48 protein-coding genes (1 of these 48 running past the window's edge) are annotated in these 57,362 nt (G+C 61.3%); 21 read left to right on the top strand and 27 right to left on the bottom strand.

All coding sequences use genetic code 11. From position 1 onward, the window contains the following. Positions 1–1,541, top strand: partial view of an oxidoreductase gene (locus tag AC07V0_RS09450; protein ID WP_086945068.1) — the 3' portion only. The gene continues 499 nt to the left of window position 1, outside the view; 1,541 of the gene's 2,040 nt are visible here — the last part of the coding sequence; the start codon falls outside the window, past its left edge; it ends in the stop codon at positions 1,539–1,541. Positions 1,542–1,743: 202 nt separating this feature from the next. Next, positions 1,744–2,676 (top strand): 1-aminocyclopropane-1-carboxylate deaminase/D-cysteine desulfhydrase, encoded by a 933-nt coding sequence (locus AC07V0_RS09445; RefSeq protein ID WP_086945067.1) that lies wholly within the window; start codon positions 1,744–1,746, stop codon positions 2,674–2,676. Here AC07V0_RS09445 and AC07V0_RS09440 read toward each other — a convergent pair. From AC07V0_RS09440 to AC07V0_RS09430, 3 genes are all read right to left on the bottom strand, one after another. After that, the gene (locus AC07V0_RS09440) at positions 2,673–3,221 is read right to left on the bottom strand and encodes a cytochrome b (RefSeq protein WP_018925431.1); all 549 of its coding nucleotides are present in this window, start codon (positions 3,219–3,221) and stop codon (positions 2,673–2,675) included. The two genes, AC07V0_RS09445 and AC07V0_RS09440, sit on opposite strands and share 4 nt — an antisense overlap. 192 nt (positions 3,222–3,413) lie before the next feature. Beyond that, on the bottom strand, positions 3,414–4,241 hold the full coding sequence (gene phnX / locus AC07V0_RS09435) for a phosphonoacetaldehyde hydrolase (RefSeq protein ID WP_086945066.1): 828 nt from the start codon (positions 4,239–4,241) through the stop codon (positions 3,414–3,416). A gap of 119 nt (positions 4,242–4,360) precedes the next feature. After that, on the bottom strand, positions 4,361–5,470 hold the full coding sequence (locus tag AC07V0_RS09430) for a 2-aminoethylphosphonate--pyruvate transaminase (protein WP_086945065.1): 1,110 nt from the start codon (positions 5,468–5,470) through the stop codon (positions 4,361–4,363). Between the two features lie 113 nt (positions 5,471–5,583). Between AC07V0_RS09430 and AC07V0_RS09425 the strand changes: the two genes are divergently transcribed. Next, positions 5,584–6,447 carry a LysR substrate-binding domain-containing protein gene (locus AC07V0_RS09425; protein WP_018925434.1) on the top strand — a complete coding sequence of 288 codons (864 nt, stop codon included), beginning with the start codon at positions 5,584–5,586 and terminating at the stop codon, positions 6,445–6,447. 102 nt (positions 6,448–6,549) lie between these two features. Here the strand turns inward: AC07V0_RS09425 and AC07V0_RS09420 are convergent, their stop codons facing one another. Continuing rightward, positions 6,550–7,980, bottom strand: a complete 1,431-nt coding sequence (locus tag AC07V0_RS09420; protein WP_086945064.1) for a type VI secretion system Vgr family protein — start codon at positions 7,978–7,980, stop codon at positions 6,550–6,552. A gap of 232 nt (positions 7,981–8,212) precedes the next feature. Between AC07V0_RS09420 and AC07V0_RS09415 the strand changes: the two genes are divergently transcribed. Then, positions 8,213–8,917, top strand: coding sequence for a YebC/PmpR family DNA-binding transcriptional regulator (locus AC07V0_RS09415; protein WP_007940960.1), 705 nt, complete (start codon positions 8,213–8,215; stop codon positions 8,915–8,917). A 152-nt stretch (positions 8,918–9,069) separates the two neighbouring features. Here AC07V0_RS09415 and AC07V0_RS09410 read toward each other — a convergent pair whose 3' ends face one another. The 9 genes from AC07V0_RS09410 to AC07V0_RS09370 form a co-directional block, all read right to left on the bottom strand. Beyond that, positions 9,070–10,371, bottom strand: a complete 1,302-nt coding sequence (locus tag AC07V0_RS09410; RefSeq protein WP_086945063.1) for a leucine-rich repeat-containing protein kinase family protein — start codon at positions 10,369–10,371, stop codon at positions 9,070–9,072. Positions 10,372–10,452: 81 nt separating this feature from the next. Continuing rightward, positions 10,453–11,580 carry a cell division protein ZapE gene (gene zapE, locus AC07V0_RS09405; RefSeq protein WP_086945062.1) on the bottom strand — a complete coding sequence of 376 codons (1,128 nt, stop codon included), beginning with the start codon at positions 11,578–11,580 and terminating at the stop codon, positions 10,453–10,455. 256 nt (positions 11,581–11,836) lie between these two features. After that, positions 11,837–12,883 (bottom strand): ABC transporter substrate-binding protein, encoded by a 1,047-nt coding sequence (locus AC07V0_RS09400; RefSeq protein WP_018925438.1) that lies wholly within the window; start codon positions 12,881–12,883, stop codon positions 11,837–11,839. Positions 12,884–12,901: 18 nt separating this feature from the next. After that, on the bottom strand, positions 12,902–14,017 hold the full coding sequence (locus tag AC07V0_RS09395) for an NAD(P)/FAD-dependent oxidoreductase (protein WP_086945061.1): 1,116 nt from the start codon (positions 14,015–14,017) through the stop codon (positions 12,902–12,904). Further along, positions 14,014–15,369, bottom strand: coding sequence for an FAD/NAD(P)-dependent oxidoreductase (locus tag AC07V0_RS09390; protein ID WP_310393896.1), 1,356 nt, complete (start codon positions 15,367–15,369; stop codon positions 14,014–14,016). The genes AC07V0_RS09395 and AC07V0_RS09390 overlap by 4 nt, the downstream gene beginning before the upstream one ends. Further along, positions 15,366–15,656 (bottom strand): (2Fe-2S)-binding protein, encoded by a 291-nt coding sequence (locus AC07V0_RS09385; protein WP_018925441.1) that lies wholly within the window; start codon positions 15,654–15,656, stop codon positions 15,366–15,368. The genes AC07V0_RS09390 and AC07V0_RS09385 overlap by 4 nt, the downstream gene beginning before the upstream one ends. Positions 15,657–15,663: 7 nt before the next feature. Beyond that, entirely contained in the window at positions 15,664–16,458 is a 795-nt protein-coding gene (locus AC07V0_RS09380) for an ABC transporter permease (RefSeq protein WP_019580025.1), read from the bottom strand. Positions 16,459–16,464: 6 nt separating this feature from the next. Continuing rightward, entirely contained in the window at positions 16,465–17,334 is an 870-nt protein-coding gene (locus AC07V0_RS09375; RefSeq protein WP_086945059.1) for an ABC transporter permease, read from the bottom strand. Then, positions 17,331–18,356, bottom strand: coding sequence for an ABC transporter ATP-binding protein (locus AC07V0_RS09370; RefSeq protein WP_064618870.1), 1,026 nt, complete (start codon positions 18,354–18,356; stop codon positions 17,331–17,333). The genes AC07V0_RS09375 and AC07V0_RS09370 overlap by 4 nt, the downstream gene beginning before the upstream one ends. Positions 18,357–18,599: 243 nt before the next feature. Here AC07V0_RS09370 and AC07V0_RS09365 point away from each other — a divergent pair, with 243 nt between their 5' ends. After that, the gene (locus tag AC07V0_RS09365) at positions 18,600–19,436 is read left to right on the top strand and encodes an IclR family transcriptional regulator (RefSeq protein WP_018925445.1); all 837 of its coding nucleotides are present in this window, start codon (positions 18,600–18,602) and stop codon (positions 19,434–19,436) included. Positions 19,437–19,448: 12 nt separating this feature from the next. Here the strand turns inward: AC07V0_RS09365 and AC07V0_RS09360 are convergent, their stop codons facing one another. Further along, the gene (locus AC07V0_RS09360) at positions 19,449–20,201 is read right to left on the bottom strand and encodes an anti-sigma factor family protein (protein ID WP_064618867.1); all 753 of its coding nucleotides are present in this window, start codon (positions 20,199–20,201) and stop codon (positions 19,449–19,451) included. Further along, complete coding sequence (locus AC07V0_RS09355; protein WP_086945058.1) at positions 20,198–20,704, bottom strand: RNA polymerase sigma factor; 507 nt, start codon at positions 20,702–20,704, stop codon at positions 20,198–20,200. Before AC07V0_RS09355 ends, AC07V0_RS09360 begins: the two co-directional genes overlap by 4 nt. A 294-nt stretch (positions 20,705–20,998) precedes the next feature. Here AC07V0_RS09355 and AC07V0_RS09350 point away from each other — a divergent pair, with 294 nt between their 5' ends. The 5 genes from AC07V0_RS09350 (at position 20,999) to AC07V0_RS09330 (ending at position 26,470) form a co-directional block, all read left to right on the top strand. Then, positions 20,999–22,561 (top strand): amino acid adenylation domain-containing protein, encoded by a 1,563-nt coding sequence (locus AC07V0_RS09350; RefSeq protein ID WP_086945057.1) that lies wholly within the window; start codon positions 20,999–21,001, stop codon positions 22,559–22,561. After that, entirely contained in the window at positions 22,558–23,892 is a 1,335-nt protein-coding gene (locus AC07V0_RS09345) for a ferredoxin reductase domain-containing protein (RefSeq protein WP_086945056.1), read from the top strand. The genes AC07V0_RS09350 and AC07V0_RS09345 overlap by 4 nt, the downstream gene beginning before the upstream one ends. A gap of 57 nt (positions 23,893–23,949) precedes the next feature. Then, positions 23,950–24,714, top strand: coding sequence for an enoyl-CoA hydratase-related protein (locus AC07V0_RS09340; protein ID WP_086945055.1), 765 nt, complete (start codon positions 23,950–23,952; stop codon positions 24,712–24,714). A gap of 122 nt (positions 24,715–24,836) precedes the next feature. Next, positions 24,837–25,928, top strand: coding sequence for a catalase family peroxidase (locus AC07V0_RS09335; protein WP_064618855.1), 1,092 nt, complete (start codon positions 24,837–24,839; stop codon positions 25,926–25,928). Next, positions 25,925–26,470 carry a cytochrome b gene (locus AC07V0_RS09330; protein ID WP_018925452.1) on the top strand — a complete coding sequence of 182 codons (546 nt, stop codon included), beginning with the start codon at positions 25,925–25,927 and terminating at the stop codon, positions 26,468–26,470. The genes AC07V0_RS09335 and AC07V0_RS09330 overlap by 4 nt, the downstream gene beginning before the upstream one ends. Positions 26,471–26,570: 100 nt before the next feature. On the opposite strand, the gene AC07V0_RS09325 is transcribed toward AC07V0_RS09330, so the two are convergent. Further along, positions 26,571–27,797, bottom strand: coding sequence for an MFS transporter (locus AC07V0_RS09325; protein ID WP_086945054.1), 1,227 nt, complete (start codon positions 27,795–27,797; stop codon positions 26,571–26,573). A gap of 96 nt (positions 27,798–27,893) precedes the next feature. Between AC07V0_RS09325 and AC07V0_RS09320 the strand changes: the two genes are divergently transcribed. Continuing rightward, positions 27,894–28,340 carry a winged helix-turn-helix transcriptional regulator gene (locus AC07V0_RS09320; RefSeq protein WP_026286359.1) on the top strand — a complete coding sequence of 149 codons (447 nt, stop codon included), beginning with the start codon at positions 27,894–27,896 and terminating at the stop codon, positions 28,338–28,340. Positions 28,341–28,402: 62 nt separating this feature from the next. On the opposite strand, the gene AC07V0_RS09315 is transcribed toward AC07V0_RS09320, so the two are convergent. Together AC07V0_RS09315 and AC07V0_RS09310 are read right to left on the bottom strand one after the other, a co-directional pair. Next, positions 28,403–29,554 (bottom strand): M14 family metallopeptidase, encoded by a 1,152-nt coding sequence (locus AC07V0_RS09315; RefSeq protein WP_028941233.1) that lies wholly within the window; start codon positions 29,552–29,554, stop codon positions 28,403–28,405. 486 nt (positions 29,555–30,040) lie between these two features. Beyond that, positions 30,041–30,382, bottom strand: a complete 342-nt coding sequence (locus AC07V0_RS09310) for a DUF6124 family protein (RefSeq protein ID WP_018925456.1) — start codon at positions 30,380–30,382, stop codon at positions 30,041–30,043. 129 nt (positions 30,383–30,511) lie between these two features. Here AC07V0_RS09310 and AC07V0_RS09305 point away from each other — a divergent pair, with 129 nt between their 5' ends. Beyond that, positions 30,512–31,177: a LexA family protein gene (locus AC07V0_RS09305; protein WP_018925457.1), complete on the top strand. Its 666-nt coding sequence runs from the start codon at positions 30,512–30,514 to the stop codon at positions 31,175–31,177. A 39-nt stretch (positions 31,178–31,216) separates the two neighbouring features. Here the strand turns inward: AC07V0_RS09305 and AC07V0_RS09300 are convergent, their stop codons facing one another. From AC07V0_RS09300 to AC07V0_RS09285, 4 genes are read right to left on the bottom strand one after another with little or no spacing between them, the layout of a single operon-like run. Next, on the bottom strand, positions 31,217–33,172 hold the full coding sequence (locus tag AC07V0_RS09300) for an acetyl/propionyl/methylcrotonyl-CoA carboxylase subunit alpha (protein ID WP_086945011.1): 1,956 nt from the start codon (positions 33,170–33,172) through the stop codon (positions 31,217–31,219). Beyond that, positions 33,172–33,987, bottom strand: a complete 816-nt coding sequence (locus tag AC07V0_RS09295) for a gamma-carboxygeranoyl-CoA hydratase (protein WP_086945010.1) — start codon at positions 33,985–33,987, stop codon at positions 33,172–33,174. Before AC07V0_RS09295 ends, AC07V0_RS09300 begins: the two co-directional genes overlap by 1 nt. Before the next feature lie 13 nt (positions 33,988–34,000). Continuing rightward, the gene (locus tag AC07V0_RS09290) at positions 34,001–35,608 is read right to left on the bottom strand and encodes a carboxyl transferase domain-containing protein (protein ID WP_086945009.1); all 1,608 of its coding nucleotides are present in this window, start codon (positions 35,606–35,608) and stop codon (positions 34,001–34,003) included. A gap of 12 nt (positions 35,609–35,620) precedes the next feature. Then, positions 35,621–36,784 (bottom strand): isovaleryl-CoA dehydrogenase, encoded by a 1,164-nt coding sequence (locus tag AC07V0_RS09285; RefSeq protein WP_007940933.1) that lies wholly within the window; start codon positions 36,782–36,784, stop codon positions 35,621–35,623. A 296-nt stretch (positions 36,785–37,080) separates the two neighbouring features. Between AC07V0_RS09285 and AC07V0_RS09280 the strand changes: the two genes are divergently transcribed. Further along, positions 37,081–38,778 carry an AMP-binding protein gene (locus AC07V0_RS09280; protein ID WP_086945007.1) on the top strand — a complete coding sequence of 566 codons (1,698 nt, stop codon included), beginning with the start codon at positions 37,081–37,083 and terminating at the stop codon, positions 38,776–38,778. Between the two features lie 611 nt (positions 38,779–39,389). On the opposite strand, the gene AC07V0_RS09275 is transcribed toward AC07V0_RS09280, so the two are convergent. The 3 genes from AC07V0_RS09275 to AC07V0_RS09265 all read right to left on the bottom strand — a co-directional run bounded on the left by AC07V0_RS09275 (position 39,390) and on the right by AC07V0_RS09265 (position 41,952). Then, positions 39,390–40,289: a hydroxymethylglutaryl-CoA lyase gene (locus AC07V0_RS09275; protein ID WP_086945006.1), complete on the bottom strand. Its 900-nt coding sequence runs from the start codon at positions 40,287–40,289 to the stop codon at positions 39,390–39,392. Positions 40,290–40,418: 129 nt separating this feature from the next. Beyond that, positions 40,419–40,817: a MerR family transcriptional regulator gene (locus AC07V0_RS09270; protein ID WP_007904077.1), complete on the bottom strand. Its 399-nt coding sequence runs from the start codon at positions 40,815–40,817 to the stop codon at positions 40,419–40,421. Positions 40,818–41,022: 205 nt separating this feature from the next. Beyond that, positions 41,023–41,952, bottom strand: coding sequence for a LysR family transcriptional regulator (locus tag AC07V0_RS09265; RefSeq protein WP_018925462.1), 930 nt, complete (start codon positions 41,950–41,952; stop codon positions 41,023–41,025). A gap of 188 nt (positions 41,953–42,140) precedes the next feature. Here AC07V0_RS09265 and AC07V0_RS09260 point away from each other — a divergent pair, with 188 nt between their 5' ends. Next, positions 42,141–43,370 (top strand): acyl-CoA dehydrogenase, encoded by a 1,230-nt coding sequence (locus AC07V0_RS09260; protein ID WP_086945005.1) that lies wholly within the window; start codon positions 42,141–42,143, stop codon positions 43,368–43,370. Positions 43,371–43,540: 170 nt separating this feature from the next. On the opposite strand, the gene AC07V0_RS09255 is transcribed toward AC07V0_RS09260, so the two are convergent. Both AC07V0_RS09255 and xthA read right to left on the bottom strand, forming a co-directional pair. Further along, the gene (locus tag AC07V0_RS09255) at positions 43,541–44,878 is read right to left on the bottom strand and encodes a substrate-binding domain-containing protein (RefSeq protein WP_086945004.1); all 1,338 of its coding nucleotides are present in this window, start codon (positions 44,876–44,878) and stop codon (positions 43,541–43,543) included. Positions 44,879–44,990: 112 nt separating this feature from the next. Then, positions 44,991–45,803, bottom strand: a complete 813-nt coding sequence (gene xthA, locus AC07V0_RS09250) for an exodeoxyribonuclease III (RefSeq protein ID WP_018925465.1) — start codon at positions 45,801–45,803, stop codon at positions 44,991–44,993. Positions 45,804–46,047: 244 nt separating this feature from the next. Between xthA and AC07V0_RS09245 the strand changes: the two genes are divergently transcribed. The 7 genes from AC07V0_RS09245 to AC07V0_RS09215 all read left to right on the top strand — a co-directional run bounded on the left by AC07V0_RS09245 (position 46,048) and on the right by AC07V0_RS09215 (position 57,276). Beyond that, positions 46,048–46,698, top strand: a complete 651-nt coding sequence (locus AC07V0_RS09245; RefSeq protein WP_018925466.1) for a GNAT family N-acetyltransferase — start codon at positions 46,048–46,050, stop codon at positions 46,696–46,698. A gap of 65 nt (positions 46,699–46,763) precedes the next feature. Beyond that, positions 46,764–48,491, top strand: coding sequence for an autotransporter assembly complex protein TamA (locus tag AC07V0_RS09240; protein WP_207238872.1), 1,728 nt, complete (start codon positions 46,764–46,766; stop codon positions 48,489–48,491). Further along, complete coding sequence (locus tag AC07V0_RS09235) at positions 48,488–52,162, top strand: translocation/assembly module TamB domain-containing protein (RefSeq protein WP_086945002.1); 3,675 nt, start codon at positions 48,488–48,490, stop codon at positions 52,160–52,162. Before AC07V0_RS09240 ends, AC07V0_RS09235 begins: the two co-directional genes overlap by 4 nt. A 298-nt stretch (positions 52,163–52,460) precedes the next feature. Further along, positions 52,461–52,940, top strand: a complete 480-nt coding sequence (locus AC07V0_RS09230) for a MarR family winged helix-turn-helix transcriptional regulator (protein ID WP_018925477.1) — start codon at positions 52,461–52,463, stop codon at positions 52,938–52,940. After that, a complete protein-coding gene (locus AC07V0_RS09225) occupies positions 52,930–54,399 on the top strand; it encodes an efflux transporter outer membrane subunit (protein ID WP_086945001.1) in 1,470 nt (489 codons plus the stop codon). The genes AC07V0_RS09230 and AC07V0_RS09225 overlap by 11 nt, the downstream gene beginning before the upstream one ends. A gap of 15 nt (positions 54,400–54,414) precedes the next feature. Further along, positions 54,415–55,617 (top strand): HlyD family secretion protein, encoded by a 1,203-nt coding sequence (locus AC07V0_RS09220; protein ID WP_086945000.1) that lies wholly within the window; start codon positions 54,415–54,417, stop codon positions 55,615–55,617. Between the two features lie 129 nt (positions 55,618–55,746). Next, positions 55,747–57,276, top strand: coding sequence for a DHA2 family efflux MFS transporter permease subunit (locus AC07V0_RS09215; RefSeq protein WP_018925480.1), 1,530 nt, complete (start codon positions 55,747–55,749; stop codon positions 57,274–57,276). Positions 57,277–57,362: the final 86 nt, after the last annotated feature.

Below are 57,362 nucleotides of genomic sequence, written 5' to 3'. Positions count from 1 at the left end.
CCGAAGGTTATTTCATTAACCAGTTCCTCGCGGCCCACACCAACCATCGCACTGACCGCTGGGGAGGTGTCTACGAAAACCGCATGCGCCTGCCGGTGGAAATCGTCCGTCGGGTGCGCGAAGCGGTCGGCCCGAACTTCATCATTATCTTCCGCCTGTCGATGCTCGACCTGGTGGAAGGCGGTAGCACCTGGGAAGAAATCGTGCAGTTAGCCAAGGCCATCGAGCAGGCGGGCGCGACCATCATCAACACCGGCATCGGCTGGCACGAAGCGCGGATTCCGACCATTGCCACCAAAGTGCCGCGTGCAGCGTTCAGCAAGGTCACGGCGAAACTGCGTGGTTCGGTGAGTATTCCGCTGATCACCACTAACCGCATCAACACCCCGGAAGTCGCCGAGCAGATCCTGGCCGAAGGCGATGCCGACATGGTGTCGATGGCGCGACCGTTCCTCGCCGACCCGGACTTCGTCAACAAGGCGGCGGCCGGCCGTGGCGATGAAATCAATACCTGCATCGGTTGCAACCAGGCTTGCCTGGATCACACGTTCGGCGGCAAGTTGACCAGTTGCCTGGTGAACCCGCGGGCCTGCCATGAAACCGAACTCAATTACCTGCCGGTGCAGCAGATCAAGAAAATCGCCGTGGTTGGCGCCGGTCCCGCGGGGCTGTCCGCCGCCACCGTGGCGGCCGAGCGCGGTCATCAGGTGACGCTGTTCGATTCGGCCAGCGAAATCGGCGGCCAGTTCAACATCGCCAAGCGCGTGCCGGGCAAGGAAGAGTTCTTCGAAACCCTGCGCTACTTCAACCGCAAGTTGCAGACCAGCAACGTCGAGCTGTGCCTGAACACCCGTGTGGACGTGGCGCAGCTGGTCGAGGGCGGTTACGACGAAATCATCCTCGCTACCGGCATCGCGCCGCGGGTGCCGGCGATTCCGGGTGTCGAGCACGCCAAGGTGCTGAGCTATCTGGACGTGATCCTCGAGCGTAAACCGGTGGGCAAACGCGTCGCGGTAATCGGCGCTGGCGGTATCGGTTTCGACGTGTCGGAATTCCTCGTGCACGAAGGCGTGGCCACCAGTCAGGACCGCGACGCGTTCTGGAAGGAGTGGGGTATCGATACGCACCTTGAAGCGCGTGGCGGTGTCGCGGGCATCAAGGCTGCGCCGCATGCGCCGGCCCGCGAAGTATTCCTGCTGCAACGCAAGACCTCCAAGGTCGGTGATGGCCTGGGCAAGACCACCGGCTGGATTCACCGCACCGGTCTGAAGAACAAAAAGGTGCAAATGCTCAACAGCGTCGAGTACCTGAAGATCGACGACGAAGGCCTGCACATCCGCATCGGCGAAAGCGGCGAACCGCAGGTGCTGCCGGTGGACAACATCGTGATCTGCGCCGGGCAGGATCCATTGCGCGAGTTGCACGACGGTCTGGTTGCGGCCGGGCAGAACGTGCACTTGATCGGCGGCGCGGACGTGGCGGCGGAGCTGGATGCCAAGCGTGCGATCAACCAGGGGTCGCGGTTGGCGGCTGAACTCTAACGTTCGCAGCTATCCCTTGTAGCAGCTGGCGCAGCCTGCGTTCGGCTGCGCAGCAGTCGCAAAATCAGCCATCGCGGTATTCCAGATAAACCGAGGTGTCAGGATTGACGACTGCTTCGCAGCCGAACGCAGCCTTCGGCAGCTGCTACAGGGATCGTGCTGGCTGATAGACTCCTGTTTTTCGTCAGAACGTAACGCATCAATGCTTTCCCCTCCAACAGACTGGCTCCCCCAAGCCCCTCTCGAACCCCTTCACCTCGACTGGCTCACCACCGCCGGCATCGACGTCGCCATCCTGCGTTTGGACCAGATCGACCCGCTGATCAGCGGCAACAAGTGGTTCAAACTCATCGAACACCTGAAAGCCGCCGACCAGAACGGCGCCCAAGGCATCATCAGCCTGGGCGGTGCTCACTCCAACCATCTCCACGCATTGGCCGCCGCAGGCAAGCGCTTCGGGTTCACCACGGTCGGTTTGCTGCGCGGGCATCCGCAAGACACCCCGACAGTAAAGGACTTGCAGGCGTTCGGCATGCAGTTGCACTGGCTGGGTTATGGCGGTTATCGAGCGCGGCATGAGCCGGGTTTCTGGCAGCCGTGGCGGGCGCAGTATCCCGAGCTGCAACCGGTGCCGGAAGGTGGTGGTGGCTTGCGTGGGGCGAAGGGCTGCATGCAGCTGGTGGCGCAGGCCCGCGAGCAACTGAGTGGTCTGGGCTGGAGCCATTACGACGGCTGGTGGCTGGCCTGCGGAACGGGCACGACCCTGGCCGGTCTGGTGCTGGCCGAGGCGGGTGAACACCCGGTGTATGGCGCGCTGGCGGTGCCCGATGATCATGGCGTGGCGCAGCAGGTCGAGATGATCGGGCGGGAAGCCGGTTGGGTCGATCCCTTGTATGAACTACTGGACGCCAGCCGTGGCGGTTTTGCCAAAGTCGATCCGCAGCTGCTTGCATTCATCGAGCAGACCGAACAGGCCAGCGGCATTCTTTTCGAGCCGCTGTACACCGGCAAAGCGCTCATGGCTCTCAAGCAACAAGTCGAAGCTGGTAAATTTCCCCAAGGCACGCGCCTGATCTTCATCCACACCGGCGGCCTGCAGGGCCGCCGGGGTTTCGAGCAAAGCGGTCGCGATTAACCGCGTTTGGGCATCATCCGCAGCAAGGTGTTATCGCGCACCACATAGTGGTGGTAAATCCCGGCCACCGCGTGCAACCCGATCAGCCAATAACCGATGGTGGCGCCGAGCTCATGCCAGCCTTGGAACTGCTTGGCCAGCGGTTTGTTTTCTTCGATCAGCAATGGCAAGTCGACGCCATAGAACATCACCCGATGCCCCTCGGCGCTGGTAGTCAGCCAACCCAGAACCGGCACGGTGATCATGAAAATATACAGTGCCCAATGCATCAGCCTGGCAACCACGGTTTGCCAGCGAGGGGAGGCGGGGAATATCTGCGGTGCCGGCCCCAGGCTGCGGGCGAACAGCCGCAACCAGACCAGCACGAACACGGTCAGGCCGAGCATGAAGTGCGCTTCCTTGATCAGCGTTCGGCCGCCACTGCCTTTGGGAAAGATCCCGCGAAATTCGATACAGGCGTAGACCAGTATTAACAGAACCAGCATCAACCAGTGCAGCGCGATCGATACGGTGCTGTAGCGTGATTCGGAATTCTTCCAGGGCATACGGTGTTTCCTCACAATTCTGGTCTGAAGTCACCGTTCTTGTTCGACGGCGTGCACTAACTGTAATCCTGTTTCGCAGGATTTGCCCGAGGCAAATGGGCCGCTCAATGCTCTAAATCAAGTGATCGACCACAAAAAAGCGTCAGTTCCATCCAAGGAACTGGCGCTTGTATTATGAGGCGAGGGGTGCGATCAGTTGGCTTGCGGCATCTCGCCGTTGGCCAGGCGCTTGTTGATGTCGGCGATCACCTCGGGCAAATCGGTGATGGTGTCGATCATGTAGTGCGGTCGCGAGCCTTCGAACAGGGCATGAATGCGCTTGCGTTCGCTGGCCAGTTGGTCGCTGCTTAGCGCGCGATAACCTTCGTAGTCCAGACCCAGCGCGTTACCGGAGCAGATCAACGCCACGGTCCACATGCCGGCACGGCGACCTTCGAGAATGCCCGGCACCGTGTCGTCGATCTTCAGGCAGGCCGCGACGTCGTCGATGCCCAGCGCAATCACATTGGCCAGGGCCTGAGCGGGCCATGGGCGGCCGTTGGGCACTTCGTCGGTGGCGACCACGTGATCGGCGACATAGCCGTTGGTGGCGGCCAGTTCCACCACTTTGTCCATGACTTGTTTCGGGTAGCCGGAGCACGAGCCGATCTTGATTCCTTGCTGACGCAGGTTGGCGATGGTGTCCAGGGCGCCCGGAATCAGTGCCGAGTGTTCGGCGATTTTTTTGATCTGCAGCGGCATAAAGCGATGGTAGATGGCGGTGACGTCATCGTCGGTCGGCGTGCGGCCGAACACCTGGCGATAACGCTCGGCAACTGATGGCTGATCGCACAGGGTGCGGATGTGGTCCCACTTGCCCATGCCCATCGGCCCACGGGCTTCTTCGATGGAAACCTGGACGTCGAACTCGGCGAAGGCTTCGACGAAAATCTGCGTCGGGGCGATGGAGCCGAAGTCGACCACGGTGCCGGCCCAGTCGAGGATGGCGGCTTGCAGTTTGGTTGGGTTTACATAGTTCATGTCTCTGATCTCTGTAGGAGCGAGGCTTGCCCGCGAAGAACGATTACAGGGTTTAACTGACGCACCGGTGTCGTCTGCATTCGCGGGCAAGCCTCGCTCCTACAGGGAACAGTGGTGGTTTAGATTTCGATGACTTCCATCTCGCGCAGCACCTCGGCCACGGCCGCCACCGCTGCGTGCATTTCGGCCTGGTTGACGTGGCCGATGCAGCCGACCCGGAAGGTTTCGACCTGGGTCAGTTTGCCGGGGTAGAGGATGAAACCCTTGGACTTGACCCGTTCGTAGAATTCCTTGAACTGATAGCGCGGGTCTTTCGGCGCATGGAAGGTAACGATGATCGGCGCCTGGATCGCCGCGGGCAGGAAGCTGCGCAGGCCGAGTTTGGCCATGTCATCGAGCAGCACCTGGCAGTTGTTGGCGTAGCGCTGATGCCGGGCGGGCAAGCCACCTTCTTCGTGGTATTGCAGCAAGGCTTCGTGCAGCGCCGCGACCACGTGGGTCGGCGGGGTGAAACGCCATTGACCGGTCTTGGCCATGTAGGTGTGCTGATCGAACAAGTCCATCGCCAGCGAGTGCGAGTTGCCGGCGGCGTTCGCTAGCGCTTCTTTGCGAGCGAAAACGAAGCCCATCCCCGGCACGCCCTCCAGGCATTTACCCGAGGCGGCGATCAGGGCGTCGAAAGGCACCTGTTGCGCATCGATCGGCAGGGCGCCAAACGAGCTCATGGCGTCGATGATCAGGCGTTTGCCGTGCTGCTCGATGACGTGGGCGATTTCTGCCAGTGGGTTGAGGATGCCGGTGCTGGTTTCGCAGTGAATCAAGGCGACGTGGGTGATGCTGGCGTCGGCCCGCAGCAAGCGGTCGACGTCGACGGCGGTGGTCGGCTCGTCTTCGGCGGTTTCGAAGGTGTTGAACGAACGGCCGAGCACTTCGCAGATCTTCGCCAGGCGTTTGCCGTAGGCGCCGTTGATCAGCACCAGGACTTTGCCGTCCCGGGGCACCAGCGTGCCGATCGCCGCTTCGACCGCGAACGTGCCGCTGCCTTGCAGGGGCACGCAGTGGTGGCTGTCGCCGGCGTTGATGATCACCAGCAATTTCTCGCACAGGCTGGCGGTCAATTGGTTGAAGCGGTCATCCCATGAACCCCAGTCGACCATCATCGCCTGACGGGTACGTTGCGATGTGGTCAATGGGCCGGGGGTGAGCAGGATGGGCTCGGCAGTACGCATTCTTGTGTCCTTGCAAAAGCTCGGTGGGATGAAACTACGGGGCATAAATTGCAATTCGGCGTGCTATCAATCAAATTGTTTGTTGTTATGCCAGCCATCAGTGAGAGTTATTCATGAATCTGTTCCAGCTGCGTGCCTTCGATGCCGTGGCCCGAGAGGGCAGCTTCACCCGCGCCGCCGAGCGCCTGTTTATCAGCCAACCAGCGGTCACCGGGCACATCAAGGCGCTGGAGGAGCACTACCAGATCACCTTGCTGCGCCGCACCGCGCGGCGGGTCGAGTTGACGGAAGAGGGCACCAGGCTCGCGGCGATCACCCGGGCAATGTTCGGCCTGGCCGAAGAAGCGCAGGCGATGCTGGAGGCCAACCGGCAGCTACTCACCGGGCGCCTGGAAGTGGCGGCGGATGGCCCGCACATGGTCATGCCGATGCTCGCCAGCCTGCGTGCGCGTTATCCGGGGATCACCGTGAACCTGCGGTTGGGCAATGCCCAGGAAACCCTCGCGGCGTTGCTGTCGGAGCATGCCGACGTGGCGGTGCTGACCGAAGTGGAGCCGCGCAAAGGGTTGCATCTGCAAGGGTTGAGCGAGTCGAGGATTTGCGCGTTGGTGCCCGCGGGCCATCCGTGGGCGCAGCAGTCGCAAGGGCTGCCGCTCAAGGCGTTGGATCAGGTGATCATGGTGCTGCGCGAGCCGAGTTCGATTACCCGGCGCACGTTCGACGAGGCGTGCGTTCAGGCCGGGGTCAATCCACGGGTGTTGCTGGAACTGGACAGTCGCGAGGCCGTGACCGAGGCAGTGGCCGCCGAGTTGGGCGTGGGCGTGGTGTCGTCGGTGGAAGTCAGCCACGACCCACGGGTGGCGGCGGTGCCGATCATTGGCGAGGGGCTGGTCAATCGGCACATGATCGGTTGTATGGAACGGCGGCGGGATTTGCGCTTGATACAGGCGTTTTTTGGGTTGGCGCCCGTCGGGTAGACCGCGGCGTGGCTATCGCGGGCAAGCCACGCTCCCACAGGTTTTGCGTCGTACACAAGGTTGGCGGCCAGCATAAATTCCTGTGGGAGCGGCCCGGTAAAATCACGGCATGGGATCCGAGCGGTTGATCAGCCAGCCGAGCAGCAGATGCGCATCGCGGCGTGGTTCGGGAGCGGGCCGGGAAGGCTGGAGGTGGCTCATGCCGGCACACAACACCGGTCGGTCCGGGTCGCTGTCGAGAAAACTGACCAACACTTCGGTGCCGGCCAAGGGCAGCCTGGACGGATCGATCCTACCGTCCGGTGCTGCGAGGGCGATCGGTAGCCAGAGCCCAACGGACTCATCCGCCTCGAACCCCGGTTTCGGCCACAAGCAGACCTGTATTCGGCCTTGCTCGTCGAGCGCTGCCGGCTGCCCGACGGGGCCCAGCACCCGGGCGGTCTGGTAGCCCGGGATGCTCGGCCTGACCTGTTTGAGCGCCGGCCTGAACACCGTTGACCAGGGAATGGCGGTGAAACGATTGCTGTAGCGCCCGGCAATGTCATGGTCGGGCTTGTCCTCGGCGAGAATCGACGGCTGCTGCCCCTGGTGCTGGATGTTGGTGAGCAGCCACTGATCGTTGAAGCTCGAGAGCGGGTGCTGCGCCACTTGTACGATTCGTCCGCTGCGCAGCTCGTTCAGGGTGCTTTGGCCGTGGATCTGCCGGTGCTGGCAACGCAGGCGTTCCAGCGAGCGGCGGCCCAGCTGTTCGCGATGAAGCTGTTCGGGCGCAGGTCTTGCCGTAACCGGGCCCGTTCCGGTGAGCGGGTGGTTGGCCGCGCCGTCGCCGATCACGTGCGCGCCGCGGTTTCTGGCATCCCATTGTGCCGGGGCGGGGTCCGGGTCATGGCGCTGGAACAGTTCGCTGATCGCCGGCAAGAGCGGGTCGTTGAACACGTCGGCATGGAACGGCATCAGCAGCGGTTCCTGCGGGAAACTCAGGCTGTCATCGGCCAGGACCAGCACGTGCCCGTCGTGCTGATGTTCGAAGTGGAAGTGGATGCCTTCTTCTTCACACAGCCGCTGCATGAAGGCCAGATCGCTCTCATCGTACTGAATGCAAAAGGGCCGCAGCGGGTAGTGGCCGCAGGTCAGGTCGAAGCGATAGCTGTGCTCGGGCAGCTGATGCTTTTCCAGCAACTGACGCATGATCGCCGGCACGCTGAGACGATGAAAAACCCGACGCGAGCTGTGCAACTGAAGTCGTTGCAGATGGGGCGCCAGCACCAGTGAGTAGCCGACCCGATACGGGCCGCGATGTTCGCGGCTGACGCTGTGGATCACGCCGTGAATGCCCTGATCAGCCGACAGCCTCAGGAACGCCGGCTGTTGCAGCAACCGATCCAGGTTCATCGCCGGCGCGAGGCCGATCACCTCGATGTCGAATCGATAGGGCTGGTTGAGGCCCTCGCGGCCATTGAACTGCAACACCTGCAAACTCAGACCGCTGTCGAGGAGTGTCAGGGTGTAGGGGCTTTCCTTGTCGTTGTGCATCGAGCGCGCTTCTGCCTTGGAGAACGGGCGCAGAGGGTACGAAACCATAGCCCTGAAGCGTCACCGCAAATCGACTTTTCAGAATCGCCCTACAAACGCTGGTGAAGATGTCGACCCGTCGTGGGCTGAAGATGTTGGAATTTTTTGGTCGATTGGCATCTTTAGGCCGTATAAACTTGCGCTACGCGTCGGCCAATAGATGTCTCGGCGCCACAGATCAAGAGAGTGAGTAATGGGCGCACAGTGGAAGGTTAAACACAAAGAAGCGGCAGCCAACGCCAAGGGCAAGATCTTCGGCAAACTGGTGAAGGAAATCACCATTGCTGCGCGCAACGGTGCCGATACCGCCACCAACGCACACCTGCGTCTGGTGGTCGAACAGGCGAAAAAAGCCTCGATGCCTCGCGAAACCCTGGAACGCGCGATCAAGAAAGGCTCCGGCCAGCTCGGCGAAACCGTGCAATACCATCGCGTGACGTATGAAGGGTTCGCACCGCATCAGGTGCCACTGATCGTTGAATGCGTGACTGACAACATCAACCGCACCGTCGCTGAAATCCGCGTGGCGTTCCGCAAGGGCCAGTTGGGCGCTTCCGGTTCGGTGGCCTGGGACTTCAACCACGTCGGCATGATCGAGGCATCCCCGGACAGCCCTGACGCCGATCCGGAAATGGCCGCGATCGAAGCCGGCGCCCAGGATTTCGAGCCGGGCGAAGACGGCGCGACGCTGTTCCTGACCGACCCTGCGGACCTGGATGCGGTACAGAAAGCGCTGCCGGAGCAAGGCTTCACCGTGTTGTCGGCCAAGTTGGGTTATCAGCCGAAGAACCCGGTGAGCGGCTTGAGCGACGAGCAGATGGCAGAAGTCGAAGCGTTCCTCGAAGGCCTCGATAACCACGATGACGTGCAGGACATGTTTGTCGGGTTGGCGGGTTAAGCGGTTCTGACCGTTGTGATTTAACCTGTGGCGAGGGCTTGCTTGTGGCGAGGGGGCTTGCCCCCGTTGGGTTGCGAAGCGACCCCAAAAGCGACGGCTGCTGCGCAACCGAACGGGGGCAAGCCCCCTCGCCACAGTTCTATCTTTGCGGGTCAGGATCCATTCAACTCCCGCACCACCTCACTGAACCCCGGCCGCGCCAACACATCCGGCTGACAGCAGCGCTGCTGTAAATCCTCTAACGCGACCCGCTGTTCAGCGCTCAACCCTGAGTCGATCCGCTCCAGCAATTCTCCCAGCAAAATCCCGAACGCCCGTACCTCGATCCGTTGCAGCGCGCGGCTTTCAAGGCTGTCCGAGGTGGCATGGAAAGATGCCGCACCAAAATCCCCCAACAGACAATCGCCATGCTCGTTCCACAGAATGTTGTGGCCATAGAGGTCGCCGTGGGTGATGCCTTGACGGTGCAGGTGTTCGGCCACCGAGGCGATGCCACTGGCGATGCGCATTGCCACGCCGGCGCTGAACCGGGTGTCGTCGGCATAGATGTCGCGGGAGCAGGACGCCAGGCTCGGCAGGCTGGCCAGGTTGCGGTAGCTCGGATCGATCAGTTGCATCACCAGCCCGGCTTGCGCCTGTGGGTGCCCGACGATCCGCCCTTCGACCCGGATCAGGTTAGGGTGGATGCCGGCGGTGATGCAGGCGTTCATTTCGTGCAACGGCGAGCCGTCGCTGGTCATCTCGCCTTTGTAGAGTTTTACCGCGACCTGTTTTGTCTGCTCCCACAGCGCCTGATGAATGACCCCCGACGCGCCTTCGCCGAGTTTCTGCTCCAGGCTCAGCTCGGACCAGGGAATGCTCGTCGTGGCTTCAAGTGCGGCCGCATCGGCTTCGGTTTCCAATGGGTTACCGGCGTACGCCAGCCAGGTCAGGCCCGGCAGGGTCAGCAGCCATTCGGGAAGCTCGGTGAGCTGATTGGCGGCAATGCGGATCAGTTCAAGTCGATGACAGTGGCTCAGGCTCTCGGGCAAACGCTGTAAGCGGTTACCGGCGAGCATGAGTTTTTGCAGGTACGGGCGCTCGCCCAGTTCGGTTGGCAGATCCGTGATGCGGTTGTCGGTCAGGATCAGCCAGCGCAACAGCGGCGGCAGGGCGGCGGCCGGCACGTGTTCGATGGCGTTGGCCTTGAAACCGATCATTGTCAGCGCCGTACACTGGCCGAGGCAGGCGGGCAGTTCGGTGAACTGATTGTCCGAGCAGAACAGCACGCGCAAACGGGTCAGGCGGTGCAGATCGTCCGGCAGGCTGCGCAAGGCGTTGCCGCTGAGGTTGAGCACTTCCAGCGAGTCCGCCAGGTCGAAGATTTCCCGGGGGAATTCGGTCAGGCCACAGACCAGGTCCAGGCGGGTGATACCCGACAGTTGGCCGGCGCGCAGTTGTGCGAGGGTGTGCATAGGCAGGTTCGCTATTGATCTGAAGGAAGGCGCTGGGGCCTGGAAATGGGCGACATGATAGCGGGAAAGTGCTGGTGGCTGTCAGGCGAGTTCCCTGACTTCCAGTAACTGCCCCAGCCGGCTGCGCGTGCGCGCCAGGTCGATGGCATCGCCATCCAGGCATTCGCGCAATGACTGGTGGCCGAGCAGAATCAGGTGTTTGTCCTGGTCGTACAACACGTCGATCAGGTTGATGAAGCGTTGCTGGGCGGCGATTGAACAGCCGGCGAGGCTGGGCAGTTTGTCGATGATCCAGCGGTCGAAGCGCCGGCACAGTTCCAGGTAGTCCATGACGGCGGTGGGGTGTTCGCACAAGTCGGCGAAGGTGAAGCCAATGGTTCGCCCTTCGCAGTATCGGGCTTGAAGGTGTCGTGTCCCGACGGGCAGCCGAATGGGCGGTGCGTCGTGTTCGAGCAGGTGCAGCGCCTGACGCTGGCTCACCGTGGCCGGCCAGACGTACTGGCCCTGGGTAAACAGCTGCTGCGCACGGGGTCGCGCCTGACTGCGGTAATCATGGGGGCCGCCGACTTCCATCACCTGCATGCGCGTGTTGATCAGGTCGATCACCGGTTTGAAACGGGCATGGTAAAGCGGGTTGGGCAGTAAACCTTCCGGCGGGTAGTTTGAGGTCACCAGCAGCAGAATCCCCCGGCGAAACAGCGCCTTGAACAACCGCGTGATGAGCATCGCATCGCCGATGTCATGCACGTGGAATTCATCGAAACACAGCACCCGGCAGTCTTGCAGCAGTTCGTCGAGGGTGGTTGCCAGCGCATCGGGCTGATCGCGATGGCTGAACATGCCCTGGTGCAACTGCGCAAAAAACTCATGGAAGTGCAGGCGCTGTTTTGCCGTGACGGGGATGGCCTGGAAAAAACCGTCGAGCAGCCAGCTCTTGCCGCGCCCGACCGCACCATGGAGGTAAAGTCCGGGGAGTGGCGTCGATGACCCCGGCAGCGCCGACGCGTGCTGCGCCATGCAGTCGATCACGCGCAACTGGCTGTGGCTGAGGGTGTAGCCCTGAACACGGGCCTTGTGGCGGAAGTAGTCGTGGATCACCCGGCCTTGCGCACTGCCACTGGATGGCGCCGCGAATGCCTTGCCGAAAAAACGGCGTAGCGCGGACCAGCGTGGTGTGAGTTGCGGACGGTTGGGCGGTCGTACGGCCAATGTGATGTCACCCCGTAATCTTCAGGCCGGCTCCCCCTGAGCCGCAGCGGCGTAGTTTAACCAAGTGGGTAATTTCCCTTCCACTGCTGCCGACCAAGCTTTTGTGTCGAGAAGGCTTTTGTGGCGAGGGAGCTTGCTCCCGTTGGGCTGCGAAGCGGCCCCAAAAAAGGAACTGCTGCGCAGTTCAACGGGAGCAAGCTCCCTCGCCACAGGCAAGCTCCCGTGCCACAAAAGCCCTCTCACCTGATCTTCGAGGTTAGCGCTCGATACTGCGATTCCATCGGTCATTCCACGTCGGACGCTGTTCGTTGACCTGATCCCAATCGATGGCAATCGCCGTTTCCAGATAGTGTTTCATTGCCTCGACCTGACCGCGAGTCTTGTCGGTGGTTGGCGTATTCGGGTTCGACGGAATCTGATCGCCGTCTTCAAGCGCCGCAGCCTGTGCGGCAGGCGTCAGCAAGAAGGCCGCGAGTTTCTGCGCCAGTTCCGGCTGGGTGTTGTTGGCGATGGCGCATTCGGCCACGTTGAGCACCACCGAGCCTTCCTTCGGCTGCGCATATTCCACCGGCATGCCCTTGAGTTTCAGCGCGGTGACCTGGGTCGGGGTCAGCGGGAACAGCGCCGCTTCATCGGTCTGGAGCATTTCGGAGATTTTCGCCGAGCTCGGAATGTACTCCAGCACGTTGCGCCCGACGGTGTTCGGCCAGGCCTTGAACCCCGGTTCGACGTTGGTTTCGCTGCCGCCCTGAATCCGGTTGAACATCAGGAAACCGTGCAGGCCGAAGGTCGAGGAGGCCATCGACTGGAACACCAGTTTGTCCTTGAAGCGCGGATCGGCCATGTCCATCCAGGAGGTCGGCGCGTTCCAGCCCTTTTCCTTGAACAGCCGCGTGTTGTACGCCAACCCGGTAACGCCGAGGCTGACCGCCACCGCTTGGTCCTTGATGCGGCCCTTGGGCGGAATCTGCGCCAGGGTCGGGCTGTCTTCGAGTTTGTCGCACAAGCCCATGGCGATGGCGCGGTACATGATGCCGTCGTCGAGGAACATTACATGCAATTGCGGGTTGCCTTTGCTGGCCTGGACCTTGGCCAGAATATCAGCCGATGTCCCCGGCACGATCACCACTTTGACGTTGTTGGCTTTCTCGAAAGCCGGCAGCACCTTGTCGGCGTAGAGCCGCTCCATGGTCCCGCCGTTCATGCCCAGGTAAAGCGTCGGTTCGGCGTGGGCCTGAGTGACCGTGAGCAGGGCGCTCATGCAGGACAAACCGAGCAGTGCAGTGCGTTTGAGGTTATTCATTGGCGCGACCTTCCTCTATCAAGCTACGGAGATGGAGTGAAACCGGGTGATGGAAAACGCATCCAGCGGCGTCTTTGACGCGCCGCTACAGATGATCTCGGTGAGCGCCTGGCCCACCGCAGGCCCGATCTGAAAGCCCGCGCCGGCAAAGCCGAATGCGTGCAACAGACCGGGTTGCATGCTGCTGTGACCGATCACCGGTTGACGATCGGGCAGATAACCTTCGGTGCCGCTCCAGGTACGAATCGCCTGGGCGCCTTCAAGAAACGGGTAGAGCTCGACGGCCTGACGCAGGATCTCGATCACCGCGCTCTGGCCAGGTCGGACGCGGGCACCATCAAGGGCAAAGCCCTGGCCGCCGCCCAACACACAATTGCCCCGCGCGACCTGACGGGCATAGATGCCGCCGCCTTCGACGCCGGTGCTGGCATTCATCACCAGCGGCAACGGCTCGGTGACCAGCATCGCCGGGTGCCCGGCGTGCATCGGCACCGCTTCACCGAATTGCGCGGCAAGGTTGCCGGCCCAGGCGCCGGCGCAGTTCAGCAGCCAGGGGGCGCGCAGTTCGAGGCCGGATTGAGTGCTGACGCGAAAGCGCTGACCATTGTGTTCCACCGCCGTGACTGCGCATTGCTCATGCACCTGCGCGCCATGCCGACGTGCCGCTTGGGCAAACGCCGGAGACACCAGGCGCGGGTTGGCGTGGCCATCGTCCGGGCACAGCGAAGCACCGACCGCGACGTCTCCGACCCACGGAAAACGTGCGCGCAACTCATCGCGATCAAACAGCTGCAAATCAAGGCCGAACCCCTGGCTGCTGGCGGCGTAATCCTGCAAGGCATGCAGATCGTTGAGGCTGCGGGCGAGTTTCAGGTGACCGCTGCGCTGGTACTCACCGTCGATGCCGATCAGTTGTGGCAGCTGCCCCCAGATCTCATGAGCTCGTTGCGACAACGGCAATTGCGACAGCGGCCGACCCTGACGACGCACGCCGCCATAGTTCACACCGCTGGAATGCGAACCGCAAAAATCTCGTTCCAGCAGCGCTACGCGTCGGCCAGCCTTGCTCAGAAACAGGGCGGCGGAGGCCCCGACAATGCCACCGCCAATGATGACCGCCTCGACTTCGATCATGGCTCGACCTCCAGACCGAACGGCAAGGGTTTGATCGGTGCCTGAGCCCGCAACCGACCGATGTCGGCTACTGAACGCTGACTTTCGCAGGCAATGATTTCCGCGGCGGCGGCCCCGCACATCCGGCCCTGACAGCGACCCATGCCGACCCGGCAGTGGGCCTTGACCCGGTTGATCTCCCAATGACCTTCGCGCACCACCTGGCGGATGTCGCCGGCGCGTACTTCTTCGCAGCGACAGATCATCAGGTCATCCGCAGCGTCGGTGGCCCAGCTTTCGGGGAAGGCAAAGGCACGCTCAAGACCCTGGCGGAATCTGCCGATTTCTTTCAGCGACTGTTCCAGCTGGGTGGCACGTTGCGGCGAGAGCAGGTAACCGCTGTCTTCGAGCAGCGCCAGGGCTGCCCGTTCGCCGGCCATTTCCGCCGCGTCGGCGCCCATGATGCCGGCGCCGTCACCCGCCAGGTACACCTCGGCGACACTGCTGCGCCCGGCACTGTCGCGCTGTGGCAGCCAGGCGCGGTTGAGCGGGTTCCAGGTGAATTCGCAGCCCAGCAGATCGGCGAGTTGGGTTTCGCTGCGCAGGCCATGGGCGAAGGCGACGGCGTCGCAGTCGATTCGATGTTGGCCTTTTGCGTTGCGCCAGTTCAGCGATTGCACACGCTGTTGGCCATCGATGCCTGACAGGCTGGCGCCCTGATGCACCGGGATGCCGTGGGCGGTCAGCCAGGTGCGGTAATAGAGGCCTTTGGCGAGGGTAGCCGGTTGCGACAACAGACCGGGCAGGGCGCGGGCCTGAGCGCTGAACGGCGAACTGTCGAGCACCGCGACCACGTTGGCACCGGCCTTGGCGTATTGATACGCCACCAGGTACAGCAACGGTCCGCTGCCGGCGAACACCACGCGTTCACCAATGGCACAGCCCTGAAACTTCAAGGCGATCTGCGCCGCGCCGAGGCTGTACACCCCCGGCAACGTCCAGCCCGGCACCGGCAGAATCCGGTCGGTGGCACCCGTGGCGACAATCACCCGGGAGAACGCCACGCGTATGGCGCGGCCCTCGTGCAAGGTGTCGAGCGCGTTGGCCTCGGCGTTCCATACCAGCGTGTCGGGGCGGTAATCGAGTTGTTTGCGCAGTGCGTCGATGGTTTGATGCAGCGCGTTGGCCTTGGGGGCTTCGAAGCCATACAACTTGACGGGCGAGCGCTTGAAGTTCATCGGCTGCCGCCGATAAATCTGCCCGCCACCGCGTGCGGCTTCGTCCAGCAGAACCGGGCGCACGCCATGCGCCACCAGCGTCTGCGCCGCACGAATCCCGGCGGGGCCGGCGCCGATGATCACCACCGCGTTCATACCGAGCGCCCCGGTTCGCGGCTGACCTGCTGGCCGGCTTCAAGCTGCGTCGAGCAGGCCCGCACCCGGCGGCCATCGCCCAGGCGTACCCAGCAGTCCTGGCAGGCTCCCATCAGGCAAAAGCCGGCGCGGGGTTCGGCGCTGAAGTCGCTGCCGCGCAGGTGTTCGCTGCAGGTCAGCACGGCGGTCAGCAGGGTGTCGCCGAGCAAGCCACTGGCAGGCACGCCGTCGAGGGTAAAGTCCAGGGCCGGGCGGTCGCCTTCGGCCAGTCGTTTCAGCAGAGCCATGGCGCCCTCATTGTTTACCCACCAGAACCCGATCCAGGCCGTAGACCCGATCGAGCAGAATCATCGTCAGCGCGGTCAGCGCGATCACCAGGGCCGACACCGCCGCCATCATCGGATCGATGGATTCGGTGGCGTACACGTACATGCGCACCGGCAAGGTTTGCGTGGCCGGCGAGGTGACGAAGATCGACAACGTGACCTCGTCAAAACTGTTGATGAACGCCAGCAGCCAGCCACCGGCGACCCCCGGCAGAATCATCGGCAAGGTGATTTGCCGGAACAGCGTGAAGCGTCCGGCACCCAAGGATTGCGCGGCGTGTTCGGCGCTGCGGTCCAGGCCGATGGCCGACGCCAATACCAGCCGCAACACATACGGTGTGATCACCAGCACATGGGCGAAGATCAGCCAGGCGAAGCTGCCGTTGACGCCCATCAGCGCGAACAGGCGTAGCAACGCCACCCCCAGCACCAGGTGTGGAATGATGATCGGCGACAGGAACAGGGCGTTGAAGAAGTCCCGTCCGGGGAACTCGAAGCGGGTGATCGCCAGCGCCGCCGGCACCGCAATCAGCGTCGCCAGACTGGCCGCGCTGAAGGCCAGGATCAGGCTGTTGTAGAACGCATCGACAAAGTCCGCACGTTCGAACACGGCGCGGAACCAGCGCAGGGAGAAATCCGTGGTCGGCAGGCTCAGGGTGTTTTCCGGGGTGAAGGCGACGAGGCACACCACCACCAGCGGCGCGAGCATGAACAGCACCACCAGGGCATGGAACAGCAGGGCGAAAGGACCGTTTCTGGACATGACGAATTATCCCAATGACTTCTTGTAGCGGCCTTCGATCATCCGGTTCCACGACAGCATGATCAGCAGGTTGAGCAACAGCAGGGCCACGGCAATCGCGGCGCCCATCGGCCAGTTCAGCTCCGACAGGTACTGGTCGTAGATCAGCGTGGCGACCATCTTCAGCCGGCGTCCGCCGAGCAGGCCGGGAATGGCGAAGGAACTGGCCGCGAGGCCGAACACGATCAAGGTGCCGGAGAGCACGCCGGGCATGACCTGCGGCAACACCACTTTGCGTATCACCGTGAAGTGGCTGGCGCCCAGTGACAGCGCAGCCTGCTCGGCGGCCGGGTCGAGTTTTTGCAGCGAGGTCCAGACTGGAATGATCATGAACGGCAGCATCACGTGGACCAGCGCGATCACCACCGCGAACGGCGTGTAGAGCAGCTTCATCGGCGAGCCACCGAAGGCTTGCAAGGTCTGGTTGACCAGCCCGTCGGCGCCCAGCAACAGGCTCCAGCCGAACGCCCGCACCACCACCGAAATCAGCAGCGGCGTGAGGATCAGAATCAGGAAAATCGAACGCCACGGTGCGCCCATGCGACTGAGGATGTAGGCCTCGGGCACGCCGATCAGTACGCAGAGCAGGGTGGTCAGGGCGCTGATCCACATCGTGCGCAGAAAGATCTCGTAGAAGTACGGATCGCCCAGCAGGCTGCTGTAATGGGCGAAGGTGTAGGCGTCGCTGTTGATCCCCGAGCTGTAGTCGAAGACGTTCAACGACAACACCAGCGTCAGCAGCAGCGGGATCGCCAGCAGGCCGACGTACAACGCCAGGGCCGGCGCCGACAACACATACCCTTGGCGTCCCTGACGGATGGCGGCGAGCGTATTCATGCCGACACCTCGTCGACACTCAGCACCCGCAGCAGTGCCGCGTCCCAGTCGAGGCCGACCGCCGTGCCTTCGGCCAGTGGCGCCGAGCCGTCGTTGCGACGCACCACGCAGAGTTCGCCCAGGGTTGTCGTTACGCCGTACAACCATTGGCTGCCGAGGAAGAAGCGGCTGGCGATCTTGCCTTGCAGACGACCATGGCCTTTTTCCCGCAGATCGATTTTTTCCGGGCGCAGGCTTAGCGTCAGTTCGCCGTTGCCGGTGTTGCACACCTGAACCACACCGGCGCCGTCCCGCTCACCGGGCAGCAGATTGGCTTTGCCGACGAACCCGGAAATGAACTCGGTGCGCGGGTGTTCGTAGAGGGTGTAAGGGGCGTCGATCTGGGTGATGCGCCCGGCCTGCATCACCACCACCCGATCGCTGATCGACAGCGCTTCGGACTGGTCGTGGGTGACCATCAGCGTGGTGATCCCGACTTCACGCTGGATGCGGCGGATTTCGAACTGCATCTCTTCGCGCAAATTGGCGTCGAGGTTGGACAGCGGTTCGTCGAGCAGCAACACCGGCGGCTCGATCACCAACGCCCGGGCCAGTGCAACACGCTGGCGCTGGCCGCCGGAAAGCTCTCGCGGGTAACGCTCGGCGTGCTGGTGCAGGCGAACCAGTTTCAGCACTCGGTCCACCCGTTGCTGCAACTCACCGTTGGGCACTTTGCGCATGCGCAGGCCGAAGGCGACGTTGTCTTGCACGGTCATGTGCGGGAACAGCGCGTAACTCTGGAATACCACGCCCAGGCCACGGCTGGCGGGTTTGGCGTGGGTGATGTCGCGACCGTCCAGCACAATGCGTCCGCTGCTGACTTCGACGAAGCCGGCGATCATTTGCAGGGTGGTGGTTTTGCCGCAGCCGGAGGGGCCGAGCAGTGAGACGAACTCGCCTTTTTCCACCGACAGGTTGGTGGCGACGACTGCGTCGATCTCGCCATATCGTTTGCCGAGGTTTTCAAGCTGCACAAAGGCCATGACTGCGCTCCACCTGAGATTGTTATGCGTCGCCAACGGCGCGCTTTTTTGTATGGGCAGATACGAAAAGATGTTGCGGGGGGTGTTGGCGCTCGACATGTGTCGGCTGCCGTTGTTGTTCGAATCGCCCCTGTATGGACGCAGAGTAGGACGAAGAATAGGATGGGCTCAATAACCTATTTCACTGAAGCGATGACTATTTTCAGTTTTATTCAGTGAGTAAATTTATTGATGAGAAATCAAATGTCAGATTCCACTGATCGGAATGAAAACAAAAATGAAGTCGGTGTCGGTGCGGTCTCAAGACTGTTTGCGGTGCTGCGCAGCCTGGGTGACACCGTCGAGGGCGGCGAACGCGTGACGCAACTGGCGCAGCGCATCGGCTTGTCGCAACCGACTACCCACCGCTTGCTGCGCAGCTTGATGGACGAGGGCATGGTCGAACAGGACGCCCGCAGCAAACGCTATCGCCTGAGCCTGGAGTTTTTTGCCTTGGCGGCCCGCGCCGGCAATACCAACAACCTGCGAGAACTGGCGCGGCCGGCATTGCTGCGGTTATCGGCATCGCTGGGCGATTCGCTGTTTTTGCTGGCGCGCAGTGGCTTTGATGCGATCTGTCTGGACCGCAGTGAAGGGCCGTTTCCGATCCGCACATTTACCGGTGACATCGGCGGGCGGGTGGCGCTCGGCGTGGGTCAGGGCAGCCTGGCGATTCTGGCATTCCTGCCGCAAGAGGAACGCGACACGGTGATTCACTACAACTTGCCGCGGCTCAAGGATTTTCACCTGTATGACGAAGTGTTCCTGCGCTCGGAAGTCGAGAATGTGCGCGCGCTCGGGTACGCCGGGCGCAACACCGGCGTGTTGCAGGGCATGGCCGGCGTGGCCGTGCCGATCCTCGATCGCGACGGCCGGGCGGTGGCGGCGTTGAGCGTAGCCACGATCAGTGATCGCCTGGGGCCGGATCGTTTGCCGACCGTGGTGGAAATGCTCAAGCGCGAAGCGGCGTTGATCGGGCCGCGGATCAACCCGTTCGACCCGCTGTTGCGCAGGCCTTCGCAGGTGTTTGGGCAGGGGTGACCACAACCCGGATCAGAACTTCAGTGTCTGCTTGAGTATCTGCGCCGCCGGTGTGTCACTCGGGCTGACCATCGCGTAGTTGTACCCGGCATCCGACCAATACTCGGCCTGCAGTTCGCCGTCGCTGCGGCTGCCGCGGGGCAGGAGGAAGTTTTTCGGTCCCGGCGGACGGACGTAAAAGCTGACTTTGTGGCCGCCCTGATCTTCGTAGACCACCATCGCTGCCGGCCCTTGTTCGGTACTGAGCAAACGGCCGCTGACCGGTTTGTAGCCTGCTCCCGCCAAGTTCGGCAGGCGATGGGCCTGGCTGAAATAGCGGTCGAGCCAACCCTGCATGTCGCCATCGTCGCTGACTTGGTAATCCGCCGGCAGCATGCCTTGCTGGGCAATCAGTCGGTAGGCCTGCATCGCATCGGCCATCGGCAGTGGGGGGCTGACCAGAGTCATCTCCCGCGCGTGCCAACCGCCCAATCCGCCGACGCTGACCGCAATCAACAACATCGCGGCACTGGCCAGATGACGGCGGGACTGGCGTTTGAGGCGCTGGCGAATCAGCGCCGGGTCAAGTTGCGGGTTGGCCGGTTGCTGCAAGGCGCCGCTCAGGGCTGCGCGCAATTGTTGGGCGTCTTGCTGCCAGGCGCGTACTTGTGCGGCCACTTCGGCGTTGCCGGCCAGATAAATTTCCACTTGATGTCGGTCGGCATCGCTGAGTTGGTGATCGACGTAGGCGTGCAGGTCACGCTCGTTGGGAGGCAGGCTGATCATTTGAGTCTCCGCAGGGAAGGGCGGGTGATTTCGCCGTCGCTGAGCTGGCGCAAGGCCTGACGCGCGCGGGACAGGCGTGACATCACGGTGCCGATGGGGACGTCGAGAATCTCGGCGACCTCCTTGTAACTCAAGCCTTCCACCGATACCCAGAGCAGCAGCGCGCGCTGTTCGGTGTTGAGCTGATCGAAGGCTTGCAGGGTCGACTGGGCGATTACCGTGCGTTCTACCGAAGGCTGCGCATCGTCGCGCCCGGTAAAGAATTCGAGCATCCGCGCATACCGCCGGGAGCGGCGGTGGGCGTCGAGAAACTGCCGATAAAGAATCGAAAACAGCCAGGCCCGCAGGTCGCCCTCCGGACGTTTAGCGCTCCAATTCGACAGCGCTCGTTCCAGGCTTGCCTGCACCAGATCGTCGGCACTGCTGGGGTTGCGCGTCAGCGACACGGCGAAGCGTCGCAGCCTGGGAATGATTTCACGCAATTGTCCGTCGATGTTGTTCATGGAAAAGGCGTGTTCTCTGGCTGTGATGAATGGCACTGACAAGAAGGACGCCGGCTACCGTGGTTTATTCCTTCGTCGGGGAAAACTATTACTTATTTGTGTAGGAGATTTCTGAGGGGTTTGTAATCCATGTAATGGCATCGAACTTCGCGGCTCAACCCATGCAGCAAGCTCAGGCAGTCAGCCCAGCCTCTCACCAGGCTGCGCAGAACCACCCGTGCTTGAACGTAAATATTGAGCCTGAAGAGAATTTTTAACATGCAAGAGTGCAAAATTTCCCTTGAGTCGGCATCGATGTGTTCGCTGCTTCCGGACAACAACACCCATGACGTGTGGCCGCAGTTCGGTCGTGGGCCGACGGTTGAGCCTGAGTATCTTCTGATCCATCACGCCATCGAGGCGCAAGCCGCCGCCAGACCTCAGGACATTGCCGCCCATTGTGAGGGCGAAGCCATCACCTACGGTGAACTGAACCGGCAGGCCAACCGACTGGCCACGCTGTTGCGTCAGCAGGGCGTCGCCCCGGGCGATCACGTGGCCTTGTTTGTGGAGCGTTCGATCCCGATGCTGGTGGGAATGTTGGCCGCATTGAAAGTGGGTGCTGCCTACATCCCTCAGCACGTAGGGATTACTCCCACCGCGCAATTGCGCCACATCATGGACGTGGCCTCGACGCGGGTGGTGCTGACACTGTCGAGCCTCGAGTCGCGAATTCCCCTGACGTCGCAGCAACACTGCATTTGCCTCGATGAGTTCATGGCGGTTGCGTCAACACCCGCTGATGACCTGAATGTGGCCTGTTCGCTTTCATCGACCCCGGACCGGTTGTGTTTCGTGCTGTTTACCTCCGGCACCACCGGCCTGCCCAATGGGGTTCGGGTGACCCACCGCAATGTGTGCAATATTTTGCTGACAGCCCCTGGCAATCTCGGCATGCGGCCTGGGCTCAAGGTCGGACAGATACTTAACATCGCCTTTGACATGGCGGCCTGGGAAATACTCGGGTGCCTGGCTCATGGTGCGACCTTGATGATCCGTGGCAAGGACATCGCCCAGACGGCCGAACAATGCGACGTGCTGATCGCTACACCTTCGATACTCGGCACACTCGATCCATTGCGTTGTCAGCAAGTCAAGGTCGTGGCCCTTGCCGGGGAGCCTTGCCCTCAGCCCCTGGCTGATCGCTGGTCCTCGTTCTGCACTTTTTACAATGCCTGCGGCCCGACCGAAACCACGATCGTCAACACCATGCAGCATTACAGGGGCGCAGGTGCATTGACGATCGGCAAACCCACGCCCAACAACACGGTGTACGTGCTGGATGAGGCGGGCCAGCTCTGTCAGGCGGGTGAGCAAGGTGAGATGTGGGCTGGCGGCGACTGTGTGACCGCCGGTTATTTGAGTAACCCGACGCTGACCGCCGAACGCTATCGGCCCGATCCGTTTCTGGGGCAGGGCCGGATGATGTTTCGCACACGTGATCTGGGGCGCTGGACAGTGAACGGCGAACTTGAACACCTGGGACGTGTCGATGATCAGGTCAAGGTCAGAGGGTTTCGGGTGGAGCTCGACTCTGTTTCTGCGGCTCTGGAGTCATCTGATCGCTGCGAGCGGGCGGTCACGTTGAAACTCGACAGTCGCCATCTGGTGGCCTTCGTCTATCCCGTTACCACGGACATCGATGATGCAAGACGGCGCTGTGAAGAGCGGCTTGCCTACTATTGCGTCCCTTCGCTGATCCTCGCCGTGGAGCACATTCCGCTGACCTCACGCGGCAAGGTCGACAAACGCTTGCTGCTGGAGTGGGCGATGACGCACCAGGCCGACGCGACGACCCGGCAAGGGGTGAGCGCATGAAGGGGGGCAATTCGGATACCGCACTGCCGGTCAAGCGCGTGCTGTGGCGGCGATTGGGGACGTTGCCGATATTTTCTCATTACAACCGCCTCGTAGCGCTGGTGCTTGCACTCAATATCGCGGCACTGGCGCATGGGTTGACCGCCGGGCAATGGTGGACATCCACGGGGATAGTCCTTGAGGCGCTGTCGGGATTGGTGGTGGCGAATCTGTCGCTGGCGATTTTGATTCGCCAGCAATACATCATCAATCTGCTGTTCTGGCTGGCAACCCGGGCGCCCACTTCCTGGCCGCTTGCGATACGCCGATCACTGGCCAAGGTTTACCACTTCGGCGGCTTGCACAGTGGCGGGGCGCTGGCGGCGATTGGCTGGTTCGCGGTGTTGAGCGGCTCTTTGGCCTGGCATTGGACTGAAAGTTTGGGCGGCGTTTCTCTGGCGCTGCTCGGGGTGAGCGCCGGGTTGCTGGGGATCTTGCTGCTGGTGGCCGTCATGGCTCATCCGCGGATTCGCGGGCGTTTTCACAACGGCTTCGAGCGAATGCACCGCTTTGGTGGGTGGACCGCACTTGCCCTGTTCTGGGTATGGAGCGTTCTGTTTACCCGGGACCAGAACCCGCAGGCCTTCGTGAGCGAGGCGCTGTCGACGTCGGTGGCATTCTGGATGCTGATTGTGCTGACGTTCAGCATCGCCTTGCCATGGTTTCGTCTGCGCAAAGTGCCGGTGCAACTGATCAGGCCTTCTTCTCATGCGGTAATAGCCCGTTTTGGCCATGTCACGCCGTTTGCCGGCTCCTCCAACGCTATCAGTCTCAACCCGCTGATGGAGTGGCATTCCTTTGCCAATATTCCCGCACCGGGTGAAGCGGGTTTTCGCCTGATCATTTCCCGGGCAGGTGATTGGACCGGCGAGTTCATCGAGCAAATGCCGACGCATGTCTGGGTCAAAGGCATTACCACCGCTGGCGTGGCGCACATCGAAACCCTGTTCAAATCGGTGGTGTACATCGCCACGGGCAGCGGCATCGGCCCGGTGTTGCCCCATTTGTTGGCCAGGCAAGTACCGATACGGCTGGTCTGGTCGACCCGCAGCCCGCGAAAAACCTACGGTGACGAACTGGTGGAAGAGATCCTGCGGGCCAATCCTGATGCCTTGATCTGGGACACCGATGTGCTCGGCAAGCCAGACCTTGTGCAACTGGCTTATGACGCGGTTCGCTCGTTCGGTGCCGAGGCGGTGATCTGCATTTCGAACCAGACGCTCACCCAGCGAGTGGTTGAGGAAATGGAGGGGCGGGGCATTCCGGCGTATGGCGCAATCTGGGATTCCTGAAGTGTGCCAAGAGCGTTTTTTCATTCAAACATTTCACATCTATTTAATGAGATCACCATGCACACATTGATCGAACGTCATGATCGAGTCGTATTGATTCGTCTTAATCGGCCGCAGGCCAAGAATGCTTTGAGTTCGGCCTTGATGCGCGAACTGCTGGACACCTTGCAACGGCTGGATCGCGACCCCGGAGTCGGCTGTTTCGTGATCACCGGGACAGCGGATTTTTTTGCGGCGGGTGCCGACATCAAGGAGATGTACGGAAAATCTTACCTGGACATGGTCCATGAGGATTATTTCGCCGATTGGGAAGCCTTTGCCGCGTTGCGTACGCCCAAGCTGGCCGCTGTTGCCGGTTATGCATACGGTGGCGGCTGTGAGTTGGCCATGATGTGCGATCTGATCTTTGCTGCCGATAACGCTCGTTTTGGCCAACCGGAAATCAGGTTGGGGGTGATGCCTGGAATGGGCGGGACCCAACGTCTCACGCGCCTGATCGGCAAGTCGAAGGCCATGGACATGATTTTGACCGGACGCTCGATGTCGGCCGAAGAGGCCGAGCGGGCAGGATTGGTGTCGCGGGTCATCGTTGCCAGCGATCTGCTGGAGCAATCCTTGGCCGCAGCGCAGATCATTGCCGGTTTCGCCAAAACCGCCACACTGGCTGCGCGAGAAGCAGTGGACCGGGCACTGGAGTCAGGATTGCGCGATGGCCTTCTTTTCGAGCGAAGAGTGTTTCATGGTTTGTTTGCCACGGGGGGGCAACAGGAAGGTATGCAGGCTTTTTTGCAGAAGCGTGAGCCGAGTTTTAACCCGGTTTGACCAACCTTGAGGATTCGTCGCTGGCGGTGCTTTGAAAGAAACTACAGTTCAGGGGGAATAATCCTACGTGACGTTCGTCTCATAGCTCTTTCCCCCTGTGGCCTATGGCCCCGGAGACTTTCATGGTTGATCGCTCATCTACAACAGGGCCGTCTCGGCCGCCCCTGAGCACCGCGAGCCTGACGTTGCGCCTGACCGGCATTGCCGTGGTGGTCGCCGCGCTGGCCGGGGCTTTTGCCTACGTCAACGGCACACTCGACCCACAGCGCCTGACGCCGAAAGCGTTGATCAATGTGCTGGAGAAAAACAACGGCGTGCACCCGGGGTTCCGTCGTAACCACGCCAAAGGGGTGTGCGTTATCGGGCATTTCGAGAGTAGCGGCCAGGTGCGCGAGTATTCCAGCGCCCAAGTGTTCAATGAAGCGCGGACCCCGGTGGTCGGGCGTTTCGCGCTGCCTGCCGGCAACCCTTACGCACCGGACAACAGCGTGCCGATCCGCAGCCTGGCGTTGCGCTTTACCCAGGCCAACGGTCAGCAGTGGCGCACCGGGATGAACAGCATGCCGGTGTTCCCGGTGGGCACGCCCGAGGCGTTCTATCAGCTGCAACAGGCGCAGTCACCGGACCCGGCCACCGGCAAACCGAATCCTGCGGCAGTGCCGGCGTTCTTCGGTTCTCACCCGGAAGCCGCGCCTTTTCTTGCCTGGATCAAGACTGCCAAACCTTCTGCCAGTTATGCGACCGAGACGTATAACAGCGTCAATGCGTTTTACCTGGTGAACGCAGCGGGGCAGCGGCAAGCGGTGCGTTGGAGCATGACCCCGGTTGCTCAGGATGCGGCGGGCGCGACGGCACCGGAGGGCGCTGACTTTCTGGAGAAGGATCTGGTTCAGCGTTTGTCCGCCGGACCGCTGCGTTGGCAGTTGAACATCACCCTGGCGAACCCGGGGGACCCGGTCAACGACGCGAGCAAGGCCTGGCCCGGCGACCGAAAAGTTGTGAACGCCGGCACTCTGGTGCTCGAAAGCACCCAGCCACAACTCAATGGCGAGTGCCGTGACATCAACTACGACCCACTGGTATTGCCCAGCGGTATCGAAGGCTCCGACGACCCGCTGCTCGCCGCTCGTTCAGCGGGCTATGCCAATTCCTATCTGCGTCGCACCAGCGAAGTGAATCAGTTGCCCAACGCCAAGCAGGAGGCTCATCAATGAGCGCTCAACCGAACCATTTCGCTCCCCTGGCGCGGCTGCTGCATTGGCTGATGGCGCTGATGATCATCGCGATGCTGTTCATCGGCGCCGGCATGGTGGCCTCGGTGTCCGAGCGTCACGAGTGGCTGATCCACCTGCACAAACCGTTGGGCATCGCCATTCTGCTGTTGGTGGTCGTGCGTCTGGCCGTGCGTTTTTCGACCCGGCAACCACCGCTGCCGGCGGACTTGCCGGGTTGGCAAGTGCTCGCGGCGAAGGCTTCGCATGTCTTGCTGTACGCCTTGATGCTGATTTTGCCGCTGCTGGGCTGGGCGATGATTTCGGCGGCTGGCGATCCGGTGATGCTCAGCAGCTCGTTGCAACTGCCGTCGATCCTGCCGGCGAATGCGCAGGTGTTTGCATTCCTGCGCAAGGCACATAGGTATCTGGCGTATCTACTGTTCCTGACCGTGCTGCTGCACCTGGCGGCGGCGTTGTTTCACGGTTGGGTGCGCCGCGATGAGGTGCTGGACAGCATGTTGCGGGGCAGGGACCGTGGGTGAGTTGGGCGACTGCCGATAACTGTGGCGAGGGGGCTTGCCCCTGTTGGGCTGCAACGCAGCCCCAAATGCGGTTGGTCAGACGCTCCTGCGTCTGATCGATTTACGCCTGCTGCGCAGCCGATCGGGAGCAAGCTCCCTCGCCACAGGTGTTGGGTGTTTTGGTGGCCAGCGTCAGCCACCAATAGATCAACGCTACGGCGCTGATGCCCGCACCCAGCCAGCACACCGCGATCCAGCCGCCCCAGGCATACATCGCCGTCGAACCGATAGAGCCCAAGGCGCTGCCGATCGAATAGAACAGCATGTAGCCGGCGGTGAGTCGGCTTTGCGCTTCGGGGCGCACGCTGTAGATCATGCTCTGGCTGGTGACATGGACGGCCTGCAAACCCAGATCCAGCGTAATCACCCCGAGCAGCAGCGCCCACAGCGAGGATTGAGTGAGGGCGATGGGCAGCCATGAGGCGAGCATCAGCAACAACGACAGTCCGCTGGTCCATTGACCCAGGCCACGATCGGCCAGATGCCCGGCGCGAGCAGCGGCCAGTGCGCCGGCAGCCCCGGCCAGCCCGAACAGTCCGATTTCGGTGTGGGACAGTGAAAGCGGCGGGGCGCTCAACGGCAATACCAAAGGGGTCCACAGCACCATGGCACTGGCGAACGTCAGCAGGGCAAGGATGGCCCGTTGACGCAACACCGGTTCTTCCTTGAACAACGTGAAGACTGAGCCGATCAACGCGCCGTAAGCGCTATCCGGTCGCGCGTCTTCGTGCCTGGGCAGCACACGAAACAACAGCAGCGCCATCACCAGGGTCAACCCGGCGGACAGCAGATAAATCGAACGCCAACCAGCCAGGTCGGCCATGCCGCCGGCCACCGTTCGTGCCAATAGAATGCCGACGACAATGCCGCTGGTGATCACGCCTACCACACGTCCACGTTGCGCCGGGATGGCCAGCGTCGCGGCGTAGGCCACCAGGACTTGCGTAACGACCGCCAGTAACCCGGTCAGCGCCATGCCGAGCAACAGCCAGGTGCTGCTCGGGGCTAACGCAATCATCAACAAGGCCAGTGCCGACAGCAGGGTTTGCAAGACGATCAATCGGCGGCGGTTGAGCAGATCCCCCAGAGGGACCAGCAACAACAGGCCCACGCCATAACCGATCTGAGTGAGGGTGATGATGATACCGATGGTTGCCGGGTCCATGGCGAAGGCTTCGGCCATGGCATCGAGCAATGGTTGTGCGTAATACACATTGCCGACGGCCAGGCCGCAGGCGACGGCAAACAGCAGCACCACGGCGCCGCTTAACGGGTGGTCAGGTTTCATCACAGGCTTCCTTGTGTGGTTGCAATATAAAACCAGTTGTACGGTAAGGATTCTGGTTTTATATTGCAACCACATTGGTTGCCGGCGGACGCGGTCATGGTTAAACGTACAAGCATGGAAGGCGCCGAATGCCCGGTCGCTCGTTCACTGGATGCGATTGGGGATTGGTGGTCGCTATTGATCGTGCGCGATGCGTTCGATGGCCTGCGACGCTTCGGTGAGTTCCAGCGCAATCTCGGCATGGCCAAGAACATTCTTTCGGCACGCCTGCGCACATTGGTGGCCCACGGGATTTTCGATCTGGTGCCGGCGTCGGATGGCAGCGCGTATCAGGAATATGTGCTGACGGAGAAGGGCCAGGGCTTGTTCCCGTTAATCATCGGGTTGCGGCAGTGGGGCGAGGCGTTTTTCTATGAGGCGGGGGAGGCGCATTCGCAGGTTGTCGATCGTGAGAACGGTCGACCGGTGCGGCCGCTGGAATTGCGCGCCGAGGATGGGCGGCTGTTGGGGCCCCAGGATTGTGTGCGGATCCCGGCTGAGTAAAACATCAAAAAATCGCCGCCTTGCAGGAGCTGCGAAGGCTGCGATCTTTTGTCCAAGGGTGATCAGCGCAAGGTATCGACCATGTCGGCAATGGTCGTCAGCACATCCTTGCCCAACTGCTTCGAGCGCTTACCAGACCAGCCGGTCAGCGCATTCGGCGCGTCGTTGTTGTCCTTGAAGGGCATTTCAATGGTAAAGGACAGGCAGTCGAACTTCTGACCGACGCTGTTGCAGGCCAGGGTCATGTTGGCTTTGCCCGGTTCGTCGCGGGTGTAGCCGTGTTTGGTCTGAAAGTCCTTGGTCAGGTGCTTCAGATGGCTGCGGAAGCGCTCTTCGAGTTTTTCGATCCGCGGTGTATAGCCGGGGTTGCCTTCGCAACCGGCGGTGAACACGTAGGGAATTTCTTCATCGCCATGGATGTCGAGGAACAGGTCGACGCCGTATTTTTCCATTTGCTGCTGAACGAACAGCACTTCCGGGCTGATTTCCTGGCTGGCGTTCTGCCAGGCGCGATTCAGGTCCTGGCCCATGGCATTGGTGCGCAAATGACCGTGGAAGGCGCCGTCCGGGTTCATGTTCGGCACCAGGTACAGGTCGGCGCTGGCCAGGAGCTTATTCAGCACCGGGTCGTCGTGTTTTTCCAGGCGTTCGATCACGCCTTCCATGAACCATTCGGCCATGTGTTCGCCGGGGTGTTGCTGGGCGATGATCCAGACCTTTCGCTGACCTTCGGCGCCAGTCCCTTTGCGCAACAGCTGGATGTCACGACCCTCAACGCTCTTGCCGGTGGCCAACAGTTCGGTGCCGGCCTTGGTCAGTGCCTGTTCGATCAGCCAATCGTGACGGCCACGGCTGTAGGGTTCGAAGTAGGCGAACCAGGCATGGGTGGCAGTGGCTTCAAGGCTGAAACGCAGGCAGTCGCCTTCGAAGATGGTCGGCACCCGGAACCAGTTGACGTGGTCGTAGGACGCCACCGCCTGATAACCATCCCAGGCCTTGTTGTATGAGGATTTGCTGGCGTTGTTCAGACGAAACCAATGCTCCTGACCCACATGCAGGCCGCTGGCCTTGAAATGGAACCACTGGAAATGCTGGCTGCGAGTGTCTGGCCTGATGGCCAGCAATGCTTGCAGAGGATTGCTGATGTCCAGCACATCAATGTTGCCGCTGTCGAAGTTAGCGCTGATGTCGAAAGAAGATTTAGCCCCGGCCATAATCATTTCCTGAATACGATTTTTATGGCTGCTACTTTACACGCAAGAGGGGGAGAAACCGGGGGGAAATTACGGGGGGGTAAAAGGGGGGCGTCCTCCTTGACGCCGATGCAGCTTAGAGACTGCGCAATTGATTCTCAAGTGCTATTTTTCGTTAGTTTGGCCCAGTGCTGCCGGGCTTCTCTTGGCAGTAGATATTCTTTTGATATCATCCGCGCCAATCGAATTTTGCAGCACCTACAGACTTCATTAGCCTGAAGCCAAAGCCAGCCTGACTGGCAAAAAAAAGACCCGGCAAAAAGCCGGGTCAAAAACCGTGATTAGCCTGATGAGGAGATAGTCCAGGAGTCCGACCTAAGGTCTCTTGGACTATCGACTGATCTCGCGACCAGTTGATGCAATAATAATCATTATCATTTGAAAGTCAAATGTTTCTACCTGCGCGATTGGAAAAATTTTCCTGTCCTCCTCCAATGCGCTCCCGCCTCAATTGTTCTGATTGCCCTCCAGGGCCCGTTCGACCATCGCCTTGGCCATGTCGATCATGTGCACCGTCGAAAACGCCAGATCCCGGCTTGCGCCCTGCAGTTGGTTGGCTGACTCATGCGCGGTGGCGACGGCACACCGCAGCAGATCCGAAGCATGGACCAGCGCCTCTTCGCTGCTGATGTTACGGTTCACATCAAAGAAACGTTCTTCGCTGGCTACTTCTGACACAGCTGGTTTCAAGTAATAGTCCAGTGCGCGCTGCGCCGCGGCAGAGCCTTTTGGCGAGGTGAGGCTGGTGTCGATTTGCATATCGGGCAAGGTATTGCTGGGGATGGTCATGACGATGGCGAGCTCCGTGAGAAATTCAAATCCGTGAGCCCAGCTTAGTACTTACTGTATTTGTGTCTTCAGTTTTAATACTACAATTTGTGTTTTGATGGTCGGAGTACCCCACGTATCGTGCCGCACATGGATAAATGGATTGAATTGGTCAAGGCCAAAATGAGTGAACTCAAAGTCACTCAGGAAATACTCGCCGAGCGCATCGGGATGTCCCAGGGTGGCGTCGGCCACTGGCTCAATAAACGTCGTCAGCCCGGCATCGCAGAGATGAATCGTGTCTTGCGGGCGCTCGGCATGGACTATCTGGAAGTGGCGATGGTGATCAGGGAGCCGCTGCCCTCAGAGGATGAGGAGATCTCCCTGGCGCAAAAGTACAACCCGTACTTTCGCTACCCGGTCAGTGACTGGCGGGAAACCGGGGAGGTGCGCGACGGCGAGCTATCGACCTACGGTACTTCGCTGGCTGTCAGCAAGCCACGTTTCGAGCTGTCCGATTACCACGCACAGGGCGCGGCGTTCTGGCTGGTGGTGGTCGGCGACGCGATGACCGCCCCTACGGGAGCGAGCATTGCCGAGGGCATGCTGATTCTGGTCGACCCGGCGATCGTGCCGGAGCCTGGCAAACTGGTGATCGCCCAATGGCCCGGCAGCGCCGAGGCGGTCTTTCGCAAACTGATCGAAGAGGGCGGGCAGCGTTACCTGGTCCCGCTCAATCCGACGTATCCGAAAGCCCTTTACACCGAGGAATGCCGAATCATCGGCGTGGTGGTTCAGGCGACTGCCAAATTCTAATCGGATCGGTCCTCGCAACGCGTAGGACCGATCTTCATTTCACGCTTGCTCCAACTCCACCAACGCACTGCCTTCGCTGACCATTTCGCCTTCCTGGCAATACAACGCCTTGATTACCCCGGTGTGGGGCGCGCGAATGCTGTGCTCCATCTTCATCGCTTCCAGCACCACCAGTTGCGCCCCGGCTTCGACCGTTTGCCCGGCCTCCACCAACACCCGCACGATGCTGCCGTTCATGGGCGCGGTAAGCCCGCCTTGATGGCTGTGACTGGCTTCGACGGCGCCGATCGGGTCATACGACTCGATGCGGCGCAGCTCGCCGTCCCATTGCAGATACAGCGCATCGCCACGGCGGATGGCCCGGTGCTGGCGGCGCAAACCGCTGTGCTCGGTCAGCAGGTATTCACCCTTGAGCCGTGCGGTATGCGCGTCGGCATCGCCCAGGGTCAGCGCCCGGTCTTGCCCTTCGCAACTCAAATGCAGGGTGATTTCTGTCGGCAACCCGGCACGGAAACCATTGTTGAAGGCCCACGGCGAACTCGGATCATCGGCGCGCAACACAGCCGGCTGACTTTGCGCAAACGCCTGGGCCGCCGCTTGCCAGAACTCATCACTGAGCGGCGAAGGTGCTGGCAGCAGTTGCTCCTGATAACGCGGAATGAACCCGGTATCCAGTTCGGCGGCGGCAAACGCCGGGTGGCCGATGATCCGGTGCAGGAAGTTGATGTTGGTCTTCAGCCCGCCAATGGCAAACTCCTCGAGCATGCTCAGCAATCGCAGCCGCGCCTGTTCACGGTCTTCGCCCCAGGCAATCAGCTTGCCAAGCATCGGGTCGTAGAACGGCGAAATCTCGTCGCCTTCTTCGACGCCACTGTCCACACGACGCCCCGGCCCTTCGGCGGATTCGCGGTACAACGCCAGGCGTCCGGTGGCCGGCAGAAAATCGTTGCCCGGGTCTTCGGCGTACAACCGCACTTCGATCGCATGGCCGATCAGCGGCACCTGATCCTGTGTCATCGGCAGCGCTTCGCCGCGGGCTACGCGAATCTGCCAGGCCACCAGGTCGAGGCCGGTAATGGCTTCGGTCACCGGGTGTTCGACTTGCAGGCGCGTGTTCATTTCCATGAAGAAGAACTCACCGCGCGCATCCAGCAAAAACTCCACGGTGCCGGCGCCCACATAGCCGATCGCTTGAGCCGAACGTACGGCGGCTTCGCCCATGGCCCGACGCAATTGCGGGGTCAGGCCTGGAGCGGGTGCTTCTTCGACGACTTTCTGATGCCGACGCTGAATCGAGCAGTCACGCTCGTTGAGGTACAGACAGTTGCCGTGCTGGTCGGCGAATACCTGGATTTCCACATGACGTGGCTTGAGCAGGTATTTCTCGACCAACATCCGCGAATCGCCGAACGACGATTGTGCTTCACGCTGCGCCGAGGCCAGGGCTTCGGCCAGTTGGCTGACGTCCTCGACCACTTTCATGCCCTTACCGCCGCCGCCCGCCGTGGCCTTGAGCAACACCGGATAACCGATGCGTTCGCAGGCATCGCAGAAGGTGTCGAGGTCTTGGGCTTCGCCGTGATAGCCGGGCACCAGCGGCACACCGGCGGTTTCCATCAAGGCTTTGGCCGCAGACTTGCTGCCCATGGCGTCGATGGCCGAGGCGGGCGGGCCGAGGAAGATCAGGCCAGCCGCCTCGATCGCCCGGGCGAACCCGGCGTTTTCCGAGAGAAAACCATAACCGGGATGAATCGCCTGAGCACCGCTGGCTTTCGCGGCGGCGATCAGTTTGTCGATTTGCAGGTAACTGTCGGCGGCTTTGCTGCCGCCCAGGTCGACGCGGATATCCGCTTCGCGGCTGTGCCGGGCGTCACGGTCGGTGGCGCTGTGCACGGCCACAGTGGTCAGGCCCAGAGCCTTGGCGGTGCGCATCACCCGGCAGGCGATTTCGCCACGGTTGGCCACCAGCAGGGTGGTGAGAACAGGTGCGCTCATCAACGCGGCTCCTTGAGGGTGATTTCGGCTTGCCAGGTGGGCGAACGTTTTTGCAGGAAGGCGCGCAGGCCTTCCTGGCCTTCCGGGCTGACGCGAATTCGGGCGATGGCATTCTCGGTGTAGCGGCGCAGCGCCGGAGTCAGCGCGCCGTTGCCGACTTCACGCAGCAGATCCTTGCTGGCGCGCATGGCTGCCGGGCTGTTGAGCAGTAGATTGTCGATCCACTGATCGACTTTCTGCTCCAGCTCAGCCATCGGATAGCTCTCCGACAACAGGCCGATTTCCCGTGCCCGTTGCCCGCCGAAACGTTCGGCAGTCAAGGCATAACGCCGCGCCGCGCGTTCGCCGATGGCTTGCACCACGAACGGGCTGATGACCGCTGGCGCCAGGCCGATGCGCACTTCCGACAGGCAGAACTGCGCGTCGTCGGCGCCAATCGCCATGTCGCAGCAACTGATCAGGCCCAGCGCGCCGCCAAACGCCGCGCCCTGCACCACGGCCAGCGTCGGGACTTTCAGTTTGGCGAGGTTGTACATCAACTCCGCCAGTTCCCGGGCGTCATCAAGGTTGGTGTGGTAATCGAGTTCGGCCGATTGCTGCATCCAGGCCAGATCGGCACCGGCGCTGAAATGCTTGCCGCGCCCACGGATCAGCAGAAAACGCAGGCTGGCATTGCTCGACACTTTGTCCAGCGCGAGGATCAGTTCGCGGATCATTTCGGCGTTGAACGCGTTGTTCTTTTCTTCTCGGCTGAGCCACAGGGTGGCAAAACCACGGGGATCGGTCTGCAGCTCAAGGGTATTGAAGTCGCTCATGGTTTTCTCCAGATCACATCCGGAACACGCCGAAGCGGCTCGGTTCGATGGGTGCGTTCAGCGACGCCGACAAGGCCAGGGCCAACACGTCGCGGGTCTGCGCCGGGTCAATGACGCCGTCGTCCCACAGCCGGGCGCTGGAGTAGTAGGGGTGCCCCTGTTCTTCGTACTGATCGAGGATCGGTTGCTTGATCTCGGCTTCCTGCTCGGCGCTGAAACGATGCCCGCTGCGCTCGGTTTGCTCGCGCTTGACCTGCACCAGCACACCCGCCGCCTGTTCGGCGCCCATCACGCCGATTCGCGCGTTCGGCCACATCCACAGGAAGCGTGGATCGTAGGCCCGGCCACACATGCCGTAGTTACCGGCGCCGAAGCTGCCGCCGATGATCACGGTGAACTTCGGCACCTTGGCACAAGCCACGGCGGTCACCAATTTCGCGCCGTGCTTGGCGATGCCGCCGGCCTCGTATTTCTGGCCGACCATGAACCCGGTGATGTTCTGCAGGAACAGCAACGGAATGCCGCGCTGGCAGGCCAGTTCGATGAAGTGCGCGCCTTTCTGTGCGGCCTCGGCGAAGAGGATGCCGTTGTTGGCGAGGATCGCGATCGGGTAGCCGTGCAGGTGGGCGAAGCCGCACACCAACGTCGTCCCGAACAGCGCCTTGAACTCATCGAACGCCGAGCCGTCCACCAGTCGTGAGATCACTTCGCGCACATCGAACGGTTGCTTGGCGTCGGCCGAGACCACGCCGTACAACTCGTCGCTGCTATACAGCGGCGCGATCGGCGTACGTTGTTGCAGTTCGCCGAGCTTGCGCCAGTTGAGGTTGGCCACGCTGCGCCGGGCCAATGCCAGGGCATGTTCATCGCTTTCGGCGTAGTGGTCGGCGACCCCGGAAATCTTGCAGTGCACATCGGCCCCGCCGAGGTCTTCGGCGCTGACCACTTCACCGGTCGCGGCTTTCACCAGCGGTGGGCCAGCGAGGAAGATGGTGGCCTGCTGACGAACCATGATCGCCTCGTCGGCCATCGCCGGAACGTAGGCGCCCCCGGCGGTGCAAGAGCCCATGACCACCGCAATTTGCGGAATGCCCATGGCGCTCATGTTGGCCTGGTTGAAGAAGATCCGCCCGAAGTGTTCGCGGTCCGGGAACACTTCATCCTGGCGCGGCAGGTTGGCTCCACCGGAGTCCACCAGATAAATGCACGGCAGGCGATTCTGCTGGGCGATGGTTTGCGCACGCAGGTGTTTTTTAACGGTCAGCGGGTAGTACGAGCCACCTTTCACGGTGGCATCGTTGGCGACGATCATGCATTCGACGCCTTCCACCCGGCCGATCCCGGCAATCACGCCAGCGGCGGGAACGTCTTCGCCGTACACCGCGTAGGCCGCCAGTTGGCTGATCTCGAGAAACGGCGAACCCGGATCGAGCAGGCGATTGATCCGCTCACGGGGCAGCAGTTTGCCCCGCGAGGTGTGACGTTCTTGCGCCTTCGGGCCACCACCTTGCTGCACTTGCGCGAGCAGGGTGTGCAGGGCGTCGACCTGTTTGAGCATCGCCGCGCTGTTAGCCGCGAACTCTGCCGAACGGGGGTTGAGCTGGGTATGCAGGATAGCCATGGACAGCTCCGTTTAGCGGGTTTCGTTGAACAGTTCGCGACCGATCAGCATGCGACGGATCTCACTGGTGCCGGCGCCGATTTCATACAGCTTGGCGTCACGCAGCAGACGACCGGCCGGGAATTCGTTGATGTAGCCGTTGCCGCCGAGAATCTGGATCGCGTCGAGGGCCATTTGCGTGGCGCGCTCGGCACTGTAGAGGATCACCCCGGCGGCGTCCTTGCGAGTGGTTTCGCCACGTTCGCAGGCCTGGGCCACGGCATACAGGTAAGCGCGGCTGGCATTGAGTTGGGTGTACATGTCGGCGACTTTGCCCTGGATCAGCTGGAATTCGCCGATGCTCTGGCCGAACTGTTTGCGGTCATGGATGTACGGCACGATCAGGTCCATGCAGGCCTGCATGATCCCGGTCGGGCCACCGGAAAGCACCACGCGCTCGTAGTCGAGGCCGCTCATCAGCACTTTCACGCCGCCATTGAGTACGCCGAGGATGTTTTCTTCCGGCACTTCGACGTCATCGAAGAACAGCTCGCAGGTGTTCGAGCCACGCATGCCGAGCTTGTCGAATTTGTTGCTGCGGCTGAAACCTTTCCAGTCGCGCTCGACGATGAACGCGGTGATGCCATGCGGGCCTTTTTCCAGGTCGGTCTTGGCGTAGATCACGTAGGTGTTGGCGTCAGGGCCGTTGGTGATCCAGGTCTTGCTGCCGTTGAGTACGTAGTGATCGCCGCGTTTGTCGGCGCGCAGCTTCATCGAGACCACGTCGGAACCGGCGTTCGGCTCGCTCATGGCCAGGGCACCGATGTGCTCGCCGCTGATCAGTTTCGGCAGGTATTTGCTTTTCTGTTCATGAGTGCCGTTGCGGTTGATCTGGTTGACGCAGAGGTTGGAGTGCGCGCCGTAGGACAGGGCGACCGACGCCGAACCGCGGCTGATTTCTTCCATGGCGACCACGTGCGCCAGATAACCCAGGCCCGCGCCGCCGTACTCTTCCGGCACGGTGATGCCCAGCAGGCCCATGTCGCCGAATTTACGCCACAGGTCGGCCGGGAACAGGTTGTCGATGTCGATCTGAGCGGCGCGCGGGGCGATCTCTTTGGCGACGAAGGACTGAACCTGATCGCGCAGCATGTCGATGGTTTCACCGAGGGCAAAGTTCAGGGATGGGTAGCTCATGGGGCACCTTTTGGCTTTTTTGTAGGGTGGGGAGGGCAGTGATTCAGCTCTCACCTTTACGTTAACGTAAGCCTGTGACGAATGGCTGTCAATCACCCTTTACGTTAACGTCAACTTGAGCGAGAGTAGAGCCAGTTCTGAAAGACTGTGGCGAGGGGGCTTGCCCCCGTTCGAGTGCGCAGCGCTCGCAGATCTTGGGTCCGCTGCGCGGCCCAACGGGGGCAAGCCCCTCGCCACACAAGCCGGCTCCTACAGGTCGCCGGTACAGCCCACTAATAAAGACAATAGGGGTCGTCATGGATCAACCCAGTGCAAACCCGCAGCGCAGCTATACCCGTGGTTCCCAGGACAAAGCCTTGCTGGCGATGACCATCGGCCAGGCGTTTGATAACACCGTCGCGCAATACCCGAACGGGGAGGCGCTGGTCGTGCGCCACCAACAGCTGCGTTACACCTGGCAGCAGCTGTCGGATGCTGTTGATCTGCACGCCAGAGCATTCCTGGCGCTGGGTTTGCAAACCGGTGACCGGCTCGGCATCTGGGCCCCGAACTGCGCCCAGTGGTGCATCAGCCAGTTCGCCAGTGCGAAAATCGGCGTGATCCTGGTCAACATCAACCCGGCTTATCGCAGTTCGGAACTCGAATACGTATTGAAGCAATCCGGCTGCCAATGGCTGGTTTGCGCCGGGGCCTTCAAGACCTCCGACTATCACGGCATGCTGCAAGGGTTGGTACCGGAATTGGCGGAGCAATCCATCGGCCGCTTGCAGAGCGAACGCCTGCCGGAACTGCGTGGGGTCATCAGCCTGGATGCGCAGCCACCCTCGGGTTTCCTGCCGTGGTCGCAATTGGCCGATCTGGCAGCCAGTGTGTCGATCGAGCCATTGCACGAACGCCAGGACAGCCTGCATTTCGACCAGGCGGTGAACATCCAGTACACCTCCGGCACCACCGGTTTCCCCAAGGGCGCGACCCTCAGCCACTACAACATTCTCAACAACGGTTACATGGTCGGCGAAAGCCTCGGCCTGACCGCCGATGATCGGCTGGTGATTCCGGTGCCGCTGTATCACTGCTTCGGCATGGTCATGGGCAACCTCGGCTGCGTCACCCACGGCAGCACCATGATTTACCCCAACGATGCCTTCGATCCGCTGTTGACCCTGACCACCGTCGCCGAAGAAAAAGCCACCGCGCTTTATGGCGTGCCGACCATGTTCATCGCCATGCTCGATCAGCCCAAGCGCGCCGAATTTGATTTGTCGAGCCTGCGCACCGGGATCATGGCCGGGGCGACGTGTCCGATCGAGGTGATGCGTCGGGTTATCGGCGAAATGCACATGAGCGAAGTGCAGATTGCCTACGGCATGACGGAAACCAGCCCCGTGTCTTTGCAGACCGGTCCGTCGGACGACCTGGAATTGCGCGTCACCACGGTCGGCCGCACCCAGCCGCAACTGGAAAGCAAGATCATCGACGAGGCGGGCAATCTGGTGCCACGCGGCACCATTGGCGAGCTGTGCACTCGGGGTTACAGCGTGATGCTCGGCTACTGGAAGAACCCGCAAGCCACCGCCGAGGCTATCGATGACGCTGGCTGGATGCACACCGGCGATCTGGCGAGCATGAACGAAGAGGGTTACGTGTGCATCGCCGGGCGTAACAAGGACATGATCATTCGCGGCGGTGAGAATATTTACCCGCGCGAACTTGAAGAGTTCTTCTTCACCCACCCGGCGGTTGCCGATGTGCAGGTGATCGGCATTCCTTGCTCCCGGTATGGCGAAGAGATTGTCGCCTGGATCAAATTTCATCCCGGCCACAGCGCCACCGAACAGGAGTTGCAGGCCTGGTGCAAGGAGCGTATCGCGCACTTCAAGACGCCGCGTTACTTCAAGTTCGTCGAGGAGTTTCCGATGACCGTGACCGGCAAGATCCAGAAGTTTCGGATGCGCGAGATCAGCATCGAGGAGCTGCGCAGCAAAAACGCCTGACACATAACCAGTGTGGGGGCGAGCCTGCTTCCACATGTGGGTCGAGAAAAATAGAAAGACAAGAAAGCACAAAGGGGAGCCGAAGCTCCCCTTTAATTTTGTCGTTACGTGCTCTTTTTTTATTATTGAGGGGCGGTCTGTTGTTGTTTTTGGCAACCGTGGCCCTTTACCGCTGTTTTTGTCGATCCCCATCCGGGATCAAGAGCAAACGTATTTTTTTGAGCGCTGATCTACTTTTTCGCCAAGCGATCCAACCAGTTCGGGAGCTACCTGAAGGTAGTTTTATTGTTCTCTGCCCGGTTGCGGGTTACTCCGAAAAGCACCCTGAAAAGCACACCTTCTCCAAAAAAATCTGTTAGCTGCGTCTCTGCCGTGTTGTTCTTGTTATGTCAGAGTCGTTACGTCTTATTTTTATTGGTTTGCAGCTTTTTATTCTTGTTATGCCATAGAGATAGCAGAAGCCATGCCAACTTTGAAAAGTCCTTTAAAATCAATGATTTGATTTTTTGTGAGATTTTTCACCCGTACCAAACCTGACAATTTGTTTCCGTGTTACTCGTTTCCGCCCCACGTGCCAGAACACGCGGTAACACCCGGACACATCCACACTGTCACTGTGCGCTGCGAGCCTTGGCCACGCGAGAACCGGTAGGGCGCCCCAGCACCGCGCAAATCTGCTGGCCGGCGCGAATCAAGGCGTCCAGGTCGATCCCGGTCTCGATGCCCAGGCCGTTGAGCAGGTAAACCACGTCTTCGGTGGCGACGTTACCGCTGGCGCCCTTGGCGTACGGGCAGCCGCCAAGGCCGGCGATGGAGCTGTCGAATACCGAAATGCCTTCCAGCAGGCTGGCGTAGATATTGGCCATGGCCTGGCCATAGGTGTCGTGGAAGTGCCCGGCCAGTTTTTCCCGTGGCACGTCGGCCGAAACCACTTCAAACATCTTGCGGGTCGCGCCAGCGGTGCCGATGCCGATGGTGTCTCCCAGCGAAACCTCGTAGCAGCCCATCGCATAGAGCTCGCGAGCGACCCGGGCGACTTGTGCAGGCTTGACATCACCCTCATAAGGGCAGCCCAGCACACAGGACACGTAACCGCGCACGCTGACGCCGTGTTGTTTGGCGGCGTCCATGATCGGCACGAAGCGCTCCAGGCTCTCGCTGATCGAGCAATTGATATTACGCTGGGAGAACGCTTCGGACGCTGCGGCGAACACCGCGACTTCCTTGACCCCGGCGGCGATAGCGTCTTCAAAGCCCCGCAGGTTGGGGGCGAGGGCGCCATAGGTCACCCCTGGTTTGCGCTGGATCTGCGCGAAGACCTCGGCGGAACCGGCCATTTGCGGCACCCATTTGGGCGAGACGAAACTGCCGACTTCTATATAGCCGAGGCCAGCGGCGGTGAGCGCATCGACCAGTTGCACCTTGTCCGCGACGCTGATGGGTTGGGCTTCGTTTTGCAGACCGTCGCGGGGGCCGACTTCGACCAGGCGTACGTGGGTGGGGAGGGACATGGGAATCGACCTGTTGAGATTGTATGAATGTTCACAGAGCCCTGTAGGAGCTGAGCTTGCTCGCGAAAGCGTTAGGTCAGTCGACATCCATGTTGAAGGACATACCGCTTTCGCGAGCAAGCTCAGCTCCTACACGAGCTGCTGGCTCTTGATCGTTTGCTCCAGCGCCTGGGTGCAGCGCTCCTCGGCTGTGTCGAGTTCCAGCTTCATCTGTTCGATGTCCAGCAGTTGCTGCTCGAGTTGTTCCCGACGTTCGGCAATTTTCGCCAGCATGCTGTGCAATTGCTTGGTGTTACCGCTGGAGGGGTCATAGAGCTCGATCAGCTCGCGGCATTCGGCCAGGGAAAAACCAATGCGCTTGCCCCGCAGGATCAGCTTCAGACTGACCTTGTCACGGGGCGAATAAATGCGTTCCTGACCGCGACGCTCGGGGCTGAGCAGGCCTTGCTCTTCATAGAAGCGAATGGCCCGGGTGGTGATGTCGAGCTCGCGGGCGAGGTCGGAAATGCTATAGGTCTGGCTGCTCATGGAAGCGCTCGAAAAAGGTCATGGCGCTAAGCTAATGTCAGGTTGACGTTTACGTCAAGGGGCATGAATTGTCTGTGTAGTGACGGGCCTCTTCGCGGGCAAGCCTCGCTCCTACAGGTTTGGTGTCGATCATTTAATCGTGGTTCGACGCTAACCTTGTAGGAGCGAGGCTTGCCCGCGAAGAACAATGACACGGATTAACGTCCTACACCGTATCCAGCTTCTTCTCGTGCGCCGTGACCTGCTGGCACAACTCGATCATCTGCTCGCGCATCCAGCGGTTGGCCGGGTCCTGGTCGGTGCTTTCGTGCCAGTAGAGGTGGGTTTCCACCGGCGGAACTTCTTTGACCGGCAGGTTCACCGAGTACAAATCATGGCGACGGGCGAAGCGTTCCGGCACGGTCATGACCATGTCGGTCTGCTGTAACACCTGGGACGCCATCAGGTAATGCTGGGAGCGCAGGGCGATCTTGCGCTGGATGCCCATTTTGCCCAGGGCCAGGTCGACATAGCCCAGGCCGCTGCGGCGGCTGGAGATATGGATGTGGGTCAGGGACAGGTAATCGTCGAGGGTGAATTTCTCTTTGCCCGCCAGCGGATGGCCCTTGCGCATGGCGCACACATAACGGTCTTCCATCAACTTGACGTGGCGCACCTGCGGGTCGGTGTTGAGCGGCGCATCCACCGCGAAATCCAGGCGCCCGGCCGCCAGTTCCTTGGTGGTTTCGCGGCGTTTGGACAGGAAACTTTCGATGATCACCGTCGGCGCCAGGCGGCGCAGGCGCTGGAACAATGGCGGGAGGATCACCGCTTCGGTGAGGTCGGTCATGCTGATGCGGTAGGTCTTGACCGCCTGCAACGGGTTGAAGATGCGGCTTTCCTGCACCGACACCCGCAGCAGGGAGAGGGCGTTACGCACGGGGCCGATGATGTTCTGCGCCATCGGTGTGGGCACCATGCCCTGGGCGGTGCGCACGAAAAGCGGGTCGTTGAAGGTTTCGCGCAGGCGGGCCAGAGCGTTCGACACCGCCGGTTGAGTAATGCCGACGATCTGCCCGGCGCGGGTCAGGTTGGCTTCGGTGTAGATCGCGTCGAAGACGATGAAAAGGTTGAGGTCGACCTTGCTCAGATTCATGCGCTGCACTCTTGTTATCAGGGGCGTCTTGATCGGACCCGAGGGCCTTGGCAATCAGCCGATCATATATCGGTGATGAATGTTAATACACGCCGAGAATAGGTTAGGTAAATTTTCGTAGCTGTTCTAGCATCGATTGCATGACCTGAACAACTCCTCTGAACCCCTGTTAAAAAGGTAGAGCTGCCATGGATTTCGCTTATTCGCCCAAGGTCCAGGAACTGCGTGAGCGCGTGACTGCGTTCATGGACACCTACGTTTATCCCGCCGAAGCGGTGTTCGAACGCCAGGTCGCCGAGGGCGATCGCTGGCAGCCGACGGCGATCATGGAAGAACTCAAACTCAAGGCCAAGGCCGAAGGCCTGTGGAATTTGTTTCTGCCTGAGTCTGAACTGGGTGCCGGCCTGACCAACCTCGAATACGCGCCATTGGCGGAAATCATGGGTCGCTCATTGCTGGGCCCTGAGCCGTTCAACTGCTCGGCGCCCGACACCGGCAACATGGAAGTGCTGGTGCGTTACGCCAACGAAGAGCAGAAGCAATGCTGGCTCGAACCGCTGTTGCGCGGCGAGATCCGCTCGGCGTTCGCCATGACCGAGCCGGACGTGGCCTCGTCCGACGCCACCAACATGGCTGCCCGTGCCGTGCGTGATGGCGATGAGTGGGTGATCAACGGCAAGAAATGGTGGACTTCAGGGGCCTGCGATCCGCGCTGCAAGATCCTGATCTTCATGGGCCTGAGCAATCCGGATGCACCACGCCACGCTCAGCACTCGATGATTCTGGTGCCGGTGGATACGCCGGGCGTGAAGATTGTGCGTCCGCTGCCGGTGTTCGGTTACGACGACGCGCCTCACGGCCACGCCGAAGTGCTATTCGAGAACGTCCGGGTGCCGTACGAAAACGTCCTGTTGGGCGAAGGACGCGGCTTCGAAATCGCCCAGGGTCGCCTCGGCCCGGGCCGGATTCACCACTGCATGCGTTCGATCGGCATGGCTGAACGTGCGCTGGAGCTGATGTGCAAACGGGCGGTCAACCGCACTGCATTCGGTAAACCTCTGGCGCGTCTGGGCGGCAACATTGACAAAATCGCCGACTCGCGGATGGAGATCGACATGGCGCGACTGCTGACGTTGAAAGCGGCGTACATGATGGACACCGTCGGCAACAAAGTGGCGAAGAGCGAGATCGCGCAGATCAAAGTGGTTGCACCGAACGTGGCGTTACGGGTGATCGACCGGGCGATCCAGATCCATGGCGGGGCAGGGGTGTCCAACGATTTCCCGCTGGCCTACATGTATGCCATGCAACGCACCCTGCGCCTGGCCGACGGCCCGGACGAAGTGCACCGCGCGGCGATTGGCAAGTTCGAGATCGGCAAGTACGTGCCTAAGGAAATGATGCGCAGCGGGCACTGAGACCTGTGGCGAGGGGGCTTGCCCCCGTTCGGCTGCGCAGCAGTCGTAAATTGTACACCGCGTCTTTCCAGGAAAAATGCGGTGGCCGGTTTGAGGCCCGCTTCGCAGTCCAACGGGGGCAAGCCCCCTCGCCACAGTAGGCCCCCAAGCCACAATGTTTGGTGCTTACTTCAATACACCCAAACCTCAACCCGCCGATTCTTGATCCGCCCTTCATCCCCGCTGTTGGCCGCCACCGGCATCTCGGCGCCAAAACCGCGAATTTCGCGAAACACCACGCCGCTTTTCACCAGTTCTCGCCGCACCGCCATGGCCCGCAGTTTCGACAGCAGGTCGGCCCGCGCGGGGTCGCTCTTGGCATCGCCAAACCCTACCAGCGTCACCTGCCGATTGGCTTTGTCGTGCTGCCTTATATAGTCGAGCACCCGCGACAGGTCCTGGCGGGCCTTGTTGTCCAGCGTCGCGCTGCCTTCTTCGAAACGAAAATTCACCGTCAGCCGCTGGGCATGCCGACTGAGTGCCTGATAACCCTCGGGCATCAGCGCATTCGGTGTGACCGCCATGGCCTGAACGGTCTGCGCGATAAAACCGTTAGCCGCGACAATCGCCTGGCCTTTGCTGCTTTGGGCGAACTTGACCAAGGCCTTGGCCCAGGGATTTTTCCCGTTCGGCGGCAGGTAAAAGAACAGCCGACGGGACAGCGGGTAATCTTCCGTCGCGATCAGGCTATTGAGCGGCAGCATGGCCTGGGAGTCACCATCGACAATGGCCGCGGCTTTGGCCTGGCGCACATAAGGCAAACCGATGAAGCCGATGGCTTGCGGGTCCAGACTCACCGCGTCGGACAATTGCTCACTGGATTCGAAGCGTTTCGCGTTGCCGCTCAGCATTTTCCCACGCGGGCTGAGGACCAACTCCTTGAACGTGTCGTAGGTGCCCGATTGGTCATCCCGCGCGTAGAGATGAATCGTCCCACCGGTGCCGCCGAGCTCTTCCCAGGTTTTCGTTTCGCCGCTGAAAATTCGCGCCAGTTGCTCGGTGTTGAGCTGCTTCAGCGGATTGTGCGGATGAAGGATGATGGCCAGCCCGTCGATGGCGATGACTTGTTCGGCAACCGGGCTTTTCAGGTCGCCCAGCGGTTCGAGATCCAGTCGTTCGCTGTCCTTGATCGGCCGTGACGAGGCCGCAAGATCGGCGGAGGCGATTTTCAGGGCTTTGAATCCGGTGCTGGAACCGTGGGCCGCGACTTCCACCTCCACTCGGCGGCCCTGAGCGGTTTCTCCGACGATGCGTTGTTCGTTGGCTTTGTCCGGGGCTTCGCGGTGCACCTTGAGCAGGCCCTGTTCATGCATCAACCCCTCGACCAGCGCCGGCCCCAACGCCGCGCCAATGGTGTTGGAACCCTGGATGCGCAGCACCGGGCCGCGTTCGGGCGTCGGCAGATCACCGGCCGATACTGTCAACGGCAGCACGGCGCCGAGCAGCAGGAACAACACGCGCAGGGACATGCCGGCACCTTAATAAGCCAAAGAAAGTGCCGGGAGAATAAGTCAGTAAGGTTTCTGAACGATGACAGTGATTATTCCCACGCGGAGCGTGGGAATAATCAGCAAAACGTTATCAGCTCAACTCAAGCCAGATCGGCGCGTGATCGGAAGGCTTTTCCATTGCGCGCAGTTCGTAATCCACGCCTGCGTCCTTGACCCGAGGCAACAACCCGTTGGACGCCATGATCAGGTCAATCCGCAGCCCACGCTTGGGCTCATCTTCAAAACCGCGGCTGCGGTAGTCGAACCAGCTGAAACGGTCGGCAACCTCCGGGTTCAGGTGACGGAAACTGTCCACCAGACCCCAGTTCTTCAGGCGTGCCATCCATTCGCGTTCTTCGGGCAGGAAGCTGCATTTGCCGGTTTTCAGCCAGCGTTTCATGTTATCCGGGCCAATGCCGATGTCGCAGTCTTCCGGGGAAATGTTCACATCGCCCATCACCACGATCGGCTGGTCGTTGCTGAACTGGCTTTCCAGCAATTGCTGCAAATCGCTGTAGAAACGTTCCTTGGCCGGGAACTTGGTGGGGTGATCGCGGCTTTCGCCCTGTGGGAAATAGCCGTTCATGATGGTCACCGGCACGCCATTGGCGTCGGCGAACGTGCCCCAGATAAAGCGCCGTTGAGCGTCTTCTTCATCAGTGGCGAAACCTTTGTGCAGCGCAATCGGCTCCTGGCGCGAGAGCAGGGCCACGCCGTAGTGACTCTTCTGGCCGTGGAAATACACGTGATACCCCAGCGCCTGCACCTCGGCCAGGGGAAACTGGTCGTCGTGGACCTTGGTTTCCTGCAACCCGATCACGTCCGGCTGATGCTTTTCGATCAGCGCCGCCAGCTGATGCGGGCGAGCGCGCAGCCCGTTGATGTTGAAGGAGACGATCTTCATGGTCGGCAGTCCTGGCAAAAGTGCGATGCTAGCTGACATGTAGGAATGGGGCCAGCTTTGGGGTGAGGGGATTCGTTGTGTCCTGTCAGAGATGTGTTGGCAGATCCGGCCTCTTCGCGGGCAAGCCCGGTCGATGAAGCTCCTCGCTTGGTCTATACCTGTCTGGGGAACTGTGAAGCCACCCCAAGGCTCGTACCAAGAAGAGCGCAGCCATCTGAGCTGTGCCCCAGGGAGATCCGCCGTTATGCCCGAAACCTCGACCGCCATCGCCGATATTCACATGCTCGACAGCGGCTATTCCCGCGAAGCGCGTTCCCTGTTGTACCAGGCGTACCGGCACGAGCCGACGTTCGGCTACCTGTTCGAAGCCGAACGCCCCGGTTATGAACAGCGAGTCCGGGCGACGGTGCGCGAACTGATCAAACAGCACTTTCTGCAGGATTTGCCGGCCATCGGCCTGCTGGTGAATGACCGCTTGATCGGCATCGCCCTGATCGCGCCGCCGCAACGCCGCCTGGGCATCACCGAAAGCTGGGCCTGGCGCCTGCGGATGGTGCTCAGCACCGGGTTTCGCTGTACCCGACGCTACCTCGATTACCACGCCGCCGTGATGGCGTGCGTGCCGTCCGACTCGGTGCACGTCCTGCCATTGCTGGGGGTTCACCCGCAATTCCAGGGCAAGCACTTTGGCGAACAGTTGCTGCAAGCGGTGCACAACTGGTGCGCAGTCGATGAGCACTCCCAAGGCGTGATCCTCGACACCGGGAATCCTCGCTATCTGGAGTTCTATAAGCGTCAGGGCTATGAGGAAATCGGCGAAGTGGCCGTAGGACCGATTCGTGAGCACGTGTTTTTCCACGCCAACCCGCAGGTGTTACAAACAGCAACAGCGTAATCGCCGAACTTATGGGACAAGTCCGGCTCTATCAGGCTCCCAAGCTCGTGATAGCATCCGCGCCTATGAATGTTCCAGGAAGAATCACCAGCGGCCTGTTGATGCTGTTATCCAGCTGCGCGGCGCTGGCGCAAAGTGAATTGGATGTGCGGATCAAACCGTCCAACGATGAACTGAAGGCCAATATAGAGGGCTATATCGGTAGCCTCGGCGATCGCGATGAAGAAGCCTTGCTGCGCTTCAGTCGCGGCGCCGAAGAACAGGCGCGCAAGGCCGCCCAGGCCTTGGGGTATTACCAGCCGCAAATCGACAGCGACGTGAAGGGCGGCAAGACGCCGCGCCTGGTGCTGAACATCGATCCCGGCGAGCCGATCCATTTGCGCAACGTCACGATACGTGTCGACGGTCCTGCCGCCTCGCTCAAATCCTTTCGTGTGCCCAAAAGCGACCTGCTAATGCCAGGCGCGGTGCTTAACCATGGCCGTTACGAAGACGCCAAGCGGCTGATCCAGAACCAGGCCTCGCGTTTCGGCTTCTTCAGTGGGCGCTTCACTCGCCAGAAGCTGCTGGTGGACCCGCGCGCGGGCGTCGCCGATATCGAATTGATCTACGACAGCGGCCCGCGTTATGCGCTGGGCAAAGTCAGTTTTGAAGGCGACACGCCGTTCGACGAAGACCTGCTGCAACGCATGGTGCCGTTCAAGGCCGGTACGCCCTATGACTCGGAACTGATCGCCGAACTCAATCAGGCGCTGCAATCGAGCGGTTATTTCGAAGGCGTGCGCGTCGACGCGGCGCCAACGGCCTCCAAGGACGACGTGATCCCGGTGGCGGTCAAACTCGACACCCGCAAGCCTCGGACCATGGGCTTGGGTCTGGGGTTTTCCACCGACGTCGGCCCGCGAATCAAGGCCAACTGGACCCGGCACTGGGTCAACCCGCAAGGCGACAGCTATGGCTGGGAAGCCGAACTGTCGGCACCACGGCAGAACGTCGGGGTGTTTTACGACATTCCCCTGGACCCACCGCTGACCGACAAACTGCGCTGGGCCGCTGGCTATCAATATGAAGATATCGCTGGCACCGACTCCCGCAGCAAATTGCTGACCCTTGGCCCCGAATGGCACAGCAAGTTGCCCAGCGGCTGGCAGCGGGTGGTGTCGCTTAAATGGCAACGCGAGGAATACACACTCGGTGACGACTCGGGGCTCAGTACCTTGCTAATGCCCGGCGTGAGCTATTCGTACCTGAAAAGCGACAACCGCATCGATCCGCATAATGGCTATCGCCTGCAATTCGAAACCAAGGTGGCCAAGGAAGGATTGGGTTCGGACACCAACCTGGTGTATGGCACGGCACTGGTCAAAGGCCTGACCACGGTCTTCGATAAACACCGCTTCCTCGGTCGGGTGCAGGTCGGCGGCAGCGCCACCAACGGTTACAAATCGGTGCCGCCGTCTCTGCGCTTCTTTGCCGGTGGTGATCAGAGCGTGCGCGGTTACGACTACCAGAGCCTGTCCCCGGAGAACTCCGATGGCGACCGTATCGGTGGCCGTTACATGGTGGCCGGCAGCGTCGAGTATCAATACTCCATCGCCGAAAAATGGCGGGTCGCAACCTTCATCGACCAGGGCAACTCCTTCAACACCCTCGAACTGCCGAACCTGAAGACCGGCGTCGGTATTGGCGTGCGCTGGGTTTCGCCGGTAGGGCCGATTCGCCTCGACCTGGCCCACGCGATGGACGACGACGGCGGCATTCGACTGCACTTTTCCATGGGGCCTGAGCTGTGAAGCGTGGTTTGAAAATAGCGCTGCTGGCGATCCCGGCGCTGCTGATGCTGGTCGTGCTGGCCTTGATCATCGTGCTGGGTACGGCGACGGGCAGTCGCTGGGCGCTCGGGTTTGTGCCGGGTTTGACCGTGGAGAATTTCCAGGGCCGTTTGGGTGGACAGTGGAGCGCCGACCATCTGCTGTGGCAGCAGGACAACAGCCGGGTTGAGCTGAACCAGGCGATTTTCGCCTGGTCGCCGCTGTGCCTGACGCGCATGACGCTGTGCATCGAGCAATTGCAGGCTGAGCAGGTCAGCCTGCAATTTCCGCCAGGCGCAGAAGAGCAAAGCAGCGGGCCGATCAGCCTTCCGGACTTGAAGTTGCCGCTGGCCATCGAGTTGGGTGACGTCAAGGTCGGCCGTTTGCTGTTCAATGGCAGCGAAGAGCTCAAAGGCCTGCAACTGGCGGCGCACTGGACCGAACAGGGTTTGAAGATCGACTCGGTGCACTTGCAGCGGGATGAACTGAGCCTGAACCTGTCTGGCCTGTTGCAACCGATCGGCAACTGGCCGCTGACCGCCGAAGGCAAGCTGACCTTGCCGGCGCCGGGCACCGAACCCTGGGCACTGGCTTTGAAGGTCGACGGCGATCTGCTGAAAACCTTGAACCTGAAAGCCGACAGCAGCGGTTACCTGAACGGGCAGTTGACTGGCGAATTGCAGCCACTGGTGGAAAACCTGCCGGCAAAAGTGCGCATCACCGCTGACGGCTTCAAGGCCAGCGCCGAGCTGCCGGACACCCTGCAACTCAATCAACTGGAACTCACCGGCGATGGCGACCTGAAAAACGGCTACCAGTTGCTCGGCAAAGCCACGTTGCCTGCCGAACTTGGCCCGGTCGCGTTGTCGCTGCAAGGCAAGGTTGACGCCAAGGGCGCGCAAATCGCGGGTCTCGACCTGACCGCCAATGACAAACAAAGCCTCAAGCTCACCGGGCAACTGGACTGGAGCAAAGGCTTCAGTGCCGAAGCGAAAATCGACTGGCTGGATTTCCCCTGGCACCGCCTCTATCCGCTGATCGACGAGCCGCAAGTGGCACTGCGCAGCTTCAACGGTGAAGTCTCCTACACCGACGGCAACTACATCGGTAACTTCAAGGCCGCACTGGATGGTCCGGCCGGGGCGTTCAGCCTGAACAGCCCGTTCAGCGGCGACCTGAGCCAAATCCATCTGCCGCAATTCAAGCTCGAAGCCGGGCAGGGCAAGGCCGAAGGGCACCTGAACCTGCAATTTGCCGACGGCATCGCCTGGGATACCGCGCTGGACCTCTCGGCGATCAACCCGGCGTACTGGCTCGCGGAGTTGCCGGGTACCTTGGCGGGTCCGTTACGCAGCAAAGGCGAGATGAAGAATGAAAGGCTCAGCCTGACCGCCGACCTGGACCTGAAAGGCAAACTGCGCGGGCAGCCGGCGGTGTTGCAAGCCAAGGCTGATGGCGGCGGCGAGCAATGGAACCTCAGCGCGTTGCAGATTCGCCTGGGTGACAACAGCATCAATGGCCAAGGCAGCCTGCAACAGAAACTCGCCGGCCAGATCGACATCAAAATGCCGCGCCTCGCCCAACTCTGGCCGCAACTGCGCGGCCAGCTCAATGGTCGGGTCAATGTCGCCGGCACGCTCAAGGCACCGCAAGGCAAGCTCGCCCTGCAAGGCACGCAACTGGTTTTCGAAGACAACCGCCTGCAAAGCCTCAATCTGGATGCCACCCTCGACAGTGCCCAACGGGCGAAGATCGACCTCAAGGGCAGCGGCATTCAGACCGGCGACACGTCACTGGGCACCTTGACCGCCAGCGGCCAGGGCGACATCAAAAACCAGAAGCTGACCCTCGACCTGCAAGGACCGAAACTGAAACTGGCGCTCGGTCTTGACGGCGCGTTGGATAAAGGTAACTGGCGCGGGCGTCTGGCCAGTGGCGATATCCAGGCCGGTGGTCAGGACTGGAAGCTGCAAAACCCGGCCAGACTCGAACGGCTGGCGGACGGCAAAATCAACTTCGGTGCCCATTGCTGGATGTCCGGCCCGGCCAGCCTGTGTGGCGAAGACCAGCGCTTGATGCCGGAGCCAAAGCTGCGTTACCACCTCAAGCAGTTCCCGATCGACAGCCTGGCGCAATGGCTGCCGAAGGATTTTGCCTGGCAGGGCCGGCTCAACGCCGACCTGCAACTGGACTTGCCGGCCAGCGGCCCGAACGGCCAGATCAGCGTCGATGCCAGCGGTGGCACATTGCGCATGAAGGAAAAGGACCAGTGGCTGGACTTCCCGTACCAGACCCTGAAACTCACCAGCAAACTCACGCCAAAACGCATCGACACCGACCTCAGCTTCGTCGGTGGCAAGCTTGGTGAGCTGATGCTGCAGGCGCAGATCAACCCGTTGCCGAAGAACAAACCGCTGACCGGCTCATTCCGCCTCAATGGCCTGGATTTGTCGGTGGCGCGGCCGTTTGTGCCGATGGTCGAGAAACTCACCGGGCATTTGAACGGCAGCGGCACGCTGTCTGGCGGGTTGCTGGCGCCGCTGGTCAACGGCAACCTTGAGCTGCGCGACGGTGAAATCTCCGGGCCGGAACTGCCGATGGCGCTCCAGGCCCTGCAACTTCAAGCGGTGATTGCCGGCGAAACCGTACAGCTGAACGGCGGCTGGAAAAGCGGCAAGGCCGGGCAGGGCACTCTCAATGGCAATATCGCCTGGGGCCAGGCGCTGGTGGTGGACCTGGCGCTCAAGGGCTCGCAGTTGCCGGTCACCGTCGAACCCTACGCCGCGCTGGAAGTCGCGCCGGACCTGAAAATCTCCATGAAGGACGACAAACTCGCAATCGTCGGCAAAGTGCTGGTGCCCAAGGGCGAAATCACCGTGCGTGAGCTGCCGCCGTCGACGGTCAAGGTCTCCGATGACACGGTGATCGTCGGCCAGCAGACCGAAGAGGGCAAGCCGCCGATGGCCATGGCGATGGACATCGACGTGGTGGTCGGGGAAGACAAACTCAGCTTTGCCGGCTTCGGCCTGACCGCCAACCTGCAAGGTCATGTGCACATCGGCGACAACATGGACACACGCGGCGAGCTCTGGCTCAACGACGGGCGTTATCGCGCCTACGGCCAGCGCCTGACGGTGCGCCGGGCCCGCCTGTTGTTTGCCGGTCCCATCGATCAGCCGTACCTGGACATCGAAGCGATTCGCCAGACCGACGACGTGATTGCCGGCATTCGCTTGAGCGGCAGTGCCGAACAGCCGACCACGCAGATTTTTTCCGAGCCGGCGATGAGTCAGGAGCAGGCGTTGTCCTACCTGGTGCTGGGGCGTCCGCTGAGTACCACCGGTGAAGACAACAACATGCTCGCCCAGGCCGCCCTCGGCTTGGGTTTGATGGGCAGCTCCGGGGTCACTAGCGGGTTGGCCAAGGATCTGGGCATTCAGGACTTCCAGCTCGATACCCAAGGCAGCGGCAATACCACCAGTGTGGTGGCCAGCGGCAACATCTCCGAGAAGCTCAGCCTGCGTTATGGCGTAGGCGTGTTTGAACCGGCCAACACCATCGCCTTGCGTTACAAGCTGAGCAAAAAAGTCTACCTCGAAGCCGCCAGCGGCGTGGCCAGTTCGCTGGACATCTTCTACAAGCGGGATTTCTAACCCCCTGCGCGATCCCTGTGGTGAGGGGGCTTGCCCCCGTTGGGCCGCGCAGCGGCCCCAAAACTTGCCATTTCATTCCTTCTGAAACCCTGCAAATCGAAAAGCGACGACTGCTTCGCAGCCGAACGGGGCGGTGCGGCGTTCCGACAAGCCCCCTCGCCACAGAGATTTGTGGTGGTCGGTCGTGCGCCTTTTATCAGTCGAATACAAAGCATCCTAACTATTGCGTTGACATTGGCTGCCTAAGCAGTAATATCTCGACATACATTCACTGCCTAGGCAGCTAATTGGTGGTCCGATGAAACATTTCTCCTCATACGATTTCCATAATTGCCATCTCGGCCTCTTGCTCGGACGCGCCGCGCTGCTCAAGGACCGGATCATCGACACTCACATGGAACCCCACGGCATCACCGCCGCGCAGTTCAAAGTGTTGATCATCATGGCCCAGTTCGGCGTCGATACCCCGGCCGAGCTGTGCCGCCACCTGTCGCTGGACAGTGGTTCGATGACCCGCATGCTCGATCGTCTGGAACAGAAAGGTTTCCTCGCCCGCCAACGCTCCGAAGCAGACCGCCGTCAGGTGCAACTGGTGCTGACCGAACAAGGTCAACAGTTGACTGACCGTCTGCCGGAAATCGGCGCCGATGCCATGAATGAACTGGCCGGGGCCATCACCCCGGAAGAATTGAAAGCCCTGGAACACATCCTGAAGAAAATCCTGGTAGCGGCGGGTGACTCGATCACCTTGCTGCGGGTAGGTGGCAATGAACAGTAAACGCCTGCGTACCGGACTGAGCCTGGTGCTGTTGGCCATGAGCGTCGCCGGTTGCGCCAGTTACAGTGGCCTGAGCACCGAAGGTGTCAGCCTCGATGCGAAGAACCTCAAGGCCGGGCAGTCGCTCAATGGCGTGACCCTGACACCCGCCGCATGGCCGAAAAGCGACTGGTGGAAAAGCCTCGGCGACCCGCAGCTCGACGGCCTGATCCGCGAAGCCCTGCACGACAGCCCCGACATGCAAATCGCCGACGCCCGCGCTCACCAGGCCAGTGCTGCCGCCTACGCCGCCGATGCTGCACGGATGCCCACCCTCGATGCCAATGCCGGTGTCAGCCGTTCGCGTCTGGCCCGCGACAAAGACCCGAGCGGGCAGGGTGGCACTTACTCCACCGTGCGTAATCTCGGCGCCAGCTTCAATTACACCTTCGATCTCTGGGGCGGCCAGCGCGATGCCTGGGAAGCCGCGTTGGGCCAGGCCCGCGCCGCCGAAGTCGATCAGCAGGCCGCGCAACTGACCTTGTCCGCCGACGTCGCCCGTGCCTACAGCGATCTGGGGCAGGCGCACATCATCCATGACCTGGCCAGCGAAGACCTCAAGCGCACCAAACAAATGCTCGACCTCAGCCAGCGTCGCCTGAGCTCGGGGATCGACAGTCAGTACCAGTTCCAGCAAACCGAAAGCCTTGAAGCCAGCGCCGAAGCCAGCCTGATCGACGCCGAGAAACGCCTGCAAAGCGCGAAAATCGCCTTGGCGGTGCTGCTGGGCAAAGGCCCGGATCGCGGCAACGAAATCGCCCGGCCGAAAGTCCTTCAGGCCAGCGCCGTTGCATTGCCGTCGGTATTGCCGGCCGAACTGCTCGGTCGTCGTCCCGACCTCGTGGCCGCGCGCTGGCGGGTCGAGGCCGCGAGCAAGAACATCGCCGCTGGCAAAACACAGTTCTATCCCAACTTGAACTTGAGCGCGGCGGCGGGTGCCGAATCTTTACTGGGCGATGCGATGTTTGGATCGGCGAGCCGTTTCTTCAACATCGCGCCGACGATCTCGGTGCCGATTTTCGACGGCGGCCGCCTGCGTGCCAACCTCGATTCCCGCGACGCCGATTACGACCTCGCGGTGGCGCAGTACAACAAAAGCCTGGTGAAAGCTTTAGGCGATGTCAGCGACACCATCAACCAGTTGCACGATATCGGCCGGCAAATCGGTGCCCAGCAACACGCCACCGACATCGCCCGGGATTCTTACAACACCGTGGTCCAGCGCTACGGTTCCGGCATCGGCAACTACCTCGACGTGCTCAGCATCGAGCAGCAGTTGCTCCAGGCCCAGCGTCAGCTGGCCAACCTGAATGCCGAGCAGATCGACCTGTCGATTCAACTGATGCAAGCGCTGGGTGGCGGATTTCAGGGCGACACCCTGACCGCCGCCAACGCAACCCCAGCCACGCAGCACAACTAATTCAAGGTACTCGTCATGGCCACTGTCGATACAACTCAAGCCCCTGACAACGCTCAAGACACGAGCAACCCGCGCAAGCGCAAAGTGATGCTGTTTGTCCTGACCATCATGGTGATCCTCGCCGGAGCCGGCGTCTGGGGTTATCACCAATTCTTCGGCCGCTGGAGCGAAAGCACCGATGACGCCTACGTGAACGGCAACGTGGTGGAAATCACGCCGCTGGTCACCGGCACCGTGGTCAGCATCGGCGCTGACGATGGCGATTTGGTCCATGAAGGCCAGGTGCTGATCAACTTCGATCCGAACGACGCCGAAGTCGGTCTGCAAAGCGCCCAGGCCAACCTGGCCCGCACTGTGCGCCAGGTGCGCGGTTTGTACAGTGACGTCGACGGCATGAAAGCCCAGGTCAATGCGCAGCAGGCCGAAGTGCAAAAGGCTCAGGAGAACTTCAATCGGCGGAAAAACCTCGCTGCCGGCGGGGCGATTTCCCAGGAAGAGCTGTCCCACGCCCGTGATGACCTGACCTCGGCGCAGAACGCCCTGGCCAACGCCCAACAACAGCTCAAGACCACCAGCGCGCTGGTCGATGACACAGTGGTGTCGTCGCACCCGGACGTGATGGCCGCCGCTGCGCAAGTGCGTCAGGCGTACCTGAACAATGCCCGCAGCACCTTGATCGCGCCGGTCACCGGTTATGTCGCCAAACGTACCGTGCAACTCGGTCAGCGTGTCCAGCCGGGCACCGCGCTGATGGCGGTGATTCCGCTGGATCAGCTGTGGATCGACGCGAACTTCAAGGAAACCCAACTGCGTGACATGCGCATCGGGCAGCCGGTGGACATTGAAGCCGATCTCTACGGTAGCAACGTCAAATACAGCGGCACCATCGACAGCCTCGGTGCCGGGACCGGCAGCGCGTTTGCCTTGCTGCCGGCGCAGAACGCCACCGGTAACTGGATCAAGATCGTGCAGCGGGTGCCGGTGCGGATTCACGTCAATGCCGAAGAACTGGCCAAGCACCCGTTGCGGGTCGGCCTGTCGACTCAGGTCGAGGTGAACCTGCGCGACCAGAGCGGTCCGGTGCTGGCGCAGCAGCCACCGCAAAAGGCTTCGTTCAGTACCAATGTGTATGACCGTCAGCTGGTCGAGGCCGACGCGATGATCACCCAATTGATCCACGATAACAGCGCCGCGGTCAGCAAAACCGCGCACCGCTGATTCGCCATCACACCGACCCTGTGGGAGCGAGCTCCCTCTCCACAAAGCTCACTCCCACAAGGTCAGCTGCGTCAGTGACAGGCGCTGTGCCAATCCCGCTCCAAAAAAATCAGCTCCAAAGGATTCGCGATGAGCCATAACGCCTCTTTCTCGCCGCCCAGCCTGGTGCTCAGCACCATCGGCCTGTCGCTGGCGACGTTCATGCAAGTGCTCGACACCACCATCGCCAACGTGGCTTTGCCGACGATTTCCGGCAACCTGGGCGTGAGTTCGGAGCAGGGCACCTGGGTGATCACCTCGTTTGCCGTGAGCAACGCCATCGCGCTGCCGCTGACGGGTTGGCTCAGCCGGCGCTTTGGTGAGGTGAAACTGTTTCTCTGGGCGACGATGCTGTTCGTGCTGGCGTCGTTTCTGTGCGGTATCTCGACTTCGATGCCGGAGCTGATCGGCTTTCGGGTACTGCAAGGCCTGGTGGCCGGGCCGTTGTACCCCATGACCCAGACGCTGTTGATCGCGGTCTATCCGCCCGCCAGGCGCGGCATGGCCCTGGCGTTGCTGGCGATGGTCACGGTGGTGGCGCCGATTGCCGGTCCGATCCTCGGTGGCTGGATTACCGACAGCTACAGCTGGCCGTGGATCTTCTTCATCAACGTGCCGATCGGGGTTTTCGCCGTGATGGTGGTGCGCCAGCAACTCAAGGCGCGTCCTGTGGAGACCAGTTACCAGCCGATGGATTACGTGGGTCTGATCACCTTGATCATTGGCGTTGGCGCATTGCAGGTGATTCTCGACAAGGGCAATGACCTGGACTGGTTCGAGTCGAACTTCATCATCATCGGCGCGGCTATTTCGGTGATTGCGCTGGCAGTGTTCGTGATCTGGGAAATGACCGACAAACACCCGGTGGTCAACCTGCGGCTGTTCGCCTACCGCAACTTCCGCATCGGCACCATCGTGCTGGTGGGCGGATACGCCGGGTTCTTCGGCATCAACCTGATCCTGCCGCAATGGCTGCAAACCCAGATGGGCTACACCGCCACCTGGGCTGGCCTGGCGGTGGCACCGATCGGCATTTTGCCGGTGGTGTTGTCGCCGTTTGTCGGTAGGTACGCGCACAAATTCGACCTGCGATTGCTGGCCGGTGGCGCGTTCCTGTGCATCGGTTTGAGTTGTTTCATGCGCGCCGGGTTTACCAACGAAGTGGACTTCCAGCACATCGCCCTGGTGCAGCTGTTCATGGGCATTGGCGTGGCGCTGTTCTTCATGCCGACCTTGAGCATTTTGATGTCGGACCTGCCGCCGAGCCAGATTGCCGACGGCGCGGGGCTGGCGACCTTCCTGCGGACCCTGGGCGGTAGTTTTGCGGCGTCGTTGACCACCTGGATCTGGATTCGCCGGGCCGATCAGCACCATGCGTATCTGAGTGAAAGCATCACCACCTATGAGCCGGCAACCCGGGAGGCGTTGAACACGCTGGGCGGGGCGGGCAACCCGGCCTACGCGCAACTGGATCATGTACTGACCAGCCAGGCGTACATGCTCTCCACCGTGGATTACTTCACGTTGCTGGGGTGGGCGTTCATGGGCTTGATTCTGCTGGTATGGCTGGCGAAACCGCCGTTTGCGGCGAAGGCGGGGCCGGCTGCTTCCGGCCACTGAGTGACCTCTTGTAGGAGCGGGGGGGGGGGGGGGGGGGGGGGGGGGGGGGGGGGGGGGGGGGGGGGGGGGGGGGGGGGGGGGGGGGG

Source organism: Pseudomonas sp. GW821-FHT01E10 (assembly GCF_059422365.1).
Note: the sequence above shows the minus strand (reverse complement) of the source record. Positions and strands in the feature narration are given on the sequence as shown.

Excerpts from the sequence above, each read along its gene's own strand:
- AC07V0_RS09445 (WP_086945067.1), top strand. The coding sequence starts at position 1,744 with ATGCTTTCCCCTCCAACAGACTGGCTCCCCCAAGCCCCTCTCGAACCC.
- AC07V0_RS09440 (WP_018925431.1), bottom strand. The coding sequence starts at position 3,221 with ATGCCCTGGAAGAATTCCGAATCACGCTACAGCACCGTATCGATCGCG.
- phnX (WP_086945066.1), bottom strand. The coding sequence starts at position 4,241 with ATGAACTATGTAAACCCAACCAAACTGCAAGCCGCCATCCTCGACTGG.
- AC07V0_RS09430 (WP_086945065.1), bottom strand. The coding sequence starts at position 5,470 with ATGCGTACTGCCGAGCCCATCCTGCTCACCCCCGGCCCATTGACCACA.
- AC07V0_RS09425 (WP_018925434.1), top strand. The coding sequence starts at position 5,584 with ATGAATCTGTTCCAGCTGCGTGCCTTCGATGCCGTGGCCCGAGAGGGC.
- AC07V0_RS09420 (WP_086945064.1), bottom strand. The coding sequence starts at position 7,980 with ATGCACAACGACAAGGAAAGCCCCTACACCCTGACACTCCTCGACAGC.
- AC07V0_RS09415 (WP_007940960.1), top strand. The coding sequence starts at position 8,213 with ATGGGCGCACAGTGGAAGGTTAAACACAAAGAAGCGGCAGCCAACGCC.
- AC07V0_RS09410 (WP_086945063.1), bottom strand. The coding sequence starts at position 10,371 with ATGCACACCCTCGCACAACTGCGCGCCGGCCAACTGTCGGGTATCACC.
- AC07V0_RS09400 (WP_018925438.1), bottom strand. The coding sequence starts at position 12,883 with ATGAATAACCTCAAACGCACTGCACTGCTCGGTTTGTCCTGCATGAGC.
- AC07V0_RS09395 (WP_086945061.1), bottom strand. The coding sequence starts at position 14,017 with ATGATCGAAGTCGAGGCGGTCATCATTGGCGGTGGCATTGTCGGGGCC.
- AC07V0_RS09390 (WP_310393896.1), bottom strand. The coding sequence starts at position 15,369 with ATGAACGCGGTGGTGATCATCGGCGCCGGCCCCGCCGGGATTCGTGCG.
- AC07V0_RS09385 (WP_018925441.1), bottom strand. The coding sequence starts at position 15,656 with ATGGCTCTGCTGAAACGACTGGCCGAAGGCGACCGCCCGGCCCTGGAC.
- AC07V0_RS09380 (WP_019580025.1), bottom strand. The coding sequence starts at position 16,458 with ATGTCCAGAAACGGTCCTTTCGCCCTGCTGTTCCATGCCCTGGTGGTG.
- AC07V0_RS09375 (WP_086945059.1), bottom strand. The coding sequence starts at position 17,334 with ATGAATACGCTCGCCGCCATCCGTCAGGGACGCCAAGGGTATGTGTTG.
- AC07V0_RS09370 (WP_064618870.1), bottom strand. The coding sequence starts at position 18,356 with ATGGCCTTTGTGCAGCTTGAAAACCTCGGCAAACGATATGGCGAGATC.
- AC07V0_RS09365 (WP_018925445.1), top strand. The coding sequence starts at position 18,600 with ATGTCAGATTCCACTGATCGGAATGAAAACAAAAATGAAGTCGGTGTC.
- AC07V0_RS09360 (WP_064618867.1), bottom strand. The coding sequence starts at position 20,201 with ATGATCAGCCTGCCTCCCAACGAGCGTGACCTGCACGCCTACGTCGAT.
- AC07V0_RS09355 (WP_086945058.1), bottom strand. The coding sequence starts at position 20,704 with ATGAACAACATCGACGGACAATTGCGTGAAATCATTCCCAGGCTGCGA.
- AC07V0_RS09350 (WP_086945057.1), top strand. The coding sequence starts at position 20,999 with ATGTGTTCGCTGCTTCCGGACAACAACACCCATGACGTGTGGCCGCAG.
- AC07V0_RS09345 (WP_086945056.1), top strand. The coding sequence starts at position 22,558 with ATGAAGGGGGGCAATTCGGATACCGCACTGCCGGTCAAGCGCGTGCTG.
- AC07V0_RS09340 (WP_086945055.1), top strand. The coding sequence starts at position 23,950 with ATGCACACATTGATCGAACGTCATGATCGAGTCGTATTGATTCGTCTT.
- AC07V0_RS09335 (WP_064618855.1), top strand. The coding sequence starts at position 24,837 with ATGGTTGATCGCTCATCTACAACAGGGCCGTCTCGGCCGCCCCTGAGC.
- AC07V0_RS09330 (WP_018925452.1), top strand. The coding sequence starts at position 25,925 with ATGAGCGCTCAACCGAACCATTTCGCTCCCCTGGCGCGGCTGCTGCAT.
- AC07V0_RS09325 (WP_086945054.1), bottom strand. The coding sequence starts at position 27,797 with ATGAAACCTGACCACCCGTTAAGCGGCGCCGTGGTGCTGCTGTTTGCC.
- AC07V0_RS09320 (WP_026286359.1), top strand. The coding sequence starts at position 27,894 with ATGGTTAAACGTACAAGCATGGAAGGCGCCGAATGCCCGGTCGCTCGT.
- AC07V0_RS09315 (WP_028941233.1), bottom strand. The coding sequence starts at position 29,554 with ATGGCCGGGGCTAAATCTTCTTTCGACATCAGCGCTAACTTCGACAGC.
- AC07V0_RS09310 (WP_018925456.1), bottom strand. The coding sequence starts at position 30,382 with ATGACCATCCCCAGCAATACCTTGCCCGATATGCAAATCGACACCAGC.
- AC07V0_RS09305 (WP_018925457.1), top strand. The coding sequence starts at position 30,512 with ATGGATAAATGGATTGAATTGGTCAAGGCCAAAATGAGTGAACTCAAA.
- AC07V0_RS09300 (WP_086945011.1), bottom strand. The coding sequence starts at position 33,172 with ATGAGCGCACCTGTTCTCACCACCCTGCTGGTGGCCAACCGTGGCGAA.
- AC07V0_RS09295 (WP_086945010.1), bottom strand. The coding sequence starts at position 33,987 with ATGAGCGACTTCAATACCCTTGAGCTGCAGACCGATCCCCGTGGTTTT.
- AC07V0_RS09290 (WP_086945009.1), bottom strand. The coding sequence starts at position 35,608 with ATGGCTATCCTGCATACCCAGCTCAACCCCCGTTCGGCAGAGTTCGCG.
- AC07V0_RS09285 (WP_007940933.1), bottom strand. The coding sequence starts at position 36,784 with ATGAGCTACCCATCCCTGAACTTTGCCCTCGGTGAAACCATCGACATG.
- AC07V0_RS09280 (WP_086945007.1), top strand. The coding sequence starts at position 37,081 with ATGGATCAACCCAGTGCAAACCCGCAGCGCAGCTATACCCGTGGTTCC.
- AC07V0_RS09275 (WP_086945006.1), bottom strand. The coding sequence starts at position 40,289 with ATGTCCCTCCCCACCCACGTACGCCTGGTCGAAGTCGGCCCCCGCGAC.
- AC07V0_RS09270 (WP_007904077.1), bottom strand. The coding sequence starts at position 40,817 with ATGAGCAGCCAGACCTATAGCATTTCCGACCTCGCCCGCGAGCTCGAC.
- AC07V0_RS09265 (WP_018925462.1), bottom strand. The coding sequence starts at position 41,952 with ATGAATCTGAGCAAGGTCGACCTCAACCTTTTCATCGTCTTCGACGCG.
- AC07V0_RS09260 (WP_086945005.1), top strand. The coding sequence starts at position 42,141 with ATGGATTTCGCTTATTCGCCCAAGGTCCAGGAACTGCGTGAGCGCGTG.
- AC07V0_RS09255 (WP_086945004.1), bottom strand. The coding sequence starts at position 44,878 with ATGTCCCTGCGCGTGTTGTTCCTGCTGCTCGGCGCCGTGCTGCCGTTG.
- xthA (WP_018925465.1), bottom strand. The coding sequence starts at position 45,803 with ATGAAGATCGTCTCCTTCAACATCAACGGGCTGCGCGCTCGCCCGCAT.
- AC07V0_RS09245 (WP_018925466.1), top strand. The coding sequence starts at position 46,048 with ATGCCCGAAACCTCGACCGCCATCGCCGATATTCACATGCTCGACAGC.
- AC07V0_RS09240 (WP_207238872.1), top strand. The coding sequence starts at position 46,764 with ATGAATGTTCCAGGAAGAATCACCAGCGGCCTGTTGATGCTGTTATCC.
- AC07V0_RS09230 (WP_018925477.1), top strand. The coding sequence starts at position 52,461 with ATGAAACATTTCTCCTCATACGATTTCCATAATTGCCATCTCGGCCTC.
- AC07V0_RS09225 (WP_086945001.1), top strand. The coding sequence starts at position 52,930 with ATGAACAGTAAACGCCTGCGTACCGGACTGAGCCTGGTGCTGTTGGCC.
- AC07V0_RS09220 (WP_086945000.1), top strand. The coding sequence starts at position 54,415 with ATGGCCACTGTCGATACAACTCAAGCCCCTGACAACGCTCAAGACACG.
- AC07V0_RS09215 (WP_018925480.1), top strand. The coding sequence starts at position 55,747 with ATGAGCCATAACGCCTCTTTCTCGCCGCCCAGCCTGGTGCTCAGCACC.